We start from the raw sequence: 56,445 nt of genomic DNA, 5'->3' as shown, positions 1-56,445 counted from the left end.
GACCCACTGTCGGCCCTTCCTGATCCGCCGCAGCGATGGCAATTCCGGCTTCGTCACCGCGTTCTACGAACCTGATATCGAGGTGTCTGAGCGGCCGGACGAGGTTTTCCGTTTCCCTTTCTACAGGCGCCCGGACGATCTGGTCGATCTCGACGACACCAATCGCCCCGCCGGGCTCGACAGGTCCTATGCTTTCGGCCGTCTGCATGACGGCCGCATCACCGCCTATCCGGACCGCTGCGCCATCGATCAGGGTTTCCTCGAAGGCCACGGTCTCGAAATCGCCTGGGCGAAGTCGAAGGTCGATCTCTTCTTCGTGCATGTGCAGGGTGCGGCCCGTTTGCGTTACAGCGATGGCCGTATTGGCCGCATCACCTATGCGGCGAAGGCTGGCCATCCGTTCTCGGCGGTCGGCAAGCTGCTGATCGACCGAGGCGAGATTGCTCGCGCCGACATCTCGATGCAGACGATCCGTGCCTGGCTGGCGCGCAATCCCGAGCAGGTCGACGAAGTGCTGTGGCATAATCGCTCTTATATCTTCTTTCGCGAGACGCCCTCGCGGGCCATCAGCCTGCGAACCGCCGATCCTGAGGCAGGTCCGATCGCAGCCGCCAAGGTGCCGCTTCTCGCCGGGCGGTCGCTTGCCGTCGATCGGATGATCCATACGTTCGGTTTTCCCTTTTTCATCCGCGCCGAAAGCCTGACCCATCTCGACACCCATCTCGACCAGGGTCGGCCCTTCCGCCGGCTGATGCTGGCGCTCGATACCGGCTCGGCAATCGTCGGGCCGGTACGCGGCGATATCTTCACCGGCTCGGGGGATATGGCGGGAGAAAGGGCCGGCACCGTCCGCAACGACGCCGATTTCACCATCCTTATTCCCAAAGCCGCCGCCGGAAGATTCGCCTGATGGCCAAGGATCGCAAACTCAGTGCGGATGAGAGGATCCTCTGGGGCAAGGTTGCCCGCAGCACGCGACCGATGCCCGGCAAGGCGGGTGATTTGACCGAGCTCGATGCGTTTCTTGCCGAAGCCGAAGCGGCGTCCGAACGGGAACAGCAAAAACAGACACTCACCCCGGCCATGCCGCCGCAGCCGACCGTACCATCGACATCGAAACCGCCGGCCGGGGTACATCATCCGCTGGAAAAGCCGGTCAAGCGCAAGATCGCCAAGGGCCGGCTGGCGCTCGAAGCGCGGATTGACCTGCATGGGCTGGTGCAGAGCGAAGCTCATGTCATCCTTCTCGATTTCCTGATCCGCGCCCACGAGCGCGGCATGCGTCATGTCTTGGTCATCACCGGTAAAGGCAGCTCCATGGGCAGCGCCGGCGCGCTCAAGCGGGCCGTTCCCCTCTGGTTCTCGAAGCCGGAATTCCGCTACCTGATCTCGTCCTATGAGTCGGCCGCACAGCATCATGGCGGGGAGGGCGCGCTCTACATTCGCCTGTCGCGGCGGCACGGGGAAAGACCATGACTCCCTTTGGAGAGGCGGTTCGCCGGCTGAGAGCGCGCAAGGGTGTCTCGCAGAAGGAAATGGCGGAAGCGTTGAATGTCTCTCCCGCCTATCTCTCGGCGCTCGAACATGGAAAGCGCGGTTTGCCGACATTCGATCTGCTGCAGCGCATCGCCGGCTATTTCAACATCATCTGGGATGAAGCCGAGGAACTGTTTCTGCTCGCCCGCTCGTCCGACCCGCGCGTCGTGATCGACACCTCCGGCCTGCCTCCGGAATATACCGAATTTGCCAACCGGCTGGCGCGGCGGATTCGCAACCTTGACAGTGCAAAGATAGGCCGGTTATCGGCTCTTCTCGAAAATGACGGCAAAGGCGACGGAAAAGCGTCATAATCCCCTGCTTTATGCCATGTTTCGGGGGCCTGCCATTGGGAAGTTGGTTCAAAAAACCTATATACGAGAGTGAAGAAAGCCGGTGATTCGCAAGGCGCGCCGCAGCTTTACGACAACAGGGAAAATCTCGACAGAATGAGCGATACATCCGCGACGGAAAACGGCGTAAGCACCGAATATGGCGCAGATTCCATCAAGGTTCTGAAGGGCCTCGATGCCGTGCGCAAACGTCCCGGCATGTATATCGGCGACACCGACGATGGCTCGGGCCTTCATCACATGGTCTATGAAGTCGTCGACAACGCGATCGACGAAGCGCTTGCCGGTCATGCCGACATTGTCACCGTCACCCTCAATCCGGATGGTTCAGTGACGGTCACCGATAACGGACGCGGCATCCCGACGGACATTCATACCGGCGAAGGCGTGTCGGCGGCCGAAGTCATCATGACGCAGCTCCATGCCGGCGGCAAGTTCGACCAGAATTCCTACAAGGTCTCCGGCGGCCTGCACGGCGTCGGCGTCTCGGTCGTCAACGCGCTGTCCGTCTGGCTGAAGCTGAAGATCCGCCGCCACGACAAGATCCATGAAATGAGCTTCACCCACGGCGTGGCCGATGCTCCGCTGAAGGTCACGGGCGAAGCCCCCAATGAGACCGGCACGGAAGTGAGCTTCATGCCGAGCACCGGCACCTTCACGATGACGGAGTTCGACTACGGCACGCTGGAACATCGTCTTCGCGAGCTCGCCTTCCTGAACTCAGGCGTGCGTATCCTGCTGACCGACAAGCGCCATTCCGATATCAAGCAGGAAGAACTGCGTTATGACGGCGGCCTCGAGGCTTTTGTTGCCTATCTCGACCGCGCCAAGAAGTCGCTGGTCGATAAACCGGTTGCCATCCATGGCGAAAAGGACGGCATCACCGTCGAAGTGGCGATGTGGTGGAACGACAGCTATCACGAGAACGTGCTCTGCTTCACCAACAACATTCCGCAGCGCGACGGCGGCACGCATATGGCCGGTTTCCGCGCGGCGTTGACGCGCCAAGTCGTATCCTATGCCGACAGTTCCGGCATCACCAAAAGGGAAAAGGTGACGCTGCAGGGCGAGGATTGCCGCGAAGGGCTGACGGCGGTCCTGTCGGTCAAGGTGCCTGATCCGAAATTCTCGTCGCAGACCAAGGATAAGCTGGTTTCCTCGGAAGTCCGCCCTGTTGTCGAAAGTCTCGTCAACGAAGCGCTGAACACCTGGTTCGAGGAGCATCCGAGCGAAGCCAAGATTCTCGTCGGCAAGGTCGTCGAGGCGGCCGCCGCACGCGAAGCGGCCCGCAAGGCCCGCGAATTGACCCGCCGAAAGGGCGCCCTCGACATCGCTTCGCTGCCCGGCAAGCTCGCCGACTGCTCAGAGCGTGATCCGACAAAATCCGAAGTCTTCCTCGTCGAGGGCGATTCCGCTGGCGGCTCAGCCAAGCAGGGCCGCTCGCGTGAAAACCAGGCGATCCTGCCGCTTCGCGGCAAGATCCTGAATGTCGAGCGTGCGCGTTTCGACAAGATGCTGTCGAGCCAGGAAATCGGCACGCTGATCACCGCGCTCGGCACCGGCATCGGCAAGGACGAATTCAACGTCGAAAAGCTGCGCTATCACAAGATCATCATCATGACGGATGCTGACGTCGACGGCGCCCACATCCGCACCCTGCTGCTGACCTTCTTTTTCCGCCAGATGCCGGAACTGATCGAGCGCGGCCATCTCTATATTGCCCAGCCGCCGCTCTATAAGGTCTCGCGCGGCAAGTCGGTGCAGTATCTGAAGGACGAAAAGGCGCTGGAGGAATATCTCATCAGCCAGGGCCTGGAAGACGCCGCGCTGAAACTTGGCAGCGGTGAGGTCCGCACCGGCCAGGACCTGCGCGAGGTCATCCTCGACGCGTTACGCATGCGCGCTTTGCTCGACAATCTCCACTCGCGTTACAATCGCGCCGTCGTCGAACAGGCGGCAATCGCCGGTGCCCTCAATGCGGAACTCGTCAGCGACCGCGCAAGAGCACAGGCATTGACGAGCGAGGTCGCAAGCCGTCTCGACATTATCGCCGAGGAAACCGAACGCGGCTGGCATGGCGATCTGGCCAGCGATGGCGGTCTGCGGCTCGAACGCATGGTCCGCGGCGTCAGGGAAATCGTCGTGCTCGATATGGCGCTGATCGGTTCCTCGGATGCCCGACACATCGACCAGTTGACGTCACGTCTCAAGGAAATCTATCAGACGCCGCCGTCGCTGCACCGCCGCGAAGGCGACATTGAGATCTCGGGCCCGCGGGCCCTGCTCGACGCAATCTTTGCCACCGGCCGCAAGGGCCTCACCATGCAGCGATACAAGGGTCTGGGCGAGATGAATGCCGAACAGCTCTGGGAAACGACGCTCGACCCGAACGTCCGTTCCCTTCTGCAGGTCAAGGTCCCCGACGCAACTGATGCCGACGGCCTCTTCGCCCGTTTGATGGGTGACGAAGTCGAGCCGCGGCGCGAATTCATCCAGGAAAACGCGCTAAGCGTCGCAAACCTCGATATCTGATTGTTATTTTTTACAAGCAAAAACCCCGCCGTCCCGAGATGGCGGGGTTTTTGCTTGTTGGTGCTTAGCTCAGCTTGCGATGAAATGGCCGTTGAAGGCAACTTCGGACAGCGGTTTACGCTGGCTGGGGAATTCGCGCGCTTGATTGCGCTCAGAAAGAACGCTCTTGTCGGCCAGGCGGCCGACGGCAACGCCGGCCTCGACCCGGTAGCCCTCGGGAATGCCAAACGTCTTGCTGATTTCCTCGTGTTTGATGCCGCCCATGCCATGGGCATAGAATCCGGAGAGACGGGCCTGAAGCGCCAAATATCCCCAGGCAGTACCGGCGTCGAAGGAATGGGTATAGCTCGGCTTTTCCTCAGCAGAGCCGGCCGCGCCGGTGAAGCTGCGCGACACGACGAAGATCAGCACCGACGCATTCTTCGCCCATTCCTGATTGGCATCGACGAGCAATGCCACGAATTTCTCCCAATGCTCAGAACCCTTAAGCGCATAGATGAAGCGCCAGGGTTGGTGATTGGACGAGGAGGGCGCCCAATGGGCGGCGTCGAGCAGGTTCAGCAGCTGCGCCTCCTCGATGATTTCGCCGGTGAAGGCGCGGGGCGACCAGCGGTCGAGAAACATCGGATCGATTGGATATTGGGATTCGCGGCTGTTGCTTTTTGTCATGCTGGTTCCGGGAGTTGCAGGCAGAATTCGGATCGGGGCTTGGATCAGTCCGTCCAGACGATGTCGAGTTCCTCTCGGAAGGCGAAGCGCTTCAGATGATCGTCGATGACGCCCTGCATCCTTGCCTGCTGTGCGGGATCGGCGACGGAAAGTATTATGGTCAGCGCCGCATCGTCGGCGGTGAACGTTACCTCGGCCGTCTCGCTGAACGGCACCCGGCCCCTGTGCGGGTCGAAATCGACGCTGAATTTATGGCTCCAGTGTTTGCAGAGCTGCTGCAGATAGCGGCTTGCATGTTCGGTGCGCACGACGGCCTGGGAGAGGTGCATGTCGAACTCCATCTCATCTTGGACTGCAGCCAGTCATATTTCCTGCATCACAGGCTTGGCAAGCGCATCGTCGTCGCAGTCGGGGTGTACAGACTGTCTTCATAAAAGCGGCCTCACGCCGTCGGCGAAGCAGGATAAGGAACCCTTCAGTCAATCGATCGGAGAGTTGCGCATGCTGGTAAAGGGAAAATGGACGGAGGACTGGCAGCCCGTTCAGGCAAAGGACGAGAAGGGCGGTTTCGTCAGGCAGACCTCGAGTTTCCGCAACTGGGTGACGCCGGATGGCGCCGCCGGGCCGACCGGCAAGAGCGGCTTCAAAGCAGGTGCCGGCCGTTACCATCTCTATGTCGCCTATATCTGTCCCTGGGCCTCGCGCACCCTGATCGGCCGTACGCTCAAGGGGCTGGAAGACGCCATTTCCGTTTCCGTCGTCGAGCCGATGCTGACAAAACAGGGCTGGCGCTTCGGCGATTATCCCGGTGCGACGGAGGATCATGTCAACGGCGCGACCTATATGCACGAAATCTATACGCGGACGGCGCCGGATTTCACCGGGCGGGCCACCGTGCCGGTTCTCTGGGACAAGCAGAGAAAGACCATCGTCAACAATGAATCCGCCGATATCCTGCGGATGCTGAACAGCGGCTTCGGCGACCTAGCGAAAAATCCGATCGATCTGTATCCAGCCGAAAGACGCAGCGCGATCGATGCTTTCAACGACCGCATCTATCCGGCCCTGAACAACGGCGTCTATCGCGCTGGTTTCGCCACCACGCAGCCTGCCTATGAAGAAGCCTTCGCCGAGGTCTTTGCCTGCCTCGACTGGGTCGAGCCGCAGTTCCAGGATCGGTCTTTTCTTTTCGCCGGGCATCCGACCGAAAGCGATATCCGGCTCTTCGTCACCCTTGTGCGCTTCGACGTCGCTTATCACGGTATCTTCAAATGCAATCTGCGCCGGCTTTCCGACTATGCCAACCTGCGCGTTTTTTGCCGCCGCATGCTGGATTGGCCGGGCATCGCGGAAACAGTCAACCTCGACCACATCAAGCGCGGCTACTACTCGATCGAAAATCTTAACCCGACAAAGATCGTTCCCGTCGGTCCCGACCTTGCAGAAATTTTCAAAGCATAAGGCCGCGATTCATGCGGTTTGGGCCGAAATCGATCCGAATTCAAGGAAAGCCGTACCGCTTCGCGGCAAAGCCGTAATGACACCGGTGAATAATTCGTTCATAGGTGGCTGCAATTCGTTTTTCGATGAGGAGGAATTCCCATGAAGCTGATGCGTGTTGGCGAAGCTGGCAATGAAAAACCCGCGCTTCTCGATGCCGATGGCAAGATCCGCGATCTGTCCGGTCACGTCGCCGATATCGGCGGCGAGGTGATCACGCCGGCAGGCCTGGCAAGGATAGCGGCGATCGATCCGAAGAGCCTTCCGGAACTTGCCCCCGGCCGCATCGGCGCCTGCGTCGCCGGCACCGGCAAATTCATCTGCATCGGCTTGAATTATTCGGATCATGCTGCCGAAACCGGCGCCACCGTTCCGCCCGAGCCGATCATCTTCATGAAAGCAACCTCGGCAATCGTCGGACCGAACGAGGATGTCATCATTCCCCGCGGTTCGGAAAAGACCGATTGGGAAGTCGAGCTGGGCGTCGTCATCGGCAAGACTGCCAAATATGTAACGGAAGCCGAAGCGCTGGATTACGTCGCCGGTTATTGCGTCTCCAATGACGTGTCCGAGCGCGCTTTCCAGACCGAGCGATCCGGACAATGGACGAAGGGCAAATCCTGCGACACGTTTGGCCCAATCGGCCCATGGCTCGTCACCAAGGACGAAATTCCGCAGCCGCAGAACCTCGGCATGTGGCTGACGGTCAACGGCCAGAAGATGCAGAACGGCTCATCGAAGACGATGGTGTACGGCGTTGCTTTCCTCGTCTCCTACCTCAGCCAGTTCATGTCGTTGCATCCCGGTGACGTGATCTCGACCGGCACGCCTCCCGGCGTCGGCATGGGCCTCAAGCCGCCGCGTTATCTCAAGGCGGGCGACGTGGTCGAACTCGGCATCGAAGGTCTCGGCACGCAGAAGCAGACCTTTATAGCGGATCGTTAACGACGCTTCGTGTTGAGAAACTTAAGTTTTCAGGTCGATTATCATGCCGGGGATCAATTCTCCGGCATTTCTTGTGCGGGTCTGGTTCGTCCATGTTGCTGTGCAACAAAAAACTGTTAGTCTGCGTTACGTGCCCGCGTAACGGAAAGATCCGATGCCCCTCAATCGGCGTCATCTTTTCGATAGAGAAAGGTGGCGCCTTCCAATGTTTTATCAGCTTTATGAATTGAACCATGCCGCCATGGCGCCGTTTCGCGCCGCGGCCGATATCATGCGGTTTGCCTATGCCAATCCGTTGAATCCGTTTTCCCACACGCCGTTTGGCCGCACGATGGCGGCAAGTCTCGAAATGTTCGAACGCACGACGCGCCGCTATGGCAAACCGGAATTCGGACTGAAGCAGACGACGATTGGTGAACGAACGGTTTCCGTCCGCGAAGAGATCGTCTGGTCGCGGCCCTTCTGCAATCTCCTGCATTTCGCCCGCAACGATCCGCGTGCTCGCGGCAATGATCCGCGCATCCTGATCGTCGCGCCGATGTCCGGCCACTATGCCACGCTGCTGCGCGGCACGGTGGAGGCACTGCTGCCGAGCGCCGATGTCTACATCACCGACTGGATCGACGCTCGCATGGTGCCGATGACCGAAGGCACGTTCGATTTCGACGATTATGTCGACTATGTCATCGAGATGCTGCATTTCCTCGGTGACGACACGCATGTCATCGCCGTCTGTCAGCCTTCAGTTCCGGTGCTGGCCGCCGCTGCGGTGATGGAGGAAGCCAACGATCCGCTTTCACCAGCGTCGATGACGCTGATGGGCGGCCCGATCGACACGCGCATCAACCCGACGGCGGTCAACAAGCTCGCCCAGGAGCGGTCGCTGCAGTGGTTCTCCGACAATGTCATCATGAACGTGCCCTGGCCGCAGCCAGGCTTCATGCGCCCGGTCTATCCAGGATTTCTGCAGCTTTCGGGCTTTATGTCGATGAACCTCGACCGTCATCTCGTCGCCCACAAGGAATTCTTCATGCATCTCGTGAAGAACGACGGCGAACCGGAAAGACATAGGGAATTCTACGACGAATATCTCGCCGTCATGGATCTGACCGCCGAATTCTACCTGCAGACGGTCGAGCAGGTCTTCATCAAGCATTCCCTGCCGAAGGGCGAACTGATGCATCGCGGCAAACGCGTCGATCCGGCGGCAATTCGCAACGTTGCGCTTTTGACCGTCGAAGGTGAGAACGACGATATCTCAGGGGTCGGCCAGACAAAGGCGGCGCAGACGATCTGCGTGAACATTCCTGAAGAGATGCGCATGCATTATCTGCAGCCGGATGTCGGCCACTATGGTGTTTTCAACGGCTCGCGGTTCCGCCGCGAGATCGCGCCGCGCATCATCAATTTTGTCCGAGAGCATTCCCGTTCCGTCGTCAAGCCTCGGGTCCCGCGGGTGATCAAGGGCGGCCGCATCGCCTGAATCAGCGACAGCTGAATTAGTAAAATGGATTCAAGGCTTTGTCCGATTTCGCGGGCAATCGTCTTGAAGGCCATTGTTGCGGTAACCACATCGATTTCAGCACTCGGCATCCTGCCGGGCGCGGAAAGCGAGGGATACCCGCACGATGAACCAGTCAGCATTGCTTCGACCGGATTGGACTCCGGCTACCATTGCCCTGATGATTCTCGGCTTCATGGTTTTCTGGCCTCTGGGTCTTGCCATGCTTGCCTACATCATCTTCGGCGACCGTCTGCGCGGCTTCAAGCGTGACGTCAACCAAGCGACCGATGGCTTTTTTGCCTCCTGCCGCCGTCCGAACGGCCGTCACCGCCCGCACTTCTCGACCGGCAATGTCGCCTTCGACGACTGGCGCAAGGCCGAGATCGACCGGATCGAAGAAGAGCGCCGCAAGCTCGACGAAATGCGCGAGGAATTCGACGCCTACATGCGCGAACTTCGCCGCGCCAAGGACCAGGAAGAGTTCGATCGCTTCATGCGTGACCGCAGGAACGCCAAGCGTGACGACAACGGCCCGGTTGCCGAATACCAGACGCCATGAAGGCCTGAACGCTGAATTGATGACCGGCATCTTGCGATGCCGGTTTTTCTATGTCCGCTCCCCCGGCGAATCGGATAGAAAACAACCATGTTCTCGCTTCTGAAGACAAGGCCGAAAGTCCGGAAACCGGCTCCGCCCGAAACGCGGACGCTTGATGTGGCCGGCCGGCTCATGCCGCTGACCATCAAGCAGCACGACCGTGCGACGCGCATCACCTTGCGCATAGAGCCGGGCGGCCGGGCCTTGAAGATGACGGTGCCGAAAGGCCTTGCGGCGCGCGAGGTCAATGCATTTCTCGATCGGCACCAAGGGTGGCTGCTCACAAAACTTGCCAAGTTTTCGACCGATGCCGGCCTGCGCGACGGCGGCGAAATTCTCTTTCGCGGCGTGTCCCATCGCATCCAGCATACCGGCAGCTTGCGCGGCCTGACGGAAGCGGTTTTGATAGATGGCAGACCGGTGTTGCGCGTCAGCGGAATGGCGGAACATGTTGGACGGCGCATCGCGGCCTTTCTCAAGAAAGAGGCGCGCGCCGACCTCGTAAGACTGGCGACGATGCATGCCGGAACGATCCGGGCGCCGATCCGCTCAATCTCGATGAAGGATACCCGCAGCCGCTGGGGCTCGTGCTCGTCGGAGGGAAATCTGAGCTTTTCCTGGCGCGTCGTCATGGCGCCGCCTTCGGTGATCGATTATCTCGCCGCCCATGAGGTCGCCCACCTCAAGGAAATGAATCATGGCCCGCACTTCTGGGCGCTCTGCCGTAAGCTTTGCCCGGGCATGGAGGAGGCAAAATCCTGGCTGAAACGGCACGGCAGCCAGTTGCATGCCATCGATTTCGACTAGAGCATGTCGCGCAAAAGTGTGCAGCGGTTTGGCGCTAACGACATGCGTAAAATAAAGGGCTAAAGCGCGAGGAGCGAATCTGAAAGAACGCGACGCGCTTTAGCCGAAAGCCGCTCTAAATGCAGCTTTCCATGCAAATTGGCTCGACTCCTGACGCATTTCGTGTCACTTCGCTGCCATGAAACCGGATATCAAAATTTGCGGCTTGACGACGCCTGATGCTGTTGATCGCGCACTGAAGCGCGGCGCGACCCATATCGGTTTTATTTTCTTCGAAAAGAGCCCACGTTATATCGAGCCGGACCTGGCGGCAAAGCTTGCCGAACCCGCGCGCGGCAAGGCGAAGATCGTCGCCGTCGTCGTCGATCCCACCAATGACGATCTGGACGAGATTGTCTCGCTGTTGAAGCCGGATATTCTGCAGCTGCATGGCAAGGAGAGCCCCGAACATGTGCTGACCATAAAGGCGCTCTATGGTCTGCCTGTCATGAAGGTATTTTCGGTGCGCACGGCCGATGATCTGAAGCGCGTCGAGGCCTATATCGGCATCGCCGATCGTTTCCTCTTCGATGCAAAAGCGCCGAAGGGTTCCGAATTGCCGGGTGGTAATGGCGTTTCCTTCGACTGGAGCCTTCTTAGCTGGCTCGACGGCAGCATCGACTACATGCTGTCCGGCGGGCTGAACAAGAACAATGTCGCGGATGCGCTGGCGAACACCAAGGCACGTGGTATCGACGTCTCCTCGGGTGTCGAAACCGCACCTGGCGTGAAGAGCGTCGCAATGATCGATGAATTTTTCGATGCGGTCGAAGAGGCGGATGCGCCTGTCATGGCCTCAGGGAGTTGAGAGTGAACGAGACGCCTAAACCGAATTCCTTCCGCTCTGGCCCCGATGAAGATGGCCGTTTCGGCATTTATGGCGGTCGTTTCGTTGCCGAAACGTTGATGCCGCTGATCCTCGATCTGCAGGATGAGTGGGACAGGGCGAAGAACGATCCGGCATTCCAGGCCGAATTGAAGCATCTCGGCGCCCATTATATCGGTCGCCCGAGCCCGCTCTATTTCGCCGAGCGGCTAACGGCCGAACTCGGCGGCGCGAAGATCTATTTCAAACGTGAGGAGCTGAACCACACCGGTTCGCACAAGATCAACAACTGCATCGGCCAGATCCTGCTCGCCAAGCGCATGGGCAAGACCCGCATTATCGCCGAAACCGGCGCCGGCCAGCACGGCGTTGCCTCCGCCACCGTTGCCGCCCGCTTTGGCCTTCCTTGCGTCGTCTATATGGGCGCCACCGACGTCGAGCGTCAGGCACCGAACGTTTTCCGCATGAAACTGCTCGGCGCCGAGGTCAAACCGGTCACGGCAGGCAGCGGCACACTGAAGGACGCCATGAACGAGGCGCTTCGCGACTGGGTCACCAATGTCGAGGATACCTATTACCTGATCGGAACGGCGGCCGGTCCGCATCCCTATCCGGAGATGGTCCGCGATTTCCAGTCGGTGATTGGCACCGAAGCGAAAGAGCAGATGCTGGCAGCCGAAGGCCGCCTGCCGGATCTCGTCGTCGCTGCCGTCGGCGGCGGTTCGAACGCGATCGGCATTTTCCATCCTTTCCTCGATGATCCCACCGTCAAGATGGTCGGCGTCGAAGCGGGCGGCAAGGGCCTGCAGGGCGATGACCATTGCGCGTCGATCACCGCCGGTTCGCCGGGCGTGCTGCATGGCAACCGCACCTATCTGCTGCAGGATGGCGACGGCCAGATCAAGGAAGGCCATTCGATTTCAGCCGGTCTCGATTATCCCGGCATCGGCCCCGAACATTCCTGGCTGAACGATACCGGCCGCGTCGACTATGTGCCGATCATGGATCACGAAGCGCTCGAGGCCTTCCAGACCCTGACCCGCCTCGAAGGCATCATCCCGGCGCTCGAGCCGTCGCATGCGATTGCCGAGGTGATCAAGCGCGCACCGAAGATGGGCAAGGACGAGATCATCCTGATGAACCTCTCCGGTCGAGGCGACAAAGATATCTTCACCGTCGGCAAGATTCTGGGAATGGGACTGTAAGACATGACCGCACGCATGGACAAACGCTTTGCCGAGCTGAAGGCCGAGGGCCGTCCGGCGCTTGTGACCTATTTCATGGGCGGCGATCCTGATTACGATACCTCGCTCGGCATCATGAAGGCGCTGCCGGAGGCGGGCTCCGACATCATCGAGCTCGGCATGCCCTTTTCCGATCCGATGGCCGATGGCCCGGCAATCCAGCTCGCCGGTCAGCGTGCGCTGAAAGGCGGCCAGACGCTGAAGAAGACGTTGCAGCTGGCGGCCGATTTCCGCAAAACCGATGATGCGACGCCGATCGTGATGATGGGCTACTACAACCCGATCTATATTTATGGCGTCGAAAAATTCCTCGACGACGCGATTGCTGCCGGCATCGACGGTCTGATCGTTGTCGATCTGCCGCCTGAGATGGATGACGAACTCTGCATTCCGGCGATCCGCAAAGGCATCAATTTCATCCGCCTGGCGACGCCGACGACGGATGAGAAGCGCCTGCCGAAGGTTTTGAAGAACACCTCCGGCTTCGTCTATTACGTCTCGATGAACGGCATCACCGGTTCGGCGCTGCCGGATACGTCGCTGGTGTCGGGCGCGGTCGAACGCATCAAGCAGCACACCAAGCTACCCGTCTGCGTCGGCTTCGGCGTCAAGACGGCGGAACATGCAAAGGTCATCGGCGGTTCGGCCGACGGCGTCGTGGTCGGCACCGCCATCGTCAATCAGGTCGCGACCAGTCTGACGGGCGACGGCAAGGCAACGGCCGATACCGTTCAGGCCGTTGCCACACTGGTCCGCGGACTTTCCACGGGAACACGTTCGGCGCGCCTTGTTGCTGCCGAATAGTTTGCCCACATTGGAGCAAAGCAATGTCGCGCAAAATGTGCAGCGGTCTTGCGGCAACGACATGCGGGAAACCGAAGACCTCAAAGTGTGGCAAACGATCTGAAAGATCGCGACGCGCTTTCGTCAATCAGGAGTATTCGAGTTGAACTGGATCACCAACTACGTTCGCCCGCGGATCAATTCCATGCTGGGCCGTCGCGAAGTGCCGGAGAACCTCTGGATCAAGTGCCCGGAAACCGGCGAGATGGTCTTCCACAAGGATCTGGAAGGCAACAAATGGGTCATTCCAGCCTCCGGCTATCACATGAAGATGCCGGCCAAGGCCCGCCTGATCGATCTGTTCGACAACGGCGAGTTCGAATCGCTGCCGCAGCCGAAGGTCGCCCAGGACCCTCTGAAGTTCCGCGATTCTAAGAAATATAGCGATCGCCTGCGCGACAGCCGCCTGAAGACTGAGCAGGAGGATACCATCCTCGCCGGCGTCGGAAAGGTGCAGGGATTGAAACTCGTGGCGGTGGTGCACGAATTCAACTTCATCGGCGGTTCGCTCGGCATGGCTGCCGGCGAGGCGATCGTTAAGGCTTTCGAACGTGCGACGTCTGAAAAGTGCCCGCTGGTGATGTTCCCCGCTTCCGGCGGCGCGCGCATGCAGGAAGGCATCCTGTCGCTGATGCAGCTGCCGCGCACGACCGTTGCCCTCGACCTGCTCAAGGAATCCGGCCAACCCTATATCGTCGTGCTGACCAACCCGACCACCGGCGGCGTCACGGCCTCCTATGCCATGCTGGGCGATATTCATCTGGCCGAGCCCGGCGCCGAAATCGGCTTTGCCGGCAAGCGCGTCATCGAGCAGACGCTGCGCGAAAAACTGCCCGAAGGCTTCCAGACCTCCGAATACCTGCTGGAGCATGGTATGGTCGATATGGTCGTCAAACGTCATGATATCCCGGAAACGCTGGCGCGCGTCCTGAAGATCCTGACGAAGAAGCCGGTTTCGGCGGCGAACGACATGAATAGCGGTGCGATCGCTCTGGCGGCGAGCGCCTGAAAACCGACAAGCAAGCGGGGTGCCGAATTGATACCCAGAGGCCAAACCGCGGTGAGCGAGGCAGCACAGGAGATCGACAAGCTCATGGGGTTACATCCCAAGGGTTTTGATCTGTCTCTCGATCGCATCACCCGTCTTCTCGATGTGCTCGGCAATCCGCACCGGAATCTGCCGCCGGTGATCCATGTCGCCGGCACCAACGGCAAGGGGTCGGTCACCGCCTTCTGCCGCGCTCTGCTCGAAGCCGGCGGCTACAGCGCTCATGTTCACACCTCGCCGCATCTCGTCAATTGGCACGAGCGTTACCGCATCGGCGTCAAGGGCGGGCGCGGGCAGCTTGTCGATGACGCCGTCTTTGCCAAGGCCCTGCGTCGTGTGGCCGATGCCAATGCCGGACAGCACATCACCGTCTTCGAAATCCTGACGGCGGTCACCTTCATCCTGTTTTCCGAACAGCCGGCCGATGCCGCGATCATCGAAGTCGGTCTCGGCGGCCGCTTCGACGCCACCAATGTCATTTCCGATCCGGCCGTCTCGGTGATCATGCCGATCTCACTCGATCACCAGCCCTATCTCGGGGACAGGGTCGAGCTGATCGCCGCCGAAAAGGCCGGCATCATGAAGCCGGGATTTCCGGTTGTCATCGGTCATCAGGAATATGACGCGGCGCTCCACGTGCTGATGGCGACGGCCGAACGGCTGCATTGTCCCAGCGCCGTCTTCGGCCAGGATTTCATGGCGCATGAGGAATATGGCCGGCTCGTCTATCAGGATGAATTCGGTCTTGCCGACCTGCCGCTGCCGCGGCTTCCCGGCCGCCACCAATATGCCAATGCCGCCGCCGCCATTCGCGCCGTCAAGGCGGCGGGTTTCACCGTCACCGAGGCGATGATGGAAAAGGCGATGAGTTCTGTGGAATGGCCGGGCCGGCTGCAGCGTCTGAACGAAGGCCGGTTGCTGCCGCATGCACCCGCCGGCGCCGAGATCTGGATCGACGGCGGGCATAATCCCGGGGCAGGCGAGGTGATCGCCGAAGCCATGGCCAATTTCGAGGAACGCCAGTCTCGGCCGCTTTTCCTCATTACCGGCATGATTAATACCAAGGATCCAATCGGCTATTTCAAGGCCTTCGCCGGCTTGGTCGAGAAGGTTTTCTGTGTGCCGATCCGTGGCAGCGACGCGATAATCGACCCGGTGATATTGTCGAATGCCGCTTATGATGCCGGCTTGGTTGCCGAACCGATGTCGACGGTCGGCGATGCGCTGGAAGCCATAAAAGCCGTCGTCGATCCGGAGGGTTTACCCCCGCGCATCCTCATCGGCGGCTCTCTCTATCTCGTCGGCGATGTGCTTTCCGACAACGGCACGCCGCCGAAATGAAGGCAAATTGAAAAAGCCCGGTCGATGCCGGGCTTTTTCGCCAATGCGATTTAATTTAAGCGATATCAGTCAGGCGGCGCTCGAAATCCAGTTCGAAAGCGCGGTCTTCGGCTTGGCGCCCACGGAGATATCGGCGACTTCGCCGCCCTTGAAAATCGCCAGGGTCGGAATAGAGCGCACACCAAACTGTGCGGCGAGTTCCGGGTTCTCATCGATATTCAGCTTGGCCACCTTGACCTTGCCTTCCATCTCAACGGCGATTTCTTCGAGGCTCGGCGCAATCATCTTGCACGGGCCGCACCATTCAGCCCAGAAATCGACGACGACGGGTTCTGCGGATTCCAGAACTTCCGACTGGAAGTTGTTGATATCGACTTTCACGGTAGCCATGGGCTGCTCCTTTGTCTCGGTGTTGAACCACATGTGATGCTGCGGTGCCGAATTTTCAATGTCCGGTATTTCACTTTGTCTTGACTGCTGCAAGCGCCAAACCGAGCGCCTTTTCGCTCAGCGTGTAGAGCGAGGCGTTCTCGGTATAGACAAGCATGCAATCGATACGCTTATCAGGATAGAGCGGCGCCAGGATCTCGCGATAGATCGCCAGCTGCGCCCGGTGCGCGAAGGGGATAGCCTCCTCTGTCGCCGGCGGCACCCGATTGGTCTTGTAGTCGAGAATGACGACGCGATCGGCAAGGACGGCAAGCCGGTCGATGCGGCCGGAGACGGCATAGCGCCTGTCTTCGAGCGTCAACGTTCCCATGATCGAGACCTCGGGCTGGGCCTGCGCACCGAGGACGGACTGCAGACCCTCTTCGTCCAATAGTTTCAGAACCGAATCAACAAGTTTGCGCCGTTCGGCTTCCGGCCAGAACCGAGCCGCTCGTTCGGCATAGCGGCCTGCGGCATCAGGCCGTTCGGCAAGCGGAATTTCGGGAAGCGCCTGCAGCATGCGGTGGATCAGCCTGCCCTTCTCCAGCGAACGATCGCTGCGCTGCTTCTCGCCAAACAGCGGCGAAACGACGAGCAAGCCACCCGCGTCTTCATCGATGATCGTCCCGGCGCCGGAGGGGCTGAGCGGCCGGGGCAGCCCGGCCTGCGGCGGCAACGGCCGCAACAGACCGTCCGGCAGGGTGTCCATGCTGTCGCGCTCCTGGCTGCGGTCGGTGCGTTCGAAGCGTCGTTCCACCCGCGGCACGCGCCATTTGATACCCGGCCATTCCCCATCGGGACTCGAGAATGTGGTCGTCTCCACCAGCGGATGATTGTCGCGCAGTGCCGTCGAAATCATCAGATGCCAGGTGTCGTTGTTCACACGCACGCCGCGATAGCCGCAGACGACCAGCCGGTCGGCGGCTCGCGTCATGGCGACATAGAGCAATCGGCGATATTCTTCCTCCGCCAGCATCTGGATACGCGCAGCATCGTCCTGGGTCAGCGAATTGGCGAGATCGGAGACAGGAACCCAGACGGGCATCGGCGGCTCGTCGGCGTCGGTCTCGATCAGGCGAAGCTTCGGCAGATGGGTATGGGTAAAAGCCTTCGAACCGCCGTCGACGAGGAAAACGATCGGTGCCTCAAGACCCTTGGAGGCATGCACCGTCATGATCCGCACTTCATTGCGCCCCTTGTCCTGCTCGCGCTTGACCACGGGCGCTTCGAGCTCCAGCGTCGAGATGAAGGACTGCAGCCCGGGGAGGCCGGAGCTCTCGTGGTCGAGCGTGAAGGTCAGGAATTCGTCGAGGATATCGCTGACCTCGGTGCCGAGCCGGGCAAGGAATTGCCGCCGCCCGCCATGGCTGCCGAGCACACGCGCATAGAAATCGTGGACCGACAGGCTCCTGGATTGGCGAAGGAACAATTCAAGCCTCTCGACGGCTGCGCGGAAACGCTCGGTGCCATCGGCGGCGAAACTTTTGAGATGGTGCCAGACGCTCTCATTATCGCCGCGTAGCGCGGCGATCGCAAAGATGTCGTCCTCGGAAAGATCAAACAGCGGACTCTTGAGCACGGCGGCGAGCGAAAGGTCGTCTTCCGGCAGAAGCAGGAAACGGCCGAGCGCCAGCAGATCCTGCACGGCGATATGGCTGGTCAGCACCAGTCTGTCGGCGCCGGCGACCGGAATGTCGCCGCGGCGCTTCAACGCGCGCGTCAACGCATTGACGAAGGCGTCGCGTTTGCGCACCAGCACAAGGATGTCGCCGGCTTCGATCAGACGCTCCTTGCCCTTGTCGACGATCGTCTCGCGCCCGACCAGCGTGCCGATCGAATGGGCGATCCGCCGCGCCAGGATTGCGGCTGGCGCGCTTTCCGGCGTTGCGTCGAAGGGCGCCGTCCAATCCTCCTCCTTCATCACCGCTTCCGGCGCGACCATCTCCCAGAGATCGACGGCGCCGGGATGTCCGATGCGGCTGGAGCGATGCACCACCGGTTCGCCGAGCGCGCTGAGGCCGCGCGCATTGTTTGGTTCCCTGAAAATATGGTCGACGGCCTCGAGCACATCCGCGGTCGAGCGGAAGGAAAGCGGCAGCCGGACCGAGGAAAAGCTCTGCCCGCTGTCGGACACCCGCCGCCGCGTTCGGTCGCTTTCCTCGGAAAAACGCTCAGGCCGCGCTCCTTGAAAGGAATAGATCGACTGTTTCTCGTCGCCGACGGCAAACAGCGTGCGCACGATCGGCCGGGCGCTTTCGCCAGAGAAGAAATCCTCGGCGAGCGACTGGATGACGCTCCACTGGATCGGGCTGGTATCCTGCGCTTCATCGACGAGGATATGGTCGATGCCGCGATCGAGCTTGTAGTGGATCCAGGGGCCGACGCCGCTTTTCGTCAGCAGGTCGGCGGTGCGGGTGATGAGATCCTCGAAATCGAGCTGGCTGCGCTGTTTCTTCAGTTCTTCGTAGTCGCGGTTCAGCCGGTCGGCGAGCACGAGCGCTGCATGTGTGGCGCCGTACATCCGCATCAGTTTCAGCCGGTCGCGGCTTGCGGCGACATGGGCGCGGGCAGCGGCAATGGCGCCCGCCAGCTGCGGTGCGTCGGCAAGCATCGCCTTGACTGAGAATTGCGAGTCCGCCTTCGGCTCGCCCTTGGCTGTCAAAAAGATTTTCTCGAGAAACTCAGCGCGCCTTGCGTCATCGCGTTCCCGCCCGGCAAGCTTGAGGCCGTAGGCAACCTCCTGCGCTTTCGTGCCGCCCTTCTGGTCGGCAAGCGACAGATAAAGCTCCAGCATGCCGCCCGAAAGCTCCGGCAAAGGCCAATATTGCGCGGCGATCCGGCTTTCCGTGTCGCCGGCGGCAAGGCCAAGCCTTTCTCGCAGGACCTTTTCCACGCCGCCCTGCCGTTCGGCGATTGCCGTGAAACGACGGATTGCGTTGCGATTGGCGACGATGTCGCCGAGCAGGTTCTCCAGTCCGGATTCGTCGCCGAGATCGAGCACATAGGCGAACGCCTCGGCAAGCGCGCTGTCTCCCTCCGGCGCGGTTGCCGTCAGCAGCGCCCGGCGCGCATCGGAAAGCAGCACCACCGCCGCGCGGTCGTCGAGAACCGAGAAATGCCCGGCGACGTTGGCCTCCAGTGGAAACTGGTGCAGCAGCGCCTCGCAAAAAGCATGGATCGTCTGGATCTTCAGCCCGCCGGGTGTCTCCAGCGCCTTCGCGAACAGCCGGCGGGCCTCGGCAAGCTTCAGTCCATCGGGAGCCGTCCCCTCGATCTGGGTGATCCGCCGGCTAAGGTCTTCATCGTCAAGCACCACCCAGTCCGCCAGCCGCTCGAAGACGCGGTTCGACATTTCGGAAGCCGCAGCCTTGGTATAGGTGAGGCACAAAATGGCAGAAGGCCGCGCCCCGACCAGCAGAAGACGGATGACGCGCTGTGTCAGCACATGCGTCTTGCCGGAGCCGGCATTGGCCGAGACCCATGCCGAACGCAAGGGATCGGAGGCAATCGCCTGCTGGATCGTCGTCCAGCCAATCCAGGCGCCAGGATCATCGTCGTTGGGAAGAGGCGTTACATCACTCATCGCTGCCGCCTTCGTCGGTTTCGGCTGTCGACCATTCGGAGACGCGGGCGAGGTGATCATAGTCGCCGCCGAAATCGAATTGCTGCGCCGGAATGAGCCGCGAGGTGAAGCCTTTCTCCCCGGACTGCAGCAATCCGACGAACTTGACCAACTGGTCGATCGATTCCTCGGCGAGATCCATCGCCGATTTCGCCTTGTCGCTGCGTGCCGAGCTTTCGTTGTTGACGGTGTCGACCTGAAAACGACGTCCCGGCCGCAGGCGCACATAGAGCAGGTCCTGCGGCACAAGACGACCGGCATCACGGAAGGCGCCGGCGCTCAAGGCCGCCGCTTCGAGCGCAAGCTGCGGATCGAGAAGCACGCGGGCCTGCGCTGGCGACGGATTGTAGCCGGTCTTGTAATCGATGATATCGGCGGCGTTCGGTCCGGTGATGTCGATCCGGTCCGCAACTCCGTTAAGCCGGATATTGATCGGCTCCAATTCGAAGCCGCCACGCACCTCCGTCAGTGTTTTGCGGATGCCGGGTCGCCGTCCGGTTTCCCATTCGAGGAAGGCGCGGGCAACCGCGCGGAAGCGCGGCCGCCACACGGCATCGATATGCGCCGGCAGCTGCTCCATGTCGAAAAGCTCGGAAAGGATGCGCTCCATCGCCGCTGCCGCATCCGGCGTGCCGGCGACATGGGCTTCGCGAATGAACCGGTCGATGATCTTATGATAGAGCGTTCCGCGTTCGGCCGCTCCTGGATCGCGGTTGAATGTATCGACGGGATCGAGGCGCAGGATGCGGCGCGCATAGATGGCATAGGGGTCCCGGCGCAGCCGGCCGACTTCGCTGAAGGAGTAGGATTTCGGCTGCAGTGCCAACGGTGGTTTCGGCGAGGGGCGTTGCGTCGGTGCCTGGGCTTCTCCACGGTCGATCAGGCCGGCCCATTGGAGGAACCGGTTGCCGCGTCCCTTCAACTCCGCTTCGAACGCCTCTCCGGCGAGCGCTAGCAGCCGCTGCAGCCAACGGGAGGCGACCGTCGGTGTCGAGCCCTGGCGCAGCGCGCGCGAATAGATCAGATGGCGCGTGCCATTCGCCATCTCGAAGTCATGCGCCAGCTGGCCGATACGCCGTTCCGGCGGCTCGAGGCCGATCTCCGTCTTCATCATGCGCGGAATGAAGGGATTGTTGGCGGTCTGCCCTGGCCAGGTGCCCTCGTTCAGGCCGCCGAGGATCAGCGTATCGACGCTCTGCAGGCGGGCTTCCAGCGTGCCGAAAATGAAGAGGCGGGGATGACTGAGTGCCCGTGGCTTCACCACATGGCCGGCAGCAAGTGCTGCCATAATGTCGATCCATTGCGGCCCGTCGGCTTCCATCTGGCCGTCCGTGCCGATGACCTCGCCGAGCAGGGCGGCGAGCGCATCTCCCGCTTCACCAGACCAGAGATCGGCGAGATTGCCGTGCGGATCGGCCGCGACTGCTTCGAGCGAACGACCGCTACGCTCCGCCCATTCCGACAAAGACAAGCTTACCGTCCTTGCGCGATCTTCCGGCCGGTGCCGGATCAGCGTCGAAGCCAGCGGCTCGGTCGCTTGTGTGACCCGCCGGGCAAGATCGTACGCGGCATCGGCAGCGTCAGCCGAAAGCGCCTTTCGCCATTGCGGTGCGTGCCTGTCCTGGGCCTGTTCGGCAAGCTGATGGGTCAGCAGCGGCTCGAGCCTGCTGATATCCACCTCCGCCACGCCGCCGCGCAGGGCCAGCAGCTCGAGCGCCTCGGTAGCGGAAATCAATGCGTCGCGTTCCAGGCCGAAACGGGCCAGCGGATGTTTGAGCAGCGAAATAATCGCCACCGGATCGCCCGGGCGCAGCGCTGCTTCCAGCAGCAATTGCAGCAGCGTGCCCTGCGGCATGGCTGCAAGCGGTGTGCCGGCCGAATCGTCGGCGAGGATGTCGAAGCGGGAAAGCTCCGCCATAACCCGTCGGGCGAGATTGCGGTCCGGGGTAATGAGGGCAGCCCGGCTTTCGCCGTCCTGCCCCGGCTTTTCCAACGCCAGCCGCAGCCCAATCGCAATCGCGGTCGCTTCCTCGCGTTCGTTGGCGGCTTCGATCAGCGAAACATCGGCAAAGGCGGAAGACAGGCTGCCATCGGGCAGGTCGCTCTTCCAAGCGCCCCAATCGCTGGTCGCCTCCGCCGGGACGAGCGTCCGAGACAGGATTTCGGCGCGCCGCTCAAGATCGGCCTCGGGCCGTTCAAGAAGGGTCACGTCGGCACGCGTGAGCTTCAGCCGCTTGAGCAGCAACGACAGGCCGTATTGCGGATGGCTCCGGCTTGCAGGATTGGCATGTTGGCCGGGTGCCGGTTCTGGCGCCACCATCTGCCAGTGCCTTTCGGGCATAGAGAGATCGAGCCCCGGAAGCACGATCACACCCTCAGGCAGATTGGCGACGGCGGCGATGAGATCGGCGGTGGCGGGAACCGAGCCCGTCGAACCGGCAATGATGATCGGCCCAGTCGGTTTCGTCGTGGAAAGCCTTGATGCTTCGGCCCGCAGGATGGCGTTTCGGTGCCGCGCCGGCGAGGATTTGCCGAGTTCGGAAAGCCTCTCCGGCCAGAAGGCGCTGGCGATCTGCAGAAACTCCGCCGTCAGCTGCCACCAGGCGGCATAGTCGCCGGTGTCGAGTTTCGACAGTTCAGACCAGTCGAGATCCTCGGTTTCGATGGAATCGATCAGTTCCGCAAGGTTGCGGGCGAGCCAGATCGCATCTGCCGGGCTTGCCGGCGCAACGAGCGGTGAGTCCGAATGAATGTGGCGAACGCTTTCGGGCAGTTTGTTTCGCCAGGCGAGGATGAGCCGCGCAAGCTCCAACAGACGGGCGGTATTCGACAGCGGTTGGGCGAGGTCGATCGTCGCCGGCAGCGCCTCGTCGAAATAGCCGCTGTCGTCATCGGTTTCGCCGAGAGGACGGATGACCGGCAGGATCGCCGAGCGGCCGCCGAGCAGGTCGACGAATTCCGAGCGCAGCACACGCACGGCACGCCGGGTCGGCAGATAGATCGTTACCCTGGCGAGCGACAGCGGATCATCGGCCTGATGCCGGAAGAGCGGCGTCAGGCGGCCGTCGCAAAGCGTCGTCGCCAGCGTTTTCAGAAAGGAGAGGCCCGCCGGGATCGTCAGAATGCGTGGCTGATGCCGCTCCGCCATGGCTCACGCAAACGCCCGCAACCGATGGATCGTTTCCTCCGCCTCGCCGATCGCCTCCGGCGTTCCCACTGTCAGCCAATGGCCGTCGAGCACCATGCCGAAAAGGCGGCCGCGTGCGATTGCCTTGTCGAAATAGATATTGAGGTTGAAGGCATCCTGCGGCGCGTTGTCGAACAGCGATGGGTTCATGGCGATCGCTCCGGCGTAAACGACGGGATTGGACGGATCGTCGCGATAACGCGTCAGCCGGCCATCGGCTGCGAGGCTGAAATCGTTCTTGCCGTTGTGGCCCGTCGTATCCTCTATCATCACACAAAGCAGCGCCATGTCCATGCGCTTGGCATCGAAGAATCCGGCTAAACGTTGCAGGTTCGTTGGCCGCCCCGGCTGTTCGCCGATCCAGAACAGGTCGGCATTCATGACGAAGATATCGTCGCGGGTCAGCAGCCTCAGCCCCTTCACCAGTCCGCCGCCGGAGTTCATCAGCGCGTCCCGCTCGTCGGAAATCACGATGTCGAGGCCAGGATAATTCTTCAGATGATCGAGCATCTGGTCGGCGTGGTGATGAACGTTGACGGCGGCTCGTTCGATGCCGGCCGCCACCAGCGAATCCAGCGCGTAGTCGATCATCGGCTTGCCGTCGATTTTCACCAGCGGCTTCGGGATCGTCTCGGTGATCGGGCGCATGCGGGTCCCGAGACCCGCGGCCAGTACCATAGCTTGTCTGATGCTCATGCTGATCCGGAACTTATGATTCGCGTTGGCCTATTCCAGCCCTTGCGCACCAATCGCGCAAGGGGGCAAGCGCTTCATGCTCGAGTGCGACCTGCAGATAGGTGAGCGTTCGCGGCATATGTTTGAGATAGCCGGGCTTGCCGTCACGCTGCAGCAGCCGCACCCAGAGACCGGCAAGCTTGCAATTACGTTGCGCCGACATGATGGACCAGGCCTTCATGAATCCGGCTTCGTCGAAGCCGCCCTGGCCTCGGCGAAGGGCGAGATAATCGTCCATCAGCTGCCGGAAGAGATCCGGTTCGATTGTCACTCGCGCATCCTGAACGATCGAGGCGAGATCATAGGCGGTGGGGCCGATCATCGCGTCCTGGAAATCGATAAGGCCCACCTTGCCAATACCGCTTTCCTCTTCGCGCCAGATGATATTAGGCGAATGGAAGTCGCGCAGCAACAGGTTCTTCTCGGCCGCCGCGAGCTCGTCGATCAGCGAGTCCCAGATCGCCAGATAGTCCGCACGTTCGGCATCCGTGGGTGCTGTACCGCGCTTCCAGGCAATATGCCAATCGAGCACAAGCTGCACTTCCATCTTCATTGCCGTGCGATCGAAGTCCGGAATGTGATGCGTATGTATCGCGGAAACCGGGATATCCTGCGGAATCTGCATGGAATGAAGATGGGCAAGGCAGGCGACGCTTTGCCGGTAACGTTCGGTGACCGGCCGTCCGTCGTCATCGAGCACGCCCTCGGTGCCGAGATCCTCGATCAGCAGGATGCCCTGTTCATAGTCGACCTGATAGATCTCCGGCGTCGCAAATCCCCGCTCGCGCAACACATTGGCGATCGCGACGAAAGGATAGGCATTCTGTGCGAGATGCGCGACCTTGGGATACGGCTTGCCGTCATAGACGGGCGGTCCCTCGGGATGCGGGCGCCAATCCATCAGTATTTTTCGTTGAGCAGCATTCGGATAGATCGCTTCATAGGCGCGCAACGACGCATCGCCGGTCAGGAAGCGGCGTTTGACTTCGGGATAGCCGGCTTTGTCGAGGAAATCGCGGATCGCCAGGACACGATGGATGCGGAAGGCGTGTGCGCCGGCGGCTTTGATTGTTGCTCGGCGGCCGCTGCCTTCATGTGCGAGCCTCAGCGTGGTGTGCTCGGCCGGTAGTTCGCCCTCAGCCATCTCAGGCCATTCGACGAGGCAGATCCCGTTCTCCAGGGCTTCATCGAAGCCGAGTTCGGTCAATTCGGCGGGATTGCCGAGCCGGTAGAGATCGAAGTGCGAAACCGGGAGGCGCAGATCGTAGGATTGCACCAGGGTGAAGGTCGGGCTCGGGACCTCGAGCCCCTCGTCATCGGCCATGGCGCGCAGGATCGCCCGTGCCAGCGAGGATTTCCCCGCGCCGAGATCGCCGGAAAGGGCGAGGCAATCGCCGGCTTTCAAGGCCAGCGCCAGGTCTTCGCCCAGTCGAGATGTAGCCGCCTCGTCTTTCAGAAAAAGCGAGATCGTATCGCTGGTCGTCATTCGGCAGCCGCGGTATGCGGGACATTGATCGAGGGGATACGGCAGACGACGGTGGTGCCCTTGCCCGGCTCGCTGTCGATCGTCACGTCGCCATGATGCAGAGTGACGAAGCTGTCGACGATCGAAAGGCCGAGGCCGGCGCCGCCGCGTTTGCCGCTTTTCGCACCGGTCGCAAACCGGTCGAAGACGGTAGCGATCATGTCAGGCGAGATGCCGGGGCCGCGATCGCTGACGGAGAAGACGAAATCCGTGCCTTCGCGATGGCACTCCAGCGCGATCGAGGTGCCTTCCGGCGAAAAATTCGCTGCGTTGGAAAGCAGCTTCAGAAGGATCTGCTTCAGCCGCTGCGGATCGGCGACGATCGAGCCGAGATAGGCCGGCGCGGTGATTTCGAGCGCGACGCCGCTTTCGTGCAGGCGATCGGCGATCTGCATCGAGACGTCGTCGAGCAGATCGTTGAGATCGATATCCGCATAGTTGAGGCGCATGATGCCGGCATCGACGGTCGTAAGGTCGAGGATATCGTTGACGAGCGTCAGCAGAACGGAGGACGAGGTCGAGATGTGGTCGATATATTCGGCCTGCCGTTCGTTCAGCGGCCCGACGCCCTGCGTCCGCAGTAGATCGGTGAAGCCGATGATATTGGTCAGCGGCGAGCGCAGCTCGTAAGACACATGCTGGACGAAGTCGTTCTTCAGCTCGTCGGCCTTGCGCAGCGCTTCGTTCTTCTCGGTTAGCGCCCGCTCGGCACGCACGCTGTCCGTCATATTGACGAAGGTCAGCATGGTCTGCGCGTTCGGCAGCGGGATGACGGCAAAGTCGAGCACGAGGCCGGAGAAGAGTTCCAGCGTCCCCTGGCCCGAGCGGCGTTCGTCGTCGAAGCTGGTGATCAGTTCCGCGAACGCCTTCCAGCCGTCCGGCCGGTCATAGGACGGCGCGCAGGCCTCGCCCAGTCCGCGGATATGCGTGCCGGGCTTGGCTTCGGTTTCGGTGATTCCCCAGAGTGCGCGGAAGGCCGGGTTCGACAGGCGGATGCGTCCATCCGGGCCGAACACCGCCACACCTTCGGAAAGATGGTCGATCGTTTCGCCCTGCACCTTGACCAGTGTGTTGTAGCGCGTTTCGAGATCGACCTGCTCGGTCAGGTTTTCGAACACCCAGGTGGCCCCACCCTGCGGATGGGCGGTCGCGAAGACGCGCAATGTCTGCCCGTTCGGCAGGTGCCAGAGATCGGATTGCGTGTCGAGCGCGCGATAGACGGAAAGGGCTGCTTCCTTCCAGCTTTTCCAGTTGAGCTGGTCCGGCAGCTTCTTGGCAGCCCGCAGCCGCTCGAGCAGCTCGCTATTATCCGGCCGGCCTTCGAGGAAGGCGATATCCAGCTCCCAGAGCGCGACGAAAGCCTGGTTATAGAATTGCAGGCGGCGGTCGCCGTCGAAGATGGCAACGGGCGTGGCGAGATGGTCGAGGGTTTCGGCGTGGCTCTTGAGCGTCCGTTCCAGCTCGGCACGCACCGCCTCTATGTCGGACACGTCGATCGCAATACCGGCCGAGCCGCTGGGCAGCCTGACGTCGACGACGTCGAAGAATGTGCGGTTGCCGCGCACGACCGTCGAGATCGTGTCGTGGAAGGGTGATTCCGGCGTCGTCGCCGCGCGAATACGTTCGCGCGCCACGGTCGTCAGCATTTCGCGGCCTTCATTGATCGCCTGCTGCGGCGATCGCGCTTCGACCGCCTCGCCATAAGCCTGGTTGACCCAGGTCAGCAGACCCGCCGGGTCGCGTTGCCAGGCCGGCATGTCGATCGCGTCAAGCATGGTCTGGAAGGCCGAGATCGACGTCATCAGCCGGTCGCGCTCGATCCTGAGCTCTGCCAGCTCGGCGCGCAGATTGTTAAGCGCCACGAAACGGACGAAGGCGCGCCCGCCGGAAACCCGGCCCTGCGCCTCGAGGATTTCGTCGCGGATGGTTTCGACCACCATGTCGAAACTCTGTGCTCCGTCGCGCAGCCGGTCGATCGCCTTTTCCAGCTCGGAGGCCGAGCGGGACTTCAGCCAGAGGCCGAAGGCCAGGAACTCGCCGTCCTGCGGTGCGCCGGTTTCGGGCGGAAGCTGGCCGAGCAGTTCGGGGCGCGCATTGCCGTCCCAGATGACGATCCGCCGGTTCTTGTCGGCGATCAAAGCCTGGTATTGCGAAATGCGCTGCTGGGCATCGGAAAGCGCCGAGCGGATTTCCCGGCTCTCACTTTCCAGATTGCCGCGCTGGCGCACCAGCCACAGCGTCGAAAGCAGTGCTGCCGATATGACGCCGATGACCACGGAAACGCCGACGACCTGCGAGGATGTGAAGAGGTGAGCCGAGGCTGCCGCCTGTTGCTCTGTCTGTGCCAGAACCGGCCGCGCCAGCGCCGCAAGCGCCGTGCCGGCCGCGCAAGCTTTCAGAAAGCGCGCCAATGATCCATGCTCTTGCTTGGCGGCCTCGTGTGCCGTTGCAGATTTGTGCTCTTGGCCCGCCATCAGCGGGCGGCGGCCGGCGCGAACGCCGTCATCCGCCTGACCGGGCAGGCTGCTTTTCATTTCCGACATCCGCGGTATGTCTCCGTCCTTCAATGTGCCGCATTACGACAAGACATCCCATTTTCGGAGCGGTCGGACAGGGTCCGGCGCCACGAATCAAGTCTTAAAACAATACTTCGGATGGGAATCGGCGGGAAGGGAGCGCCCAAAAAATAAGCCGCGGCAGTTGTCAATGCCGCGGCTTCTACATCTTGTGGATATTAACGATAAGATCAATATCTGTAGTGGTCGGCCTTGAACGGACCCTTGGGCGAGACGCCGATATAGGCAGCTTGCTCCTCGGAAAGCTCAGTCAGCTTCACGCCGAGCTTGTCGAGATGCAGGCGTGCGACCTTCTCATCGAGATGCTTCGGCAGGATATAGACCTGGTTGGAATACTGGTCGGGCTTGGTGAAGAGCTCGATCTGCGCCAGTGTCTGGTTGGTGAAGGAAGCCGACATCACGAAGGACGGGTGGCCGGTGGCGTTGCCAAGGTTGAGCAGACGGCCTTCGGAAAGAAGGATGATGCGGTTGCCCTTGGGGAATTCGATCAGGTCGACCTGCGGCTTGACGTTGGTCCACTTGAGATTGCGCAGCGCGGCGACTTCGATTTCGTTGTCGAAGTGGCCGATATTGCCGACGATCGCCATGTCCTTCATCTGACGCATGTGGTCGATGCGGATGACGTCCTTGTTGCCCGTGGTGGTGATGAAGAGATCGGCAGAGGAAACGACGTCCTCGAGCAGCACGACTTCATAACCGTCCATCGCAGCCTGCAATGCGCAGATCGGATCGGCTTCGGTCACCTTGACGCGGGCGCCGGCGCCGGAAAGCGAAGCGGCAGAACCCTTGCCGACGTCGCCGTAGCCGCAGACGACGGCAACCTTGCCGGCCATCATCACGTCGGTGCCGCGGCGGATGCCGTCGACCAGCGATTCCTTGCAGCCGTACTTGTTGTCGAACTTCGACTTGGTGACCGAGTCGTTGACGTTGATCGCCGGGAAGGGCAGCAGGCCCTTCTGGCTGAGCTGATAGAGGCGGTTGACGCCTGTCGTCGTTTCCTCGGTGACGCCCTTGATCGCGTCGCGCTGCTTGGTGAACCAACCCGGAGAGGCGGCAAGGCGCTTCTTGATCTGTGCGAAGAGGATTTCCTCTTCCTCGGAATGCGGATGCGACAGCACATCTTCACCGGCTTCGGCGCGGGCGCCGAGCAGGATGTACATGGTTGCATCGCCGCCGTCATCGAGGATCATGTTGGAAAGGCCGCCATCGGCCCACTGGAAGATCTTGTCGGTATAGACCCAGTAATCCTCAAGTGACTCGCCCTTGATGGCGAAGACAGGCACGCCGGCGGCGGCGATCGCGGCAGCGGCATGATCCTGCGTCGAGAAGATGTTGCACGAGGCCCAGCGGACTTCGGCACCGAGCGCCACCAGCGTCTCGATGAGCACGGCCGTCTGGATGGTCATGTGCAGCGAGCCGGTGATGCGCGCGCCCTTCAGCGGCTTTGCCTGGCCGAATTCGGTGCGGCAGGACATCAGCCCCGGCATTTCGGTTTCGGCGATCGTAATTTCCTTGCGGCCGAAATCCGCAAGCCCGAGATCGGCGACGACATAATCTTTTTCAGTGCTCATAGGGGTCTCCAGGCTGAAAAACGTCTCAAAAATTGGCGCAGGCGCGAAGATGGCCGCGCGACGGATGGGCCGCGTGTTCATGTATATCGCCCGGACGTGTGCAGTGGCTCCGGGATAACGACATGCACAAGGACAGAGAGCTAAGCGCGTCCGCATGAAGCAAGTTCGATGCATCGCACTTTAGCGCACGGCATATCCGCCGTTTAGCAGGCTTCGAATGGGAAGGCAATAAGGATATAAAGAAGTCTTTATATGTTTATATGATCGCTGTTGGCGATCACATCTCTTCGCCGAACCGGTTCTGGATCAGTTGGTCCAGGGCCTCCAGCGCTTGCTCGGCCTGGCTGCCGCTTGCCGAGACGACGACGCTCGAGCCGGGGCTGGCCGCAAGCATCATCAGGCCCATGATAGAGGTGCCGCCGACCGTCATTCCGTCCTTGGAAACGGTGATGGCGGCATCGAAGGTCTCGACCATTTGCACGAATTTGGCCGAGGCGCGGGCGTGGAGACCGCGCTTGTTGATAATCAGGAGTTCTCGGGATAGCGATGTCATGGAGGGCCGTTATTTTCCGCTAAGCACGCGGCTCGCGACATTGATATATTTCCGCCCGGCTTCGGAAGCCTCCACCAGCGCCTTCTCCATGTTGTTCTCGCCACGCACGCCGGCGAGCTTTATCAGCATCGGCAGGTTGACGCCGGCAATGACCTCGGTATGGCCGCTGCTCATGACGGATATGGCAAGATTGGACGGCGTGCCCCCGAACATGTCGGTCAGAATGACGACGCCATGGCCATCATCGGCACCGGAAACAGCTTCGAGAATGTCCTGCCGTCTTTGATCCATGTCGTCTTCGGGGCCAATACAGACCGTCTCGATGAATTTCTGAGGACCGACGACGTGCTCGACAGCATGACGAAACTCTTCAGCCAGCTTGCCATGAGTGACAAGCACAAGTCCGATCATGATATTACTGCTCCCATATACGCCAACGGTGGCCCCAATATCGCAATGCAGCAATTACGTCCACCGGTGGGGGCACATCTTGGCCATGAAAAGCCGAAGTGCAAGATAAAAATGCGAATATATAAGGCAGATTGATCACTCCGGAAGGCTTCAATGCCCGATATCGGGTGCTTTCGCCATCAGGATTGCAAGGGGTGACGAAACGCCAGTGAGCAACCGCAATGCGGGAAGCGAAAGACCGGCTGCGAGGCTGACGATTTCGCCTTCGGGGGGCACGCGCTCCTCACCAGTGGCGCTGCCCGGAAGCACGGCGTAGTGCATCGGCGCCCGTGGAATATGATCTTGCCGGACGATGCCGGTGCCGCGAAGTTCGATCAGCCCGGCGATCGACGGCGGACATGCCGCGATCACCGTGCCGGCCTCTTCAGACAAAAGAACCTGGTCGTCGGCGACCAGCGCCGTGAACAGCCCGAGCCGGCGTGCCTCGGTCATGCAGGTGAAGGCCAGCATTGATTTTCCCCAGCCGGAAGGTCCGCTGAACAGCAGCCCCGTTCTGCCGACGATGATCGCCGTCGCATGGATGTTCGGAGCCGTCGTCATGCGGCGGCGCCGACAGGCAGAGCGAGGATAAAGCGGGCCCCGAGCACCTGTCCGCCTTCGGCATCGGTGATGTTCTCTGCTCTCAGCGAGCCGCCATGGGCTTCGGCGATCTGGCGGCTGATCGACAGGCCGAGCCCCGAATTCTGGCCGAAACCTTCCGATTCCGGTCGATCCGTATAGAAGCGCTCGAAGATGCGGTCGATATTTTCGGCCTGGATGCCGGGTCCGTTGTCTTCGATCGTGGTGACGCAGCGCGACCGTGTCCGCACCAGCCGCACGGTAATCTTTCCACCCTTTTCCGGTACGAAGGAGCGGGCGTTCTCGATCAGGTTGGCGATGATCTGGCCGATGCGCAGATCGTGGCCGTTGACGACGAAGCGCGTCTTGACGTTCGGCTTGCGTTCGATCGCATATTCGATCTCCACCTGCTTCTTGGTGCTCCTGACCTGGCGCGAAACCTCAATGAGGTCGCGCAACAGCATTTCCATGTCGACGGAACCGGCATCGACACGAGCGAGTTCGGCATCGAGGCGGGAGGCGTCGGAGATATCGCTGATCAGCCGGTCGAGGCGGCGGACATCGTGCTGGATGACGTCCATCAACCGCTTCTTGGAATCGTCGGATTTGGCAAGCGGCAGCGTTTCGACGGCGCTGCGTAGCGAAGTCAGCGGATTCTTGAGCTCGTGGCTGACATCGGCCGCGAAACTCTCGATCGCATCGATGCGGTCGTAGAGCGCTGTCGTCATCTGGCGCAATGCAATGGAAAGATTGCCGATTTCATCCTGACGGGCAGAAAAGTCAGGAATTTCCTCGCGCGCCTTGGCGCCGCGCCGCACCCGGATGGCGGCGGCCGAAAGGCGGCGCAGCGGATTGGCGATCGTCGACGAGAGCACCAGCGAAAGCAGAACGTTGACGAGCGTCGCGACACCGAAGACGCGCATGATGGCAAGCCGCTCGGCATGCACGATATTGTCGATATCGCCAGCCTGTGTCGACAGCAACAGCACCCCGAGCACGGCGCGGAAACGCTGGATCGGCACGGCGACGGAAACGATGAGCTCGCCTTTTTCGGTCGTGCGCACGACGGCGCCGCGCACGCCGGTGAGTGCATTCATCACCTCTGGATAGATCGAGCCGTCACCGCCCGGCGCTTCCTTGTAGAGCGGCAGGTTGCCGGGCTGCAGCGCCTTGTTGAACAGGGTCGCGAACCACTCGCTCCAGGTCTGCTTCTCCTCTTCGACCGGCGGCAGGTCAAAACGCAGCACCTGGCCGCGCGAATAAAGATGGCGCGAATCGAGCAGCAGATTGGCATCGGCATCGAAGATGCGGGCGCGTGTGCGCGTCGGAGAGATCAGCCGGCGCAGAACCGGCGCGACCTTCTCGGGATCGATCGGGAATTCGAGGTCCTCGTCGTTCGGCACCGGGGTGATGCTCTGTCCGGCCTGCAGCTCCAGCAGCTTTTGCGGATCGATGGTGATCGAGTTGGTATCGACCGATGCGGAAGCCGAAATAGCGCCGGCGATGATTTCGCCCTGCGTCAACAGGCTCTCGGCGCGGGCATCGATCAGTCCCTCGCGAAATTGGTTGAGGTAGAGGATACCGCAGACAAGCACTACCAGCGCGACGAGATTGAAGAACAGGATGCGCCGCGTCAGGCTCGAAAACACGGCATTGCCGAAGATACGGCGTATCAGCGTGAAGGGATGCGACCAACGGCGGCCCTTGACGCGAGGGGCGCTCACGCCCTCCGCATCGTCGAGATCCCTTTCCTGCACCAACTGTGCCAACGACAGGCCCTTTCGAAGGGCGGGGCCGGATAAATCGGCCTGCAGCCCTCAACAATTCCGACAGCGCCGCGCGTCTTTTCAGACGCGCAAAGGAGGCTGTAACACTTTGAACTGCTGCATAACTCTGTCTAGGGAATTATGCAGTCGCCCTGCGCCGCGTGGGCTCAGGCCGCTTCGCGGAAGCGGTATCCCACTCCGTAGAGCGTTTCAATCATATCAAAGTCGTTGTCGACCATCTTGAATTTCTTGCGCAGCCGCTTGATGTGGCTGTCGATGGTCCGGTCGTCGACATAGACCTGTTCGTCATAGGCGGCGTCCATCAGCGCGTCGCGGCTTTTGACGACGCCGGGGCGCTGCGCCAGCGAATGCAGGATCAGAAATTCGGTCACCGTCAGGGTCACGGCCTCACCCTTCCAGGTGCAGGTATGGCGTTCCTGGTCCATGACCAGTTGCCCGCGCTCCAGCGATCGGGCCTGCTGCACAGCGCCGTTCTTCGGCGCGCCGGCGGGGCTGGTGCCGGCGGCTGCGGCTTCACGGCTTGAGGCGCGGCGCAACACGGCGCGGACGCGCTCGACCAGCAGGCGCTGCGAAAAAGGCTTGGTGATGAAATCGTCGGCGCCCATCTTCAGGCCGAAGAGTTCATCGATCTCCTCATCCTTGGAGGTGAGGAAGATGACGGGAATATCCGACTTCTGCCGCAGACGGCGCAGCAATTCCATGCCGTCCATGCGCGGCATCTTGATGTCGAAGATCGCCAGCTGCGGTGGCCGCGCCAGAAGGCCGTCGAGCGCCGAAGCTCCATCCGTATAAGTCTCGACCTTGTATCCTTCGGCCTCCAGCGCGATCGACACCGAGGTGAGGATGTTGCGGTCGTCATCAACGAGCGCGATTGTCGGCATGGTGTTGGTCTCCGTCATCAGTGCGCAATCTCCCGGATTTGCTCTCCCCAGGCGGTCTCAGTGACCGGATGCGCTTATGGAGGATAAAGGTGGAACAAATTGTGGCAAAGATAAAGGGAAAGATTGTCGTGAAATTCTCCAGCAATCTGGAGTAGTGCGGCAAAATGTTTCAACGCGGTCTTTAAAACGATTTAAAATAGAAGCAATAAATTTAAATCGATTAAATATCTGATATTACTACATTTTATCAAATTTAGCGTCTTGTGTTTTAAAAATCCTGCCCGTATTTTCGCGCTTAGTTAAACGGCACCGAGCCTGAGCGAAGGGAATTAGCCATGGAAATGTTCGGAGTTCATAACCCGGCAACAGAGCTGGCAACGGTTGGATTGGGCGGCGCAGCCAGCGTTCGCTACAACTTTTCTGCCGCCGCGCTCTATGAAGAAGCGATCCGCCGGGGCGAAGCCGAACTGACTGCTCAGGGTGCGCTGCGGGCTATCACCGGCCAGCACACCGGCCGTTCGCCGCGCGACAAGTTCGTCGTTCGCGACAGCAATACCGACAGCGAAATCTGGTGGGACAACAATAAGCCGATCTCGCCGGAACATTTCGCCCTGCTGCGCGAGGATATGCTGGCGCACGCCGCGGGTAGGGACCTGTTCGTCCAGGATCTCGTCGGCGGCGCCGAGGAAGGCCATGCTCTGCCGACAAGGGTCGTCACCGAGTTTGCCTGGCATTCGCTGTTCATCCGCAATCTGCTGATCCGCCCCGATGCCGCAGCGCTGCCCAGCTTCGCGCCGAAACTGACGATCATCGATCTGCCGAGCTTCAAGGCCGATCCGGCCCGCCACGGCTGCCGTTCGGAAACGGTGATTGCCTGCGACCTGACCAACGGTCTCGTTCTGATCGGCGGTACCTCCTATGCCGGCGAAATGAAGAAATCGGTCTTCACCGTGCTCAACTACCTGCTGCCGGCCAAGGGCGTGATGCCGATGCACTGCTCGGCCAATGTCGGTCCGAACGGTGACGCCGCGGTGTTCTTCGGCCTTTCCGGCACTGGCAAGACGACGCTTTCGGCCGATCCGGCCCGCACATTGATCGGCGATGACGAACACGGCTGGAGTGAAAACGGCATCTTCAACTTCGAAGGCGGCTGCTACGCCAAAACCATCCGTCTGTCGGCCGAGGCCGAGCCGGAAATCTATGCGACGACGCAGCGCTTCGGCACCGTGCTCGAAAACGTCGTTCTGAACGAAGGCCGCGAGCCGGATTTCAATGACGGCTCGCTGACCGAGAACACCCGTTGCGCCTATCCGATGGATTTCATCCCGAACGCTTCGGAAACCGGCCGGGCCGGGCATCCGAAGACGATCATCATGCTGACCGCCGATGCCTTCGGCGTCATGCCGCCGATCGCTCGCTTGACGCCTGATCAGGCGATGTATCACTTCCTCTCCGGCTATACCGCCAAGGTGGCTGGCACCGAAAACGGTGTGGTTGAGCCGGAAGCGACCTTCTCCACCTGCTTTGGCGCCCCGTTCATGCCGCGGCATCCGGCCGAATATGGCAATCTGCTCAAGGAGCTGATCGGCCGCCATGGCGTCCAGTGCTGGCTGGTCAATACCGGCTGGACCGGCGGCGCTTACGGCACTGGCAAGCGCATGCCGATCAAGGCGACGCGTGCCCTTCTCGCTGCGGCTCTCACCGGCGAACTCGGCCAGGTGGAGTTCCGTGCGGATACCAACTTCGGCTTCGCCGTGCCGGTCTCCGTCAACGGCGTCGACGGCAGCATTCTCGATCCGCGCTCGACCTGGACCGACAAATCGGCCTATGACGTGCAGGCCGAAAAGCTGGTCTCGATGTTCATCGCCAACTTCGCCAAGTTCGAGGGTCACGTCGACGGCGGCGTCCGCGATGCGGCCCCCGGCGTAAAGGTCGCCGCCGAATAAGAACAACAAAATTCTCTGACTCACGTGAAACCCGGTATCGCAGGATCGCCGGGTTTTCTTTGATTGCAGCCGATATTTTCAATTCGCCGCCGATGTGAGATAGAACGCCGCATGGCCAGCGACGCACTTTATATCGACGACAGAATCACCATCGCCGGATGGGAGCTGACGGAACAGTTCGTTCTGGCGGGCGGTCCCGGCGGGCAAAATGTCAACAAGGTCTCGACCGCGGTCCAGCTGTTTTTCAATATCCCGAATTCGCCGTCCCTCAATGATCGTGTCAAAACCAATGCGGTCAAGCTTGCCGGCCGCCGCCTTTCGAAGGAAGGCGTGCTGATGATCGAGGCGAGCCGGTTTCGCAGCCAGGACCGCAACCGCGAGGATGCGCGCGACCGGCTGAAGGAATTGTTACTGGAGGCCGCCAAGCCGCCGCCGCCACCACGCAAGAAGACCAGGCCGACCAAGGGTTCGGTCGAGCGCCGCCTGAAGGAAAAATCCGGCCGTTCTGAAGTCAAGAAAATGCGTGGCCGCCCTGGCGGCAGCGGAGGCGAATGACATGCCGGAGCTCTTGAGCGGCATTCGCCATCTCCCCGGCTACCTCAACCGGGCGCGTCAGGAGGCATTGGTCGAGGTAATCCGCACTATTGTCACTGAGGCGCCGCTTTATGTGCCCGTCATGCCCGGCACCGGCAAGCCGATGTCGGTGCGCATGACCAATTGCGGGCCGCTCGGCTGGGTGACCGACAAGGAGCGCGGCTATCGCTATCAGCCGACGCATCCGGCAACCGGCAGGCGCTGGCCTGACATGCCGCGGGAATTGCTTGATATCTGGAATGATGTTGCCGGCTACGACAAACCGCCCGAAGCCTGTCTGGTGAATTTTTACGCCGACGACGCGCGCATGGGCCTGCATCAGGATAAGGACGAGAGGGATCTGCAGGCGCCGGTTGTCTCGATCTCGCTCGGCAACAGCTGCCTCTTCCGCGTCGGCGGCCTCAACCGCAATGATCCTACGCTATCCTTCAAGCTTTCGAGCGGCGATCTGGTCGTTCTGGGCGGCGAGGGGAGACTTTGTTTCCACGGCGTCGACCGCATTCATCCGGCGACCTCGACGCTCTTGAAGAATGGCGGGCGCATCAATCTGACGTTACGCCGCGTCAATCCCCCGAACTGACAATCAGCATAGGATCGCCTGCTATAGTTTCCGCAGCGCGACCTGCTCGATCAGATGATCCTTGCCCTTTTTCAGGATGAGATCGGCACGCGGCCGCGTCGGCAGGATGTTCTGCCGCAGGTTTTTCAGGTTGATATTCGCCCACAGATCCCCGGCGATTTCGAGCGCTTCCGCGTCGCTGATCGAGGCGTAGCGATGGAAATAGGAGTTCGGATCGCGGAAGGCGGTCTCGCGCAGCCGCATGAAACGTGCGACGTACCAGTTGTGGATCTGGTCTTCCGCGGCATCGATATAGATCGAGAAGTCGAAGAAGTCGGAGACCATCGGCACGATCTTGCCACCGGCCGGCAGGTCGCGCGATTGCAACACGTTGATGCCCTCGAAGATCAGGATGTCGGGCCGGTCGACAATTTTGTATTCGTCCGGCAGCACGTCGTAGACAAGGTGCGAATAGCTAGGCGCCTTCACATCCGGCTGTCCGGCCTTGATCGCCGAGAGAAAGCGCAGGATCGCCGCCGTGTCGTAACTCTCCGGAAAACCCTTGCGCTGCATCAGCTTTTTCCGCTGCAGCACGGCGTTCGGATGGAGGAAGCCGTCGGTAGTAACGAGATCGACTTTGGGGCTGGAAGGCCAGCGCCCCAGGAGCTCCTTGAGGATACGGGCCGTGGTCGATTTTCCCACGGCGACCGAGCCGGCGATGCCGATGACAAAGGGCGTCTTTGTCACATCGGACAGGCTGAGGAAGCGGTTGCGCTGTTCGAACAGCATCTGCGAAGATTCGACATGCGCCGACAGCAGCCGCGACAGCGACAGATAGATCCGCCGGACCTCGTCGAGATCGATCGGATCGCCCATCGAACGCAGCCGTTTGACCTCGTCGCTGGTCAGCGTCAGCGGCGTATCGGCGCGGAATTTCGCCCATTGTTCGGAAGAGAAGAAGTGGTAGGGCGAATAGGAGTCCGACTGGAAATGATCCAACGTTTCCGGCACCCCGATGATCTCAGTCGCGATACTCATGAACTCTGCCGGCCGGCCTTTTCCTTGAGGCCGGACTGCGCGGTTCGGCGCTCGAGTTCGGCCATGACATTCTCTAACGGTATTTCAGCAATCTTCAATACGACCAATAGGTGATAGAGCACATCGGCGGCTTCATAGGTCAGATTATCGCGGTCGCCGGTCACCGCCGCCATCACGGCTTCGATCGCCTCCTCGCCGAGCTTCTTTGCCGCTTTCGGCTGACCGGCGGCCACGAGCTTCGCTGTCCAGGATTGCTCTGGCGAGGCTTTCGACCGTTCTGCGACGATGCTTTCGAGATCGGAAAGAGAAAATCCGCTCATAGGTCCGCTTTCAAGGTTCAGTCCAGACGCATGTCGATGCCGCACTTCGACATATAGTGTTTCGCCTCGCCGACGGTATAGGTACCGAAGTGGAAGATCGAGGCGGCGAGCACCGCGTTGGCATGGCCTTCCTTCACCCCGGCGACGAGATCGTCGAGGTCGCCGACGCCGCCCGACGCGATGACCGGCACACGCACCGCATCGGCGATCGCCCGCGTCAGTTCCAGATCGTAGCCGACCTTGGTGCCGTCGCGGTCCATCGAGGTGACCAGAAGCTCGCCGGCGCCGCGCTCTACCATCTTCTGGGCGAATTCGACGGCGTCGAGGCCCGTCGCGTTGCGGCCGCCATGCGTATAGATTTCCCAGGCGCTGAGATTGTCGCCGCCGACCGCCCGTGTGCGCCTGCGCTTGGCGTCGATCGAAACGACGATGCATTGGTCGCCGAACTTGTCGGCCGCTTCAGCGACGAAGTCGGGATTGCTGACCGCCGCCGAATTGATCGAGACCTTGTCGGCGCCGCACAGCAAGAGCTTGCGGATATCAGCGATGGTGCGCACCCCGCCGCCGACTGTCAGCGGCATGAAGCATTGGTCGGCTGTGCGCGACACGACATCGAAGATCGTCTCGCGATTGTCCGAGGACGCAGTGATGTCGAGAAAGCAAAGTTCATCGGCGCCGGCCGCATCATAGGCCTTCGCCGCTTCGACCGGATCGCCGGCATCAACGAGATTGAGAAAGTTGACGCCCTTGACGACGCGGCCGTCCTTGACGTCGAGGCAGGGAATGACACGGGCTTTAAGGGTCATTTACGCGGTCTCCTTTGCCCTGTTCACCCGGATCAGCGCCAGGGCTTCCTTGGGATCGATGCGGCCGTCATAAAGCGCCCGGCCGGAAATCGCCCCCTCGAGCTTGTGCGCATCGGGCTGCAACATACGTCTGACATCATCGAGAGAGGCAAGGCCGCCGGAGGCGATGACGGGAATGGAGACGGCGTCGGCAAGTTTCAGCGTCGAGGTCCAGTTGATGCCGGCAAGGATGCCGTCTCGGTCGATATCGGTGTAGATGATCGCGGCGACGCCGGCGCCCTCGAATTTCCTGGCGAGCTCGATGATCCCGAGTTCGGAAGCCTCCGCCCAGCCCTCGACGGCGACCTTGCCGCCCTTGGCATCGATGCCGACGGCGACATGGCCCGGGAATTTCCGGCAGGCCTCGATGACCAGATCAGGATTTCTGACCGCGACGGTGCCGAGAATGACGCGCCGCAGCCCGCGCGACAGCCACGCTTCGATATGATCGAGGGTGCGGATGCCGCCGCCGAGCTGCACCGGATTTTGCGTCGCCTTCAGGATCGCCTCGACGGCGTCGCCATTGGCCGAATGCCCCGCAAAGGCGCCGTCGAGATCGACCACGTGCAACCATTCGAACCCCTGGTCTTCGAAGGATCTCGCCTGGGCGGCCGGATCGGTGTTGTAGACCGTCGCCTGCTGCATGTCGCCGAGCTTCAGGCGGACGCATTGGCCGCCCTTCAGGTCGATCGCGGGAAAAAGGATCATGTCGTCTTACGTCCGTAGAGTGGTCGGTACCATCAGCGCATTCCACGCATCTACGATATCCGAGTGGAAAAAGACAGCGGCAAAGGTGGCCGCGCCGAAAAGCAGAAGCAGCAGCAGGGCGACGACAAAGCCGGCACGGACCTGGCGCCAGAAGCCGAGGCGCCGCTTCATCGATTTTTCGATGTCACGCATCTTTCGCAGCGCATCATTGTTGACGGCGGCCAGCCGGATCTCCGGTTCCATCGCCTCCACATAGGTTTCGGCATAGCTCGAAAGGATCTGCGAGGCCCGGTCGCGCAGCGTATTGCGCAAGTCGGTCGAGAGATAATTGCTGGTGACGGCGGCAAGCTCGGCTTCATTGGGCGAACGGCCGGCGTTGCGCTTGCGATGGCTGACAACGAAATCACGCTTCTGTCGCTCGTAGAGGGCGTAGGCTAGCAAGCCGATCAGATCGTCCTCGCCTTCGATATAGAATTCCAGCACGGCCTCTGCGACGTCGCCGGCGTTGATCCCGTTGGCGCGCAGCTGCGAATTTTCGTTGCCGGCAAGGAATTCGTGGGTCATCGGTCCAGCCTTTCTTTCAGCGCCTTGGTCGCATTGAAAAGCGCCTTCCTGTGGAGGGCCTCATCGACACGGCGAATGATCGTGCCGCCCGGAAGCTTGATATCAGAAAAGGCAGGCAGGCCCTCTCTGGAAGGCCGCAACGTGTAGATTACCTTGCCTGATTTCCGCGACGCCGGCATCGAGCGCACTCCTGTCCCGCCGTTTCCTTAAAGGGGAAATAAGGCGGAGGTATCACGGATTCCAGCGCAGGAAATTCGTGATCAGCGCCAGCCCGAGCTTCTGGCTCTTTTCAGGGTGAAACTGGGCGCCCACCATGTTGTCGCGCCCGACGACGGCGGTCATTGCACCACCATAGTCAACGGTCGCGATGACGTCGTCGTCGTTTTCGGCGGCAAGCTGGTAGGAGTGCACGAAATAGGCATGCAGTCCCTCCGGGCCGGTCGCGATACCATCAAAGAGGGGATGGTCGCGCTTCAGGTCGAGCGTGTTCCAGCCGATCTGCGGGATCTTCAGTTGAGGATCATCAGGCGTCATCCCGACGACGTCGCCGGCAATCCAGTTAAAACCATGCGTCACGGTCTTCTCGAGGCCGCGCGAGGACATCAGCTGCATGCCGACGCAGATGCCGAGGAACGGCCGTGCCCTCTTCTCGACAGCCTCGATCAACACCTCGGCCATTCCAGGCACCGCATCGAGGCCGCGCCGGCAATCGGCATAAGCGCCGACACCGGGAAGCACGATACGATCGGCCGCGGCAACATCCTCTGCCCTATCGGTGAGATCGATATGCGCATCGATGCCTGCCTCGCGGGCGGCCCGCTCGAAAGCCTTGGTCGCCGAGCGAAGGTTACCGGAGCCGTAGTCGATAATCGCGACGCGCATCGTCAGCGTCCTCCATCAAAACCAAAGAGGCCAAGCGATGTGGCATGGCCAGGCGGGCTGTTCGGCCGGGTCTTGTTGTCCCAGTCCGGTGCCGCGGCGTCATCGCTATTCGCGATGGCCGGCCTGTCCGAAAAATAGACCTGCTCGGCAATGCCGATCGTATCGGCTGCTATGAGTGCGTCTTCGTTCCAGCCTTTGGCGGCGAGGGTGCGGATACGCAAATTCTGGCCCTCGAGCCCGACCAGCACATTCACACCTAGCATGATGGCCGCTCCCGCCAGCCCGAGATCCGGCTCTTCCATCAGCGCACCACCGAGGCCCTGCAGCAGAAAGGCCGCGGCCGCAGGCAGCCAAAGCCGATGGGCCAGCAGCCACAGCCAGGGAAAGAGAAAGCCGAGCAGCGTGAAGCCGTCGCGGATGGTTCGCGTCTCGTTGACCGCGGCGCTCGTGCTGCCGGGTGGTGTCAGGAAAATATAGCTTGATGTCATTGTCGCCGCTCCCTTGAAGGGCTCAGACGAGCGTGCCCTTGGTCGAGGGAACACGGCCCGCCTGTCTCGGATCGATCTCTGTCGCCGTGCGCAATGCGCGGGCAACGGCCTTGAAGCATGTCTCGGCAATATGGTGGTTGTTGGCGCCATAATGATTGAGAATATGCAAGGTGATGCCGGCATTCTGGGCAAGCGCCTGGAAGAATTCGCGAACGAGTTCGGTGTCGAACGTGCCGATCTTCGGCGCGCTGAACGCAACGTTCCAGACGAGGAACGGCCGGCCGGAAAGATCGACCGCGGCCTTGGTCATCGTCTCGTCCATGGCGAGATCGATCGAAGCGTAGCGCGTGATGCCGCGCCTGTCGCCGAGCGCCTTGGAGATCGCCTGGCCGATGGCGATGCCGGTATCCTCGACCGTGTGGTGGTCGTCGATATGCAGGTCGCCCTTGGCCTCGATCTCCATATCGATGAGGGAATGCCGCGACAGCTGGTCGAGCATATGGTCGAAGAAGCCGACGCCGGTCGAAATCTTCGATTTGCCGGTGCCGTCGAGATTGACGGAGACGGAAATCGAGGTTTCGTTGGTCTTGCGGGAAACGCTGCCCGTACGGCTTGCTGCGGTCTCGGCCATATGGCCCTCCATCGGAATAAGGCCGTTCCTTATCAGGCGCATCGGCAAATATCCAGAAGCCGGGCAAGAGAAAAGCCGGCCCATTTGCAAACGGCGCCGGCCCTCTTACATAGGGCTCAACAGGGCCAATGTGTGGTCTCGCGTAAACGCCCGCGTCGTGGGCAGACAGGTGTTTGATGACAACGATCATTACAGTTCGAAAAGGCGGCAAGGTGGTGATGGCCGGCGACGGCCAGGTGAGCCTCGGCCAGACCGTCATGAAGGGCAATGCCCGCAAGGTGCGCCGCATCGGCAAGGGTGAAGTCGTCGCCGGTTTCGCCGGCGCCACTGCCGATGCCTTTACCCTGCTCGAAAGGCTTGAAAAGAAGCTGGAGCAATATCCCGGTCAGCTGATGCGTGCCGCCGTCGAGCTTGCCAAAGACTGGCGCACCGACAAATACCTGCGTAATCTCGAAGCCATGATGCTCGTCGCCGACAAGTCGATCACGCTGGCGATCACCGGCAATGGCGACGTGCTCGAGCCCGAGCATGGCACGACGGCGATCGGCTCGGGCGGCAATTTTGCCTTAGCCGCCGCCCGCGCGCTGATGGATACCGACAAATCGGCCGAAGAGATCGCGCGCCGCGCTCTCGAAATCGCCGCCGACATCTGCGTCTACACCAACCACAATATCGTGGTCGAATCGCTGGATGTCGAAGGCTGAACCTCGGGCCTTGCGGCCGCTGCGGCGGCGAGCAAAGACGAATTACGGCCGGGTGCTGATGGCCCCGGACCGCCAGGAGAATGACACGCAATGACGACTTTTTCCCCCCGCGAGATCGTTTCCGAACTCGACCGCTACATTATCGGCCAGCATGACGCCAAACGCGCCGTCGCGATTGCGCTTCGCAACCGCTGGCGTCGCCAGCAGTTGGACCCCAGCCTTCGCGACGAAGTCATGCCGAAGAACATCCTGATGATCGGCCCGACCGGTGTCGGCAAGACCGAGATCTCCCGCCGCCTGGCAAAACTCGCCGGCGCGCCCTTCATCAAGGTGGAAGCCACCAAATTCACCGAAGTCGGTTATGTCGGCCGCGATGTCGAGCAGATCATCCGCGATCTTGTCGAGGTCGGTATCGGCCTGGTGCGCGAGAAGAAGCGGACCGAGGTCCAGGCCAAGGCCCACGTCAGCGCCGAGGAGCGTGTTCTCGATGCGCTGGTCGGCACCACCGCCTCGCCCGCCACCCGCGAAAACTTCCGCAAGAAGCTGAGGGATGGCGAACTCGACGACAAGGAAATCGATATCGAGGTGGCCGATGCCGGTTCCGGCATGGGTGGCTTCGAAATACCCGGCATGCCGGGCGCCAATATCGGCGTGCTCAACCTGTCGGAAATGTTCGGCAAAGCCATGGGCGGACGCACCAAGAAGGTCCGCACCACGGTCAAGGCCTCCTACAGCGACCTGATCCGCGACGAATCCGACAAGCTGATCGACAATGAGGTGATCCAGCGCGAGGCCGTTCGCTCCACCGAGAATGACGGTATCGTCTTCCTCGACGAAATCGACAAGATCGCCGCCCGTGACGGCGGCATGGGCGCCGGCGTTTCGCGCGAAGGCGTTCAGCGCGACCTCTTGCCGCTCGTCGAAGGCACGACGGTCTCGACCAAATATGGGCCGGTGAAGACGGATCATATCCTCTTCATCGCCTCCGGCGCCTTCCATGTCTCCAAACCCTCGGATCTTTTGCCGGAACTGCAGGGTCGCTTGCCGATCCGTGTCGAATTGCGTCCTTTGAACAAGGAGGATTTCCGCCGAATCTTGACCGAGACGGAAGCAAGCCTCATCCGCCAGTATCGTGCGCTGATGGAAACCGAAAGCCTGAGCCTCGAATTCACTGATGACGCGATCGATGCGCTTGCCGATGTCGCCGTGCATCTGAACTCCTCCGTCGAAAACATCGGCGCCCGCCGTCTGCAGACGGTGATGGAGCGGGTGCTGGACGAGATCTCCTACAACGCGCCGGACCGGGGCGGAACGGCCGTGACGATCGATGCCGCCTATGTGCGCGAACATGTCGGCGATCTCGCGCAGAATACCGATCTCTCGCGCTTCATTCTGTGATATCGGCGCACCGGTCCATGTCTTTCCCGATGTGAATGCCGGATTGTGACGAACTCCACTCTCGACAGCGGGCCTTTTACTTTTTAGTGAAGGCCCGTTTGTTTTCCGCTGCGGCTTTATTCGGCCAAGATTCTGGTCCAGTCAGCCGCATCGCAAACAGGACGATGGAACCGGACGGGATAGCGGATCGTGCGACGCCTTTTGACAAGCCTTTTGATTGCCGTTGCCTTGGTGAATTCGGCGCCCGCCTTCGCAATGCAGACGGTGCCGGCCGGCAACCGCCATGCCGAGCAGCCGGATATTCCGGGCGCGTCCGTCAGGCGCACCAAGGGAACCAAGAGCAGCTTCGATCTGAAGTATGAAAAGGTCCACGAGCTCCTGGCCACCGATCGCGAGCTGATGGGCAAGATCCGCAAGGTCTCCAGCGCTTACGGCATCAATCCCATCCATGTCGTCGGCGCGATCGTTGGCGAACACACTTATAATGTCGACGCCTACGACCGGCTGCAGTCCTATTATGTCAAGGCTGCTTCTTACGCTGGAGAAAGCTTCCGCTTCGCTTATGACGGCGAAAACATCGACGACTTCGTGGTGCGGCCGCAATTTGCCGAGTGCAAAGGCAAGAGCGATTCCTACACGCTGTGGTCCTGCCGCGAAGATGTCTGGGAAAGTGATTTTCGCGGCAAGACCGTGGGTGGCAAGAGCTTTCCCGACAACCGCTTCAGCGCGGTCTTCTTCCAGCCCTTCTACGCCGGTCAGACCTTCGGCCTCGGCCAGGTCAATCCGTTGACGGCGCTGATGCTCTCCGATCTCGTGGCCCGTGTCTCCGGTTATCCGAAGCTGAACGAGAAGAATGCCGGCGCCGTCTACAAGTCCATCATGGATCCCGATATCTCGCTCGCCTTTGTCGCCGCATCGATCCGCCGGTCGATCGACGATTACAAGGAGATCGCCGGCATGGACATCTCGGGCAATCCCGGCCTGACCGCGACGCTTTATAATGTCGGCAACTCGCGCCAGCGCGCCGCAGCCCTTGCCGCGAAAAACCGCTCCGCCGGCGCGACCGTCTGGCCGGAGGAGAATTATTACGGCTGGCTGATCAACGACAAGCTGGACGAACTCAAGGGCCTGCTCTAGCTTCACGCCTGACGGGAAGCGTAGATTTTCCCCGAAAGGCTTTTCCGATGGACATGCGTCCGGACCCCTTCGTTCCGCCGGCACCGCTGCCGCGCACCGTACCGCCGAGCCGGCTGGAAATCATCCGCGTCATCCTGCGCAACCCGCTCGAACTCTGGGGCGAGCCGTCTTACACGCTGCCCTGGATCCACACCAATTTCTTTGGCCAGAGGACGCTGATCGTCAATGATCCCGGCCTGATCAAGCATGTGCTGGTCGACAATGCCAATAATTACCGCATGTCGGATGTGCGCCAGCTCGTCCTGCGTCCGATCCTACGCGACGGTCTTCTGACCGCCGAAGGTCCCGTCTGGAAAAGATCACGCAAGGCGGTGGCGCCGGTTTTCACGCCCCGCCATGCCCAAGGCTTCGCCGGGCAGATGTTGCGCCAGTCTGAAGACTATGCCGGCAAATATGAGAGCGCAGGCGAGGCGGGAGCGATTTTCGATATCAGCACCGACATGACCGAGCTGACCTTCGCGATTCTCGCTGACACGTTATTCTCCGGTGAAATCGTCACCTCAAGCGGCAATTTCGCCGATGATGTCAATGATCTCCTGAATCGCATGGGCCGCGTCGATCCGATGGATCTGATGCGCGCCCCGTCCTGGGTTCCACGTGTGACACGCATCGGCGGTCAGAAAGTGCTGGAGAAATTCCGCGCCATTGTGCGCAACACGATGGATACGCGACTGGCAAAGATGAAGGCCAATCGCGCCACCGCGCCCGAAGATTTCCTGACCCTGCTCTTGGAGCAGGCCGGCCCTGACGGGCTGACGAAAGAAGAAATCGAAGACAATATTCTGACGTTTATCGGCGCGGGGCATGAGACCACAGCGCGGGCATTGGCCTGGACGCTGTATTGCGTATCGAACAGCCCGCACATCCGTGAGGCGATGGAAGTAGAAATCGACGCAGTGCTCGCCACTGGCGCCGAACCGGTGGAATGGCTGGATCTAATGCCGCTGACGCGCGCCGCCTTCGAGGAGGCTTTACGCCTCTATCCGCCGGCACCATCCATCAATCGCGCCGCCATAGCGGCTGATTCCTGGACAAGCCCTAAGGGCGAGCGGGTCGAGATCGATGCCGATGTCACGTTGCTGATCATGCCCTGGACGTTGCATCGCCACGAACTCTATTGGGACAGGCCGCGCGCCTATATGCCGGAACGCTTCCTGCCGGAAAATCGCGGCTCCATCGGCCGCTTCCAGTTCCTGCCTTTCGGCGCCGGTCCGCGTGTCTGTATCGGCGCAACCTTTGCGCTTCAGGAGGCGGTGATTGCCCTTGCTGTTCTGATGCATCGCTATCGCTTCGATTCCACCGCTCAGACCAATCCCTGGCCGGTGCAGAAATTAACGACGCAGCCGCAGAATGGGCTTCCGATGTGCGTAACGCCGCGCATAATTTCCACAAAAGCATAAATCTTTCGAATTATTGCCGAATTGACTGTGAATGAAAGCCGGGCAAAGTGGCAGCATTCAAAGTCGTGCCAAGGAGAATGCCGCATGAACTGCATTGATAAGAACGGTCTTGCCGTCGAAGCCGTCCTTCATGATTTCCTCGTCAAGGAGGTGCTGCCAGGGCTAGCGGTCGACGCGGACAAGTTCTTTGCCGATTTTTCGGCGATCGTCCATGATCTCGCCCCTAGGAATCGTGCGCTGCTGGCAAAACGCGACGACCTGCAGGTTAAGATCGACGACTGGTATCGCCGGCATGGCTCGCCTGCGGATATGGACGAATACCAGTCCTTCCTCCGCGAAATCGGCTATCTCTTGCCTGAGGGATCGGACTTCCAAGTGTCGACCGATAACGTCGATCCTGAGATCGCCTCGATTGCAGGCCCGCAGCTGGTCGTTCCCGTCATGAACGCCCGTTATGCGCTCAACGCCGCCAATGCCCGCTGGGGCTCGCTCTATGATGCGCTCTATGGCACGGACGCCATTCCCGAGACCGACGGCGCTGAAAAGGGCAAGGGTTACAATCCGAAGCGCGGCGAGAAGGTCATCGCCTGGGTGCGAGATTTTCTCGATATGTCTGTGCCGCTGCAGGATAGCAGCTGGAAGGATGTCGGCAGTTTCGCCGTCAAGGACGGAGCGCTCGCGATCAGATCGATCGATGGCGAGCAGGCAATGCTGAGGGATGACGGGCATTTTGCCGGCTATCGCGGCGATGCCGCCGCACCGACGCATATTCTCCTGAAGAACAACGGCATCCATATCGAGATCGTCATCGATGTGACGACGGCGATCGGCAAGACCGATCCGGCTCATATCTCCGATGTCTGGCTGGAATCGGCGATTACGACAATTATGGACTGCGAGGATTCGATCGCTGCCGTCGACGCCGAGGACAAGGTCGTCGTCTACAGCAACTGGCTCGGCCTGATGAGGGGCGATCTCCAGGAAGAGGTGGTAAAGGGCGGAACGAGCTTCATCCGCAAGCTCAATCCGGATGTGCAATATACCGGCCCGGACGGCGCTTCGTTCGAGGTGCATCGCCGCTCGCTGATGCTGGTGCGCAATGTCGGCCACCTGATGACCAATCCGGCGATCCTCGACCGCGACGGCCTCGAAGTACCGGAAGGCATCATGGATGCCGTCATCACCGGGCTGATCTCGCTTTACGACATCGGCCCGGCCGGCCGCAGGAAGAATTCCCGCACCGGCTCGATGTATGTGGTCAAGCCGAAAATGCATGGGCCGGAAGAGGTGGCCTTCGCCGACGAGATCTTCTCGCGGGTCGAAGACGCGCTTGGCCTGCCGCGCTACACCATCAAGATGGGCATCATGGATGAGGAGCGCCGCACGACGATCAATCTCAAGGAATGCATCCGTGCTGCCCGCGAGCGCGTCGTCTTCATCAATACCGGCTTCCTCGATCGCACCGGCGACGAGATCCACACCTCGATGGAAGCCGGCCCGATGATTCGCAAGGGCGACATGCGCCAGGCGGCCTGGATCGCCGCCTATGAAAACTGGAACGTCGACATCGGGCTCGAATGCGGTCTTGCCGGCCATGCGCAGATCGGCAAGGGCATGTGGGCGATGCCGGATCTGATGGCGGCGATGCTGGAGCAGAAGATCGCCCATCCGAAGGCCGGCGCCAACACCGCCTGGGTCCCGTCGCCGACGGCCGCCACCCTGCATGCCACCCATTATCACCGGGTGAATGTCGCCAGGGTTCAGCAGGGGCTGAAGGACCGTGCGCGCGCCAAGCTCTCCGACATTCTCTCCGTGCCGGTTGCGGTGCGGCCGAACTGGACGCCGGAGGAAATCCAGCGCGAACTCGACAACAATGCCCAGGGCATCCTCGGCTACGTCGTGCGCTGGGTCGATCAGGGCGTTGGTTGCTCGAAGGTGCCAGACATCAACAATGTCGGCCTGATGGAGGATCGTGCGACATTGCGCATCTCGGCCCAGCACATGGCGAACTGGCTGCACCACAAGGTCGTCACCGAGGCTCAGATCGCCGAAACGATGCAGCGCATGGCCGCTGTCGTCGACCGGCAGAACGAGCAAGACCCCGCTTATCGGCCGATGGCCGGCAATTTCGACGGCTCGATCGCCTTTCAGGCCGCCCTCGATCTCGTCCTGAAGGGCAGGGAGCAGCCGAACGGCTATACCGAGCCGGTGCTTCACCGCCGCCGCCTTGAACTCAAGGCGAAGCAAGAAGGGTGAGAGCATAGGTGAGAATATGAAAAGGCCGCCGGAACGACAGCCCGGCGGCCTTTTTTATACCGAATTCAGTATCTAGCTTACTGGATAACGACGACCTTGGACGTGCCCTTGCCGGGACGGACGCGGCTATAGAGGTCAATGACGTCCTGGTTCATCAGGCGAATGCAGCCCGAGGAAGCGGCAGTGCCGATCGAAGCCCATTCCGGTGTGCCGTGCAGGCGGAACAGCGTGTCCTTGCCGTCATCGTTGAAGAGATACATGGCGCGTGCGCCGAGCGGATTGCTGAGACCCGGGCCCATGCCGTCTTCGACATACTTGGCGACGTCAGGACGGCGAACGGCCATTTCCTTCGGCGGGTGCCAGGTCGGCCATTCCTGCTTCCAGGCGACGTAGGCGGTGCCGGCCCATGCGAAGCCCTGCTTGCCGACGCCGATGCCGTAGCGCATCGCCTTGCCGTTGGCCAGGATGTAATAGAGGAAGCGCTCGCGAGTGTTGACGATGATCGTACCGGGGCGCTCGGTGGTCTGGTAGCTGACGACCTGGCGGCGGAACTGCGGCTTGACCCGGTCGATCGGGATCGCCGGCAGAGAGTATCCGGAATCCTTCGTCACGCCATAGGCGTCATTGAAGATCTGGGCTGTCTGTACCGTCGGGCCTGCGCCCTTGTCGTCGACGGATGCGCTGTCTGATGTCGAGGAGCAACCGGCCAGTGCCAGCGTCGTCAGCAGGCCAAATACCGGGAATGCATTGCGGATGCGCATAGATGACTCTTGAAGTTTTGGGGCAAGGAGAACAGTCTTTCGACCATCGTTGATTATGGTTTATTTTCGATTAACTTGCGCTTTGCAAGGCTACTGCTGCGCGACAAATCCATCTGCGGCGCAAATTAGAAGCGCATGGTTTTTTTGCAACAACACGCCAGCCCCTGCTAGGGTTATCCATGACGATTTTGAGCGTTTACAATAACAATCCGTTAATCGATGGCCGGCAATCGGACAGAGCCATGATGGTGCGGCGCGGAACGCAGATTTTGCTGCATGAAATGCGCCATGCCGTGCTGCCCGAACTGCCGCTCGCCAGCGGCCGCCGTGCCGATTTGATCACTGTTTCGGAAAAGGGCGAGGTCTGGATTATAGAAATCAAGACGTCGATCGAGGATTTCAGGGTGGATCGCAAATGGCCGGAATACAGGCTGCATTGCGACCGGTTGTTCTTCGCGACTCACGAAGGTGTGCCGCTCGACATCTTTCCCGAGGAGTGCGGGCTTTTCCTGTCGGACGGTTATGGCGCTCATATGATTCGCGAGGCGCCGGAACATCGTTTGGCCCCGGCCACGCGAAAATCCGTCACGCTCAATTTCTCACGTGCCGCCGCGCAGAGGCTGATGATGGCCGAATGGGCCAACGGAAAGCCGTATACCGTCGATGATGTTTGACGGATGTCTCGTCTATTTCGGCGCCCGTTTGGCAAGGATACGCTGCAGTGTGCGCCGATGCATGTTGAGTCGGCGCGCGGTTTCCGACACGTTGCGCTCGCACATTTCATAGACCCGCTGGATGTGCTCCCAGCGCACCCGGTCGGCCGACATCGGGTTCTCGGGAAGGTCGGCCTTTTCGCCCGGCCGCTGCGTCAACGCTGAAAAGACGTCGTCGGCATCCGCTGGCTTTGCCAGGTAATCGACGGCGCCGAGTTTTACGGCGGTGACCGCGGTTGCGATATTGCCATAGCCGGTCAGCACGATGATCCTGGTGTCGTCGCGCCGCTGGCGGATAGCTTCGATGACGTCGAGCCCATTGCCGTCGCCGAGCCGAAGGTCGACCACCGCATATTTCGGCGGCCTGCCTCTCGATTTCGCAACGCCCTCCGCCACTGATTCGGCCGTCTCCACCTGAAAACCGCGCGTCTCCATCGCCCGGGCCAGCCGGCGCAGGAACGGCCCGTCGTCGTCGACGATCAGCAGGCTAGCGTCAGGACCGATATGGTCTTCATCTGCCGCGGCGAAATTTTCGTGATTTTGTTCTGTCATCGTCTTGGTCCTGGCGCTTGAACGCCCGATCTGCGTCAACCGTTTATATCCTACTTATGCCGACAAAGTCATTTTGTCGAATTTGCGTCGATCAGCATGCGCGGCCATTCGATTCGGATACGCGCGCCCGCACTTTCCGGGTCGCGATTCTCGAAAATCAGCGATGCCCCCGAGCGCTCCAGCAGCGTCTTGGCGATGAAAAGCCCAAGGCCGAGCCCGCCCGCCGTATCCTCTTTCTGCCGCTTGGTCATGTAAGGCTCGCCGATCCGCGTCAGAATATCGGGAGCGTAGCCGTTGCCGTCATCCTCGATGACGATCAGCACTTTGTCGTGATCATGCTCGACGGTGACGATCACTTTCTCCCGCGCATAATCGACGGCGTTTTCGATCAGGTTGCCGAGCCCGTACATGATGCCGGCATTGCGGTCGGTCACCGGTTCGTCCTTGCGCGGGCTCTTTTCGATCAGCTCCAAGATGATGCCGAATTCCCGGTGTGGCGCGACGACCTCCTCGATCATCGAGGAAAGCGGCAGGCGGCGCATATGCGCTTCGCCTTCGGAGGAAAGCGTCGTCAGCCGCCGCAGGATGTCACGGCAGCGTTCGCTCTGGCTGCGCAGCAGCATCACGTCCTCGCGGAAACGATCGTCGTCCTTGAGCTCCCGCTCCATTTCCTTGGCGACGACGCTGATCGTCGCAAGCGGCGTGCCGAGCTCGTGGGCAGCGGCGGCCGCCAATCCATCGAGCTGTGAAAGGTGTTTTTCCCGCTGCAGCACCAGTTCGGTTGCAGCCAGCGCATCGGCAAGCTGGCTCGCTTCCAGCGAGACACGGTAGGCATAGAAGGCGGCGAAGGCCATCGTCGAGGCGATCGAGCACCAGACCCCGAACTGCATGACGTTATGGACGTTGATCTCGACACCGTCGAACCAGGGCAGCGGAAAAGGCGAAAAGGCAAGCATCGTGATGCACACCATCGCGAAGCCGATCAGCGCCGTGCTGTAACGGATCGGCTGCGAGGCAAACGAAATGATGACGGGCACGCAGACGAGGGCTGCGAAAGGGTTGGCAAGGCCGCCGGTGATGAAGAGCAGCGCGCAGAGCTGCAGAAGATCGAAGCCGAGCAGCGCAAAGGCGGCCGGCGGTCCCAGCCGGTGGGTCGGCGGATAGCGGATCGTCAGGTAGAAATTCACCCAGGCAAGGGCAGCGATCAGCGAAGAGCTGGCAATCAGCGGTAAGGAAAATTTCAACCAGAAGGCCACGATGAACACCGTCAGCGCCTGGCCGCAAACGGCAAGCCAGCGCAGCCGCACCAGCGTCTGCAGGCGCAGCCTGCGGCTGCTGTACCGGTCCTCCAGTGTAAGGCTTTGTGTCTTGTCAATCATGCCAGGCGTGTCGATCATGCCGGGGGCTCCTTGGATGGCCCTCATGTACCACGCGGTTTTGCCCGTGTCGTCGGCAACGCGTCTTCCGGCCGCTCCGGCCAGGGATGCCGGGGATAACGTCCGCGCATATCGGCACGCACGTCTCTCCACGTGCCCGCCCAGAAGCCCGGCAGGTCGCGGGTCGTCTGGATCGGCCGATGCGCCGGCGAGGTCAGTTCGAGCAGCAGCGGCAGACGGCCGCCGGCAATGGCCGGGTGCTGCTTCAGCCCGAACAACTCCTGCACGCGGATCGTCAACACCGGCTCCTCGCCCTCATATTGGATCGGGTGCCTCTGGCCGGTCGGCGCTTCGAAATGGGTCGGCGCAAGTCGGTTGAGGTCGCGTTGCACCTCGTGCGGCACCAACGACAGCAGCCCGTTCGACAGCCCGGCTGCTGAAATCTCGGAAAGGCCGCGGGCCTCTGTCTGAAAGGGGCCGAACCAATCATCCAGCCGCGAAAGCAGGGCATCGTCGCTGACGTCGGGCCAGGGCTCGCCGATCGTCCTGTGAAGGAATCCGATCCGCTCGCGAAGTTGCACGGCCTCCTTCGAGAAGGCGAGATGATCGAGCCCCAGCTCGCGCACGCCCTCCACCAGTGCCTGGGTGACCGCGGCCCCGGAAGGCCGCGGCAAGGGCGTCTCTTCGAAGACGATCGCACCGAGCCGGGTTGCCCGCCGCGCTCGTATCTGCCGGCTTTGCCGGTCGAAAAAGATCTGATCGCCGGTTTTGATTTCGCCGGGCAGCTCGGCGTCGATATCGCCGCGCGTTACCTCGGCTGCCGCCAATACTCGCGCCCGCGCCGCCCGCCCGGCGAGATCGGCGATAACCAGCATCTGGCTGCCGGCCAGCCTCTCGGTTTCCGGCAGCTCCGCGCCGCGCCCGTTCGCCATCACGAATCGGCCGCGCCCGCCGCGCTGAAGCGCGATCCGATCCGGGAACGCATGCAGCAAGAGCTGGCCCGCAAGTGCCGGCGCCGTTGCGGTAACGGTGTCGAGGCCGCTCGCCAGCCGCGCCGCCAGCCGCCGCGAGGCCTCCACTCTTTCGCCACGCTCGGCCTTGAAGCGTCGCAGCCGCTCCTCGATATCGATGTTCGTTCCGCCGAGCCCCTGTTCGGTGAGAAGCACGGCGATCATTGCCGCATCGCGGGCGTGCCCTGATTCGCCTGCAGAAATGACCATGGCGGCAAGCCGCGGCGGCAAAGCGAGATCACGCATCACCTTGCCGCGTACTGTCAGCGCCCCACCCTTGTCGAGCGCGCCGAGCTGGCCAAGCAGCACCCGCGCTTCCCTGAGCGTCGTCTCCGGCGGCTGGTCGACAAAGGCAAGCGACGCCGGATCCTGAACGCCCCAATGGGCGAGATCGAGCACCAGTCCGGAAAGGTCGCTGGAAAGGATCTGCGGCGGCGTGAAGGCCGGCAGGGCCGCGGTCTGTCCCTGGTGCCACAGCCTGACGGCGATACCCGGTTCCGTTCGGCCGGCGCGGCCCGCCCGCTGATCGGCGGAAGCCCGCGACACGCGCACCGTCTCCAACCGGGTGATCCCGGTCGACGCTTCGAACACTGGCAGACGCTGCAGCCCGCTGTCGATCACGATCCTGACGCCATCGATGGTGATGGAGGTTTCGGCGATCGACGTCGCAAGCACGATCTTGCGTGTTCCCGTGGATGCCGGTCGGATTGCCGCATCCTGCTCCTTCTGGCTGAGATTGCCATAGAGCGGCGCAATCAGTGTCTCGGCTCCGAATCGTCCCTGCAGCCGTTCCACCGTTCGGGTGATTTCCGCCTGGCCGGGCAGGAAAGCGAGGATCGAGCCGGTCTCATCGGCATGGGCATCGAGTATCGCCCGCGTGACCGCATCCTCGATGCGCTCGCCGCCCGGCCGATCCTGGTAGCGGATATCGATCGGAAAGCTGCGCCCCAGGCTTTCGATGACAGGCGGATGGTCGAGCAGGGCCGCCACACGTTCGACGTCGAGGGTCGCCGACATCACCAAGATACGCAAATCCTCGCGCAGGGCCGATTGGACGTCGAGCGCCAGCGCTAGTCCGAAATCGGCATCCAGCGAACGCTCGTGGAGTTCGTCGAAGATGACGACAGAGACACCGGCCAATTCCGGATCGTCGAGGATCATCCGGGCAAAAACCCCCTCGGTCACGACCTCGATCCGTGTCGCTGCCGATATCCTGTTGTCGAGGCGCATGCGGTAGCCGACCGTGCTGCCAACCTGCTCGCCGAGCAATGACGCCATCCGGCTTGCCGCCGCCCGCGCCGCCAGCCGCCGGGGCTCCAGCAGGATGATCTTGCCGTCGCCGCGCCAGGCCTGGTCAAGCAGGTAAAGCGGCACCAGCGTCGTCTTGCCGGCGCCGGGCGGCGCGGAAAGGACGGCGCGTCCCTCATTGGCCAACGCCGCGCCGACGGCCGGCAGAACATGTGAAACCGGAAGTTCCGGCAATGATGCACTGATCGTCACTTTCGGCCCGTCACTGTCTCATAGGCAAGAATCGCTCCGGCGAGATCTTCCAAAGCGGCGCCGACCGATTTGAACAACGTGATTTCCTCACCATGGCTTCGCCCGCCATGGGCACCGCTGACCAGTTCCGCAAGCTCTGCTCTGATGTCGCTTTCCCTAAGCACGCCGCTTTTCAGCGGCTGGACGATATCGCCTGCCTCGCTGACGGCGCCGGCGCGGGTATCGACATAGACCGAAGCACGGCGGATGGCCTCGTCGTCGCTTTCGCGCATATTTGGCTTGAAGGCACCGACGAGATCGAGATGGGCGCCGGGCTTCAACCATTCGCCCGATATCAACGGCTCGCTGGAAAGCGTGGCGCAGGAAATGATATCGGCGGTTCGCGCCGCGGCTTCAACATCTGCAACCGCCTCGACATCCAGCCCCAGCGCCCGCCCTTCGGCGGCGATCGTTTCCGCGGCATGCCGGTTGCGACCCCAGACGCGGTACTTCTTGATCGGCCGGGTCGTGCCGTGAGCAAGTATCAGGTTGAGCGACAGTCGACCGGTCCCGCAGACGAGCATCTCCTCCGCATCGGCACGGGCGAGATAACGGGCCGCCAGCGCCGATGCTGCCGCCGTCCGCCGCGCAGTCAGTTCGCCACCGTCGATCGCAGACAGCATCTCGCCGGTAGCGCCGGAGGAAAGAAGATAGGTTCCGAAGATCGCCGGCAGGCCGCGCCGCATGTTGCCAGGAAAGACCGAGACGGTCTTCACCCCGGCATAATGTCCGGGAAGCCAGGCCGGCATCAGAAGCAGTGTAGCGCTCTCTTCACCCGGCACCTCCATCTCATGGTGGTGGCGCACCGGCATCACGCATTCGCTCTGGAACATGCGGGCAATCGCCTCGATCAGTTCCGGCCAGGGCAGGGCCGCGCGCGTCTGTTCTTCATCGAGGACAAGCATTCTTCACTCCGCCGGATATTCTATCGCCGCCAAATTAGCGACTGAGGCGCGTTATAGGCAAGCACCTGGAATTCAACATCAGGCTTCCCATATCAACCTTGTCTCCCTCGCCGAAGCCGTTCTTCAGGATTTGGCGAAAACGAATCTCAAAAACCACCCATTGGGGCGGCGGATTTCGTCTATTTTTGCGACTGTCGCTAAAAGCCCTTCATTTTCAGCCTGTTACAAAATTGTCAAAAAACTTTCGGCATGGCTGTTGACTGTTTGGGAGGGTTAGTTCTATAAGCCCACTCACTGAACGAGGGCGGCGGCGCTGCTGGCGACGAAGTCTTTCGTTCTAAAGAAACTCAAGCGGATTGGCGATTGCTGGTTTGTGTTC

Annotated in this window: 52 protein-coding genes (1 of these 52 only partly in view); 24 read left to right on the top strand and 28 right to left on the bottom strand. The window is 61.2% G+C overall.

Annotated features, from left to right (window positions below):
• The 4 genes from HJB82_RS21635 to gyrB all read left to right on the top strand — a co-directional run.
• Positions 1 to 910: the 3' portion of a murein transglycosylase A gene (locus HJB82_RS21635; protein WP_207582323.1), read on the top strand. 242 nt of this gene lie to the left of the window's left edge; only the last 910 of its 1,152 coding nucleotides appear in the window; its start codon lies off the left edge, out of view; its stop codon occupies positions 908 to 910.
• Entirely contained in the window at positions 910 to 1,476 is a 567-nt protein-coding gene (locus HJB82_RS21630; RefSeq protein ID WP_207582324.1) for a Smr/MutS family protein, read from the top strand. Before HJB82_RS21635 ends, HJB82_RS21630 begins: the two co-directional genes overlap by 1 nt.
• A complete protein-coding gene (locus HJB82_RS21625; protein WP_207582325.1) occupies positions 1,473 to 1,850 on the top strand; it encodes a helix-turn-helix domain-containing protein in 378 nt (125 codons plus the stop codon). Before HJB82_RS21630 ends, HJB82_RS21625 begins: the two co-directional genes overlap by 4 nt.
• A gap of 135 nt (positions 1,851 to 1,985) precedes the next feature.
• A complete protein-coding gene (gene gyrB / locus HJB82_RS21620) occupies positions 1,986 to 4,421 on the top strand; it encodes a DNA topoisomerase (ATP-hydrolyzing) subunit B (protein WP_207582326.1) in 2,436 nt (811 codons plus the stop codon).
• A 69-nt stretch (positions 4,422 to 4,490) separates the two neighbouring features.
• On the opposite strand, the gene HJB82_RS21615 is transcribed toward gyrB, so the two are convergent.
• Positions 4,491 to 5,090 carry a nitroreductase family protein gene (locus HJB82_RS21615; protein WP_221115382.1) on the bottom strand — a complete coding sequence of 200 codons (600 nt, stop codon included), beginning with the start codon at positions 5,088 to 5,090 and terminating at the stop codon, positions 4,491 to 4,493.
• A 44-nt stretch (positions 5,091 to 5,134) separates the two neighbouring features.
• A complete protein-coding gene (locus tag HJB82_RS21610) occupies positions 5,135 to 5,419 on the bottom strand; it encodes a DUF2218 domain-containing protein (RefSeq protein WP_207582328.1) in 285 nt (94 codons plus the stop codon).
• Between the two features lie 172 nt (positions 5,420 to 5,591).
• Here HJB82_RS21610 and HJB82_RS21605 point away from each other — a divergent pair, with 172 nt between their 5' ends.
• From HJB82_RS21605 to HJB82_RS21560, 10 genes are all read left to right on the top strand, one after another.
• Positions 5,592 to 6,551: a glutathione S-transferase family protein gene (locus HJB82_RS21605; protein WP_207584233.1), complete on the top strand. Its 960-nt coding sequence runs from the start codon at positions 5,592 to 5,594 to the stop codon at positions 6,549 to 6,551.
• 141 nt (positions 6,552 to 6,692) lie between these two features.
• Positions 6,693 to 7,535 (top strand): fumarylacetoacetate hydrolase family protein, encoded by an 843-nt coding sequence (locus HJB82_RS21600; RefSeq protein WP_207582329.1) that lies wholly within the window; start codon positions 6,693 to 6,695, stop codon positions 7,533 to 7,535.
• Between the two features lie 205 nt (positions 7,536 to 7,740).
• Complete coding sequence (locus HJB82_RS21595) at positions 7,741 to 9,018, top strand: polyhydroxyalkanoate depolymerase (protein ID WP_207582330.1); 1,278 nt, start codon at positions 7,741 to 7,743, stop codon at positions 9,016 to 9,018.
• A gap of 145 nt (positions 9,019 to 9,163) precedes the next feature.
• A complete protein-coding gene (locus tag HJB82_RS21590) occupies positions 9,164 to 9,598 on the top strand; it encodes a DUF2852 domain-containing protein (protein WP_207582331.1) in 435 nt (144 codons plus the stop codon).
• Positions 9,599 to 9,685: 87 nt separating this feature from the next.
• Positions 9,686 to 10,444, top strand: coding sequence for a M48 family metallopeptidase (locus tag HJB82_RS21585; RefSeq protein ID WP_207582332.1), 759 nt, complete (start codon positions 9,686 to 9,688; stop codon positions 10,442 to 10,444).
• Between the two features lie 178 nt (positions 10,445 to 10,622).
• Positions 10,623 to 11,291 (top strand): phosphoribosylanthranilate isomerase, encoded by a 669-nt coding sequence (locus HJB82_RS21580; RefSeq protein WP_221141367.1) that lies wholly within the window; start codon positions 10,623 to 10,625, stop codon positions 11,289 to 11,291.
• A 2-nt stretch (positions 11,292 to 11,293) separates the two neighbouring features.
• Entirely contained in the window at positions 11,294 to 12,514 is a 1,221-nt protein-coding gene (gene trpB / locus HJB82_RS21575) for a tryptophan synthase subunit beta (protein ID WP_207582334.1), read from the top strand.
• Between the two features lie 3 nt (positions 12,515 to 12,517).
• Positions 12,518 to 13,357: a tryptophan synthase subunit alpha gene (trpA, locus tag HJB82_RS21570; protein ID WP_221141364.1), complete on the top strand. Its 840-nt coding sequence runs from the start codon at positions 12,518 to 12,520 to the stop codon at positions 13,355 to 13,357.
• A 142-nt stretch (positions 13,358 to 13,499) separates the two neighbouring features.
• Positions 13,500 to 14,405: an acetyl-CoA carboxylase, carboxyltransferase subunit beta gene (gene accD / locus HJB82_RS21565; protein WP_164015509.1), complete on the top strand. Its 906-nt coding sequence runs from the start codon at positions 13,500 to 13,502 to the stop codon at positions 14,403 to 14,405.
• A 27-nt stretch (positions 14,406 to 14,432) separates the two neighbouring features.
• Positions 14,433 to 15,785, top strand: a complete 1,353-nt coding sequence (locus tag HJB82_RS21560; RefSeq protein WP_221115381.1) for a folylpolyglutamate synthase/dihydrofolate synthase family protein — start codon at positions 14,433 to 14,435, stop codon at positions 15,783 to 15,785.
• A gap of 69 nt (positions 15,786 to 15,854) precedes the next feature.
• Here the strand turns inward: HJB82_RS21560 and trxA are convergent, their stop codons facing one another.
• From trxA to HJB82_RS21500, 12 genes are all read right to left on the bottom strand, one after another.
• Positions 15,855 to 16,175, bottom strand: a complete 321-nt coding sequence (trxA, locus tag HJB82_RS21555) for a thioredoxin (RefSeq protein WP_003544118.1) — start codon at positions 16,173 to 16,175, stop codon at positions 15,855 to 15,857.
• Between the two features lie 70 nt (positions 16,176 to 16,245).
• Positions 16,246 to 19,797 (bottom strand): double-strand break repair helicase AddA, encoded by a 3,552-nt coding sequence (gene addA / locus HJB82_RS21550; RefSeq protein WP_221141362.1) that lies wholly within the window; start codon positions 19,795 to 19,797, stop codon positions 16,246 to 16,248.
• Positions 19,790 to 22,984: a double-strand break repair protein AddB gene (gene addB, locus HJB82_RS21545; protein ID WP_221141360.1), complete on the bottom strand. Its 3,195-nt coding sequence runs from the start codon at positions 22,982 to 22,984 to the stop codon at positions 19,790 to 19,792. Before addB ends, addA begins: the two co-directional genes overlap by 8 nt.
• A 3-nt stretch (positions 22,985 to 22,987) precedes the next feature.
• A complete protein-coding gene (locus HJB82_RS21540) occupies positions 22,988 to 23,719 on the bottom strand; it encodes a nucleotidyltransferase family protein (RefSeq protein ID WP_221115378.1) in 732 nt (243 codons plus the stop codon).
• A gap of 13 nt (positions 23,720 to 23,732) precedes the next feature.
• The gene (tsaE, locus tag HJB82_RS21535) at positions 23,733 to 25,244 is read right to left on the bottom strand and encodes a tRNA (adenosine(37)-N6)-threonylcarbamoyltransferase complex ATPase subunit type 1 TsaE (RefSeq protein ID WP_221141357.1); all 1,512 of its coding nucleotides are present in this window, start codon (positions 25,242 to 25,244) and stop codon (positions 23,733 to 23,735) included.
• Entirely contained in the window at positions 25,241 to 27,826 is a 2,586-nt protein-coding gene (locus tag HJB82_RS21530; RefSeq protein WP_207582341.1) for a PAS domain-containing sensor histidine kinase, read from the bottom strand. Before HJB82_RS21530 ends, tsaE begins: the two co-directional genes overlap by 4 nt.
• A 203-nt stretch (positions 27,827 to 28,029) precedes the next feature.
• Complete coding sequence (gene ahcY, locus HJB82_RS21525) at positions 28,030 to 29,430, bottom strand: adenosylhomocysteinase (protein ID WP_207582342.1); 1,401 nt, start codon at positions 29,428 to 29,430, stop codon at positions 28,030 to 28,032.
• 277 nt (positions 29,431 to 29,707) lie between these two features.
• Entirely contained in the window at positions 29,708 to 29,983 is a 276-nt protein-coding gene (locus tag HJB82_RS21520; protein ID WP_164015495.1) for an HPr family phosphocarrier protein, read from the bottom strand.
• Between the two features lie 9 nt (positions 29,984 to 29,992).
• The gene (locus HJB82_RS21515; protein ID WP_003544139.1) at positions 29,993 to 30,394 is read right to left on the bottom strand and encodes a PTS sugar transporter subunit IIA; all 402 of its coding nucleotides are present in this window, start codon (positions 30,392 to 30,394) and stop codon (positions 29,993 to 29,995) included.
• A gap of 150 nt (positions 30,395 to 30,544) precedes the next feature.
• A complete protein-coding gene (locus HJB82_RS21510) occupies positions 30,545 to 30,994 on the bottom strand; it encodes an HPr kinase/phosphorylase (RefSeq protein WP_207582343.1) in 450 nt (149 codons plus the stop codon).
• The gene (locus tag HJB82_RS21505) at positions 30,991 to 32,781 is read right to left on the bottom strand and encodes a sensor histidine kinase (RefSeq protein ID WP_207582344.1); all 1,791 of its coding nucleotides are present in this window, start codon (positions 32,779 to 32,781) and stop codon (positions 30,991 to 30,993) included. The genes HJB82_RS21510 and HJB82_RS21505 overlap by 4 nt, the downstream gene beginning before the upstream one ends.
• 164 nt (positions 32,782 to 32,945) lie before the next feature.
• Positions 32,946 to 33,680, bottom strand: coding sequence for a response regulator transcription factor (locus HJB82_RS21500; protein WP_007632058.1), 735 nt, complete (start codon positions 33,678 to 33,680; stop codon positions 32,946 to 32,948).
• A 76-nt stretch (positions 33,681 to 33,756) separates the two neighbouring features.
• On the opposite strand from HJB82_RS21500, the gene HJB82_RS21495 reads away from it, so the two are divergent.
• From HJB82_RS21495 to HJB82_RS21480, 4 genes are all read left to right on the top strand, one after another.
• Positions 33,757 to 33,912: a hypothetical protein gene (locus HJB82_RS21495; protein ID WP_207582345.1), complete on the top strand. Its 156-nt coding sequence runs from the start codon at positions 33,757 to 33,759 to the stop codon at positions 33,910 to 33,912.
• Positions 33,913 to 34,015: 103 nt separating this feature from the next.
• The gene (locus tag HJB82_RS21490) at positions 34,016 to 35,626 is read left to right on the top strand and encodes a phosphoenolpyruvate carboxykinase (protein ID WP_221141347.1); all 1,611 of its coding nucleotides are present in this window, start codon (positions 34,016 to 34,018) and stop codon (positions 35,624 to 35,626) included.
• A 111-nt stretch (positions 35,627 to 35,737) separates the two neighbouring features.
• Positions 35,738 to 36,181, top strand: coding sequence for an alternative ribosome rescue aminoacyl-tRNA hydrolase ArfB (arfB, locus tag HJB82_RS21485; RefSeq protein ID WP_207582347.1), 444 nt, complete (start codon positions 35,738 to 35,740; stop codon positions 36,179 to 36,181).
• Between the two features lies 1 nt (position 36,182).
• On the top strand, positions 36,183 to 36,800 hold the full coding sequence (locus tag HJB82_RS21480; RefSeq protein ID WP_221141345.1) for an alpha-ketoglutarate-dependent dioxygenase AlkB: 618 nt from the start codon (positions 36,183 to 36,185) through the stop codon (positions 36,798 to 36,800).
• Positions 36,801 to 36,821: 21 nt separating this feature from the next.
• Here the strand turns inward: HJB82_RS21480 and coaA are convergent, their stop codons facing one another.
• Genes coaA through hisB form a run of 9 tightly spaced genes read right to left on the bottom strand, consistent with a single transcriptional unit; the run spans position 36,822 to position 42,255 of the window.
• Positions 36,822 to 37,817 carry a type I pantothenate kinase gene (gene coaA / locus HJB82_RS21475; protein ID WP_207582349.1) on the bottom strand — a complete coding sequence of 332 codons (996 nt, stop codon included), beginning with the start codon at positions 37,815 to 37,817 and terminating at the stop codon, positions 36,822 to 36,824.
• On the bottom strand, positions 37,814 to 38,137 hold the full coding sequence (locus tag HJB82_RS21470; RefSeq protein ID WP_003571373.1) for a phosphoribosyl-ATP diphosphatase: 324 nt from the start codon (positions 38,135 to 38,137) through the stop codon (positions 37,814 to 37,816). The genes coaA and HJB82_RS21470 overlap by 4 nt, the downstream gene beginning before the upstream one ends.
• Positions 38,138 to 38,154: 17 nt before the next feature.
• On the bottom strand, positions 38,155 to 38,943 hold the full coding sequence (hisF, locus tag HJB82_RS21465) for an imidazole glycerol phosphate synthase subunit HisF (protein WP_207582350.1): 789 nt from the start codon (positions 38,941 to 38,943) through the stop codon (positions 38,155 to 38,157).
• The gene (gene hisA / locus HJB82_RS21460; RefSeq protein WP_221141343.1) at positions 38,944 to 39,690 is read right to left on the bottom strand and encodes a 1-(5-phosphoribosyl)-5-[(5-phosphoribosylamino)methylideneamino]imidazole-4-carboxamide isomerase; all 747 of its coding nucleotides are present in this window, start codon (positions 39,688 to 39,690) and stop codon (positions 38,944 to 38,946) included. It lies immediately after the preceding gene.
• A 6-nt stretch (positions 39,691 to 39,696) separates the two neighbouring features.
• Positions 39,697 to 40,254, bottom strand: coding sequence for a hypothetical protein (locus HJB82_RS21455; RefSeq protein WP_221131575.1), 558 nt, complete (start codon positions 40,252 to 40,254; stop codon positions 39,697 to 39,699).
• Positions 40,251 to 40,433 carry a hypothetical protein gene (locus HJB82_RS21450; protein WP_221131574.1) on the bottom strand — a complete coding sequence of 61 codons (183 nt, stop codon included), beginning with the start codon at positions 40,431 to 40,433 and terminating at the stop codon, positions 40,251 to 40,253. Before HJB82_RS21450 ends, HJB82_RS21455 begins: the two co-directional genes overlap by 4 nt.
• 52 nt (positions 40,434 to 40,485) lie before the next feature.
• Positions 40,486 to 41,136, bottom strand: a complete 651-nt coding sequence (gene hisH, locus HJB82_RS21445) for an imidazole glycerol phosphate synthase subunit HisH (protein WP_221141341.1) — start codon at positions 41,134 to 41,136, stop codon at positions 40,486 to 40,488.
• A 2-nt stretch (positions 41,137 to 41,138) separates the two neighbouring features.
• A complete protein-coding gene (locus tag HJB82_RS21440) occupies positions 41,139 to 41,624 on the bottom strand; it encodes a DUF2628 domain-containing protein (protein ID WP_221131572.1) in 486 nt (161 codons plus the stop codon).
• A gap of 22 nt (positions 41,625 to 41,646) precedes the next feature.
• On the bottom strand, positions 41,647 to 42,255 hold the full coding sequence (gene hisB, locus HJB82_RS21435) for an imidazoleglycerol-phosphate dehydratase HisB (RefSeq protein WP_003583306.1): 609 nt from the start codon (positions 42,253 to 42,255) through the stop codon (positions 41,647 to 41,649).
• A gap of 176 nt (positions 42,256 to 42,431) precedes the next feature.
• Here hisB and hslV point away from each other — a divergent pair, with 176 nt between their 5' ends.
• From hslV to HJB82_RS21410, 5 genes are all read left to right on the top strand, one after another.
• On the top strand, positions 42,432 to 42,959 hold the full coding sequence (hslV, locus tag HJB82_RS21430) for an ATP-dependent protease subunit HslV (RefSeq protein WP_164015464.1): 528 nt from the start codon (positions 42,432 to 42,434) through the stop codon (positions 42,957 to 42,959).
• A gap of 90 nt (positions 42,960 to 43,049) precedes the next feature.
• Positions 43,050 to 44,357 (top strand): ATP-dependent protease ATPase subunit HslU, encoded by a 1,308-nt coding sequence (hslU, locus tag HJB82_RS21425; protein ID WP_007632042.1) that lies wholly within the window; start codon positions 43,050 to 43,052, stop codon positions 44,355 to 44,357.
• 189 nt (positions 44,358 to 44,546) lie between these two features.
• Positions 44,547 to 45,494, top strand: a complete 948-nt coding sequence (locus HJB82_RS21420) for a DUF1402 family protein (RefSeq protein ID WP_207582356.1) — start codon at positions 44,547 to 44,549, stop codon at positions 45,492 to 45,494.
• A 47-nt stretch (positions 45,495 to 45,541) separates the two neighbouring features.
• Positions 45,542 to 46,954, top strand: coding sequence for a cytochrome P450 (locus HJB82_RS21415; protein ID WP_221115373.1), 1,413 nt, complete (start codon positions 45,542 to 45,544; stop codon positions 46,952 to 46,954).
• 84 nt (positions 46,955 to 47,038) lie between these two features.
• Positions 47,039 to 49,210, top strand: coding sequence for a malate synthase G (locus tag HJB82_RS21410; RefSeq protein WP_221141339.1), 2,172 nt, complete (start codon positions 47,039 to 47,041; stop codon positions 49,208 to 49,210).
• Between the two features lie 77 nt (positions 49,211 to 49,287).
• On the opposite strand, the gene HJB82_RS21405 is transcribed toward HJB82_RS21410, so the two are convergent.
• Positions 49,288 to 49,971 carry a L,D-transpeptidase gene (locus tag HJB82_RS21405; protein ID WP_207582358.1) on the bottom strand — a complete coding sequence of 228 codons (684 nt, stop codon included), beginning with the start codon at positions 49,969 to 49,971 and terminating at the stop codon, positions 49,288 to 49,290.
• 179 nt (positions 49,972 to 50,150) lie between these two features.
• Here HJB82_RS21405 and HJB82_RS21400 point away from each other — a divergent pair, with 179 nt between their 5' ends.
• Positions 50,151 to 50,645, top strand: a complete 495-nt coding sequence (locus HJB82_RS21400) for an MmcB family DNA repair protein (protein WP_207582359.1) — start codon at positions 50,151 to 50,153, stop codon at positions 50,643 to 50,645.
• Between the two features lie 12 nt (positions 50,646 to 50,657).
• Here the strand turns inward: HJB82_RS21400 and HJB82_RS21395 are convergent, their stop codons facing one another.
• From HJB82_RS21395 to HJB82_RS21380, 4 genes are all read right to left on the bottom strand, one after another.
• Positions 50,658 to 51,236, bottom strand: coding sequence for an ActR/PrrA/RegA family redox response regulator transcription factor (locus HJB82_RS21395; RefSeq protein ID WP_207582360.1), 579 nt, complete (start codon positions 51,234 to 51,236; stop codon positions 50,658 to 50,660).
• Positions 51,237 to 51,304: 68 nt separating this feature from the next.
• Complete coding sequence (locus HJB82_RS21390) at positions 51,305 to 52,633, bottom strand: ActS/PrrB/RegB family redox-sensitive histidine kinase (RefSeq protein ID WP_221115371.1); 1,329 nt, start codon at positions 52,631 to 52,633, stop codon at positions 51,305 to 51,307.
• Positions 52,634 to 52,656: 23 nt separating this feature from the next.
• Positions 52,657 to 55,122: an ATP-dependent helicase HrpB gene (hrpB, locus tag HJB82_RS21385; RefSeq protein ID WP_221141337.1), complete on the bottom strand. Its 2,466-nt coding sequence runs from the start codon at positions 55,120 to 55,122 to the stop codon at positions 52,657 to 52,659.
• On the bottom strand, positions 55,119 to 56,066 hold the full coding sequence (locus HJB82_RS21380; protein ID WP_207582363.1) for an ornithine cyclodeaminase family protein: 948 nt from the start codon (positions 56,064 to 56,066) through the stop codon (positions 55,119 to 55,121). Before HJB82_RS21380 ends, hrpB begins: the two co-directional genes overlap by 4 nt.
• Positions 56,067 to 56,445 lie beyond the last annotated feature (379 nt).

Source organism: Rhizobium sp. NZLR10, from assembly GCF_019685125.1.
Lineage (GTDB): Bacteria > Pseudomonadota > Alphaproteobacteria > Rhizobiales > Rhizobiaceae > Rhizobium.
The sequence above is the reverse complement of the archived record's forward strand: the minus strand, read 5'-3'. Positions and strand labels throughout refer to the sequence as shown.

What these genes read in the sequence shown, in the direction of transcription:
- HJB82_RS21630 (WP_207582324.1), top strand. Translation starts at nt 910, where the DNA reads ATGGCCAAGGATCGCAAACTCAGTGCGGATGAGAGGATCCTCTGGGGC.
- HJB82_RS21625 (WP_207582325.1), top strand. Translation starts at nt 1,473, where the DNA reads ATGACTCCCTTTGGAGAGGCGGTTCGCCGGCTGAGAGCGCGCAAGGGT.
- gyrB (WP_207582326.1), top strand. Translation starts at nt 1,986, where the DNA reads ATGAGCGATACATCCGCGACGGAAAACGGCGTAAGCACCGAATATGGC.
- HJB82_RS21615 (WP_221115382.1), bottom strand. Translation starts at nt 5,090, where the DNA reads ATGACAAAAAGCAACAGCCGCGAATCCCAATATCCAATCGATCCGATG.
- HJB82_RS21610 (WP_207582328.1), bottom strand. Translation starts at nt 5,419, where the DNA reads ATGCACCTCTCCCAGGCCGTCGTGCGCACCGAACATGCAAGCCGCTAT.
- HJB82_RS21605 (WP_207584233.1), top strand. Translation starts at nt 5,592, where the DNA reads ATGCTGGTAAAGGGAAAATGGACGGAGGACTGGCAGCCCGTTCAGGCA.
- HJB82_RS21600 (WP_207582329.1), top strand. Translation starts at nt 6,693, where the DNA reads ATGAAGCTGATGCGTGTTGGCGAAGCTGGCAATGAAAAACCCGCGCTT.
- HJB82_RS21595 (WP_207582330.1), top strand. Translation starts at nt 7,741, where the DNA reads ATGTTTTATCAGCTTTATGAATTGAACCATGCCGCCATGGCGCCGTTT.
- HJB82_RS21590 (WP_207582331.1), top strand. Translation starts at nt 9,164, where the DNA reads ATGAACCAGTCAGCATTGCTTCGACCGGATTGGACTCCGGCTACCATT.
- HJB82_RS21585 (WP_207582332.1), top strand. Translation starts at nt 9,686, where the DNA reads ATGTTCTCGCTTCTGAAGACAAGGCCGAAAGTCCGGAAACCGGCTCCG.
- HJB82_RS21580 (WP_221141367.1), top strand. Translation starts at nt 10,623, where the DNA reads ATGAAACCGGATATCAAAATTTGCGGCTTGACGACGCCTGATGCTGTT.
- trpA (WP_221141364.1), top strand. Translation starts at nt 12,518, where the DNA reads ATGACCGCACGCATGGACAAACGCTTTGCCGAGCTGAAGGCCGAGGGC.
- trxA (WP_003544118.1), bottom strand. Translation starts at nt 16,175, where the DNA reads ATGGCTACCGTGAAAGTCGATATCAACAACTTCCAGTCGGAAGTTCTG.
- addA (WP_221141362.1), bottom strand. Translation starts at nt 19,797, where the DNA reads ATGAGTGATGTAACGCCTCTTCCCAACGACGATGATCCTGGCGCCTGG.
- addB (WP_221141360.1), bottom strand. Translation starts at nt 22,984, where the DNA reads ATGGCGGAGCGGCATCAGCCACGCATTCTGACGATCCCGGCGGGCCTC.
- HJB82_RS21540 (WP_221115378.1), bottom strand. Translation starts at nt 23,719, where the DNA reads ATGAGCATCAGACAAGCTATGGTACTGGCCGCGGGTCTCGGGACCCGC.
- tsaE (WP_221141357.1), bottom strand. Translation starts at nt 25,244, where the DNA reads ATGACGACCAGCGATACGATCTCGCTTTTTCTGAAAGACGAGGCGGCT.
- HJB82_RS21530 (WP_207582341.1), bottom strand. Translation starts at nt 27,826, where the DNA reads ATGTCGGAAATGAAAAGCAGCCTGCCCGGTCAGGCGGATGACGGCGTT.
- ahcY (WP_207582342.1), bottom strand. Translation starts at nt 29,430, where the DNA reads ATGAGCACTGAAAAAGATTATGTCGTCGCCGATCTCGGGCTTGCGGAT.
- HJB82_RS21520 (WP_164015495.1), bottom strand. Translation starts at nt 29,983, where the DNA reads ATGACATCGCTATCCCGAGAACTCCTGATTATCAACAAGCGCGGTCTC.
- HJB82_RS21515 (WP_003544139.1), bottom strand. Translation starts at nt 30,394, where the DNA reads ATGATCGGACTTGTGCTTGTCACTCATGGCAAGCTGGCTGAAGAGTTT.
- HJB82_RS21510 (WP_207582343.1), bottom strand. Translation starts at nt 30,994, where the DNA reads ATGACGACGGCTCCGAACATCCATGCGACGGCGATCATCGTCGGCAGA.
- HJB82_RS21500 (WP_007632058.1), bottom strand. Translation starts at nt 33,680, where the DNA reads ATGCCGACAATCGCGCTCGTTGATGACGACCGCAACATCCTCACCTCG.
- HJB82_RS21495 (WP_207582345.1), top strand. Translation starts at nt 33,757, where the DNA reads ATGGAGGATAAAGGTGGAACAAATTGTGGCAAAGATAAAGGGAAAGAT.
- HJB82_RS21490 (WP_221141347.1), top strand. Translation starts at nt 34,016, where the DNA reads ATGGAAATGTTCGGAGTTCATAACCCGGCAACAGAGCTGGCAACGGTT.
- arfB (WP_207582347.1), top strand. Translation starts at nt 35,738, where the DNA reads ATGGCCAGCGACGCACTTTATATCGACGACAGAATCACCATCGCCGGA.
- HJB82_RS21480 (WP_221141345.1), top strand. Translation starts at nt 36,183, where the DNA reads ATGCCGGAGCTCTTGAGCGGCATTCGCCATCTCCCCGGCTACCTCAAC.
- coaA (WP_207582349.1), bottom strand. Translation starts at nt 37,817, where the DNA reads ATGAGTATCGCGACTGAGATCATCGGGGTGCCGGAAACGTTGGATCAT.
- HJB82_RS21470 (WP_003571373.1), bottom strand. Translation starts at nt 38,137, where the DNA reads ATGAGCGGATTTTCTCTTTCCGATCTCGAAAGCATCGTCGCAGAACGG.
- hisF (WP_207582350.1), bottom strand. Translation starts at nt 38,943, where the DNA reads ATGACCCTTAAAGCCCGTGTCATTCCCTGCCTCGACGTCAAGGACGGC.
- hisA (WP_221141343.1), bottom strand. Translation starts at nt 39,690, where the DNA reads ATGATCCTTTTTCCCGCGATCGACCTGAAGGGCGGCCAATGCGTCCGC.
- HJB82_RS21455 (WP_221131575.1), bottom strand. Translation starts at nt 40,254, where the DNA reads ATGACCCACGAATTCCTTGCCGGCAACGAAAATTCGCAGCTGCGCGCC.
- HJB82_RS21450 (WP_221131574.1), bottom strand. Translation starts at nt 40,433, where the DNA reads ATGCCGGCGTCGCGGAAATCAGGCAAGGTAATCTACACGTTGCGGCCT.
- hisH (WP_221141341.1), bottom strand. Translation starts at nt 41,136, where the DNA reads ATGCGCGTCGCGATTATCGACTACGGCTCCGGTAACCTTCGCTCGGCG.
- HJB82_RS21440 (WP_221131572.1), bottom strand. Translation starts at nt 41,624, where the DNA reads ATGACATCAAGCTATATTTTCCTGACACCACCCGGCAGCACGAGCGCC.
- hisB (WP_003583306.1), bottom strand. Translation starts at nt 42,255, where the DNA reads ATGGCCGAGACCGCAGCAAGCCGTACGGGCAGCGTTTCCCGCAAGACC.
- hslV (WP_164015464.1), top strand. Translation starts at nt 42,432, where the DNA reads ATGACAACGATCATTACAGTTCGAAAAGGCGGCAAGGTGGTGATGGCC.
- hslU (WP_007632042.1), top strand. Translation starts at nt 43,050, where the DNA reads ATGACGACTTTTTCCCCCCGCGAGATCGTTTCCGAACTCGACCGCTAC.
- HJB82_RS21415 (WP_221115373.1), top strand. Translation starts at nt 45,542, where the DNA reads ATGGACATGCGTCCGGACCCCTTCGTTCCGCCGGCACCGCTGCCGCGC.
- HJB82_RS21410 (WP_221141339.1), top strand. Translation starts at nt 47,039, where the DNA reads ATGAACTGCATTGATAAGAACGGTCTTGCCGTCGAAGCCGTCCTTCAT.
- HJB82_RS21405 (WP_207582358.1), bottom strand. Translation starts at nt 49,971, where the DNA reads ATGCGCATCCGCAATGCATTCCCGGTATTTGGCCTGCTGACGACGCTG.
- HJB82_RS21400 (WP_207582359.1), top strand. Translation starts at nt 50,151, where the DNA reads ATGACGATTTTGAGCGTTTACAATAACAATCCGTTAATCGATGGCCGG.
- HJB82_RS21395 (WP_207582360.1), bottom strand. Translation starts at nt 51,236, where the DNA reads ATGACAGAACAAAATCACGAAAATTTCGCCGCGGCAGATGAAGACCAT.
- HJB82_RS21390 (WP_221115371.1), bottom strand. Translation starts at nt 52,633, where the DNA reads ATGATCGACACGCCTGGCATGATTGACAAGACACAAAGCCTTACACTG.
- HJB82_RS21380 (WP_207582363.1), bottom strand. Translation starts at nt 56,066, where the DNA reads ATGCTTGTCCTCGATGAAGAACAGACGCGCGCGGCCCTGCCCTGGCCG.